This is a genomic window from Zoogloea oryzae, from assembly GCF_030161255.1.
GTDB lineage: Bacteria > Pseudomonadota > Gammaproteobacteria > Burkholderiales > Rhodocyclaceae > Zoogloea > Zoogloea oryzae.
Genome location: NZ_BSPX01000009.1, coordinates 1 through 57192, shown reverse-complemented (window position 1 = coordinate 57192; position 57192 = coordinate 1). Strand labels below are relative to the sequence as shown.

The 57192-nt window shown below is 63.6% G+C and carries 48 protein-coding genes, 2 tRNA genes and 1 pseudogene (1 of these 51 only partly in view); 31 read left to right on the top strand and 20 right to left on the bottom strand.

What is annotated here, in order from left to right; genetic code table 11:
• From plsX to QQK25_RS05000, 3 genes are all read right to left on the bottom strand, one after another.
• On the bottom strand, positions 1-893 hold the 5' portion of the coding sequence (plsX, locus tag QQK25_RS05010; RefSeq protein WP_153161508.1) for a phosphate acyltransferase PlsX. 121 nt of this gene lie to the left of the window's left edge; only the first 893 of its 1014 coding nucleotides appear in the window; the start codon lies at positions 891-893; its stop codon lies beyond the left edge, outside the window.
• A gap of 88 nt (positions 894-981) precedes the next feature.
• Positions 982-1161: a 50S ribosomal protein L32 gene (rpmF, locus tag QQK25_RS05005; RefSeq protein WP_079435603.1), complete on the bottom strand. Its 180-nt coding sequence runs from the start codon at positions 1159-1161 to the stop codon at positions 982-984.
• A gap of 21 nt (positions 1162-1182) precedes the next feature.
• The gene (locus tag QQK25_RS05000; protein WP_284186955.1) at positions 1183-1677 is read right to left on the bottom strand and encodes a YceD family protein; all 495 of its coding nucleotides are present in this window, start codon (positions 1675-1677) and stop codon (positions 1183-1185) included.
• An 88-nt stretch (positions 1678-1765) separates the two neighbouring features.
• Here QQK25_RS05000 and QQK25_RS04995 point away from each other — a divergent pair, with 88 nt between their 5' ends.
• Both QQK25_RS04995 and QQK25_RS04990 read left to right on the top strand, forming a co-directional pair.
• A complete protein-coding gene (locus tag QQK25_RS04995) occupies positions 1766-2341 on the top strand; it encodes a Maf family protein (RefSeq protein ID WP_284186954.1) in 576 nt (191 codons plus the stop codon).
• Entirely contained in the window at positions 2338-3057 is a 720-nt protein-coding gene (locus tag QQK25_RS04990) for an SAM-dependent methyltransferase (RefSeq protein WP_284186953.1), read from the top strand. The genes QQK25_RS04995 and QQK25_RS04990 overlap by 4 nt, the downstream gene beginning before the upstream one ends.
• 23 nt (positions 3058-3080) lie before the next feature.
• On the opposite strand, the gene QQK25_RS04985 is transcribed toward QQK25_RS04990, so the two are convergent.
• Genes QQK25_RS04985 through QQK25_RS04975 form a run of 3 tightly spaced genes read right to left on the bottom strand, consistent with a single transcriptional unit; the run spans position 3081 to position 5015 of the window.
• Complete coding sequence (locus QQK25_RS04985) at positions 3081-3398, bottom strand: Rieske (2Fe-2S) protein (RefSeq protein WP_284186980.1); 318 nt, start codon at positions 3396-3398, stop codon at positions 3081-3083.
• Positions 3399-3403: 5 nt separating this feature from the next.
• Positions 3404-4066: an HAD-IA family hydrolase gene (locus QQK25_RS04980; protein WP_284186952.1), complete on the bottom strand. Its 663-nt coding sequence runs from the start codon at positions 4064-4066 to the stop codon at positions 3404-3406.
• Positions 4059-5015 carry an RluA family pseudouridine synthase gene (locus QQK25_RS04975; RefSeq protein WP_284186951.1) on the bottom strand — a complete coding sequence of 319 codons (957 nt, stop codon included), beginning with the start codon at positions 5013-5015 and terminating at the stop codon, positions 4059-4061. The genes QQK25_RS04980 and QQK25_RS04975 overlap by 8 nt, the downstream gene beginning before the upstream one ends.
• A gap of 685 nt (positions 5016-5700) precedes the next feature.
• Between QQK25_RS04975 and QQK25_RS04970 the strand changes: the two genes are divergently transcribed.
• Positions 5701-8691 (top strand): Rne/Rng family ribonuclease, encoded by a 2991-nt coding sequence (locus QQK25_RS04970; protein ID WP_284186950.1) that lies wholly within the window; start codon positions 5701-5703, stop codon positions 8689-8691.
• Between the two features lie 91 nt (positions 8692-8782).
• Here the strand turns inward: QQK25_RS04970 and QQK25_RS04965 are convergent, their stop codons facing one another.
• Together QQK25_RS04965 and uvrB are read right to left on the bottom strand one after the other, a co-directional pair.
• Entirely contained in the window at positions 8783-9274 is a 492-nt protein-coding gene (locus tag QQK25_RS04965) for a low molecular weight protein-tyrosine-phosphatase (RefSeq protein ID WP_306664079.1), read from the bottom strand.
• Between the two features lie 78 nt (positions 9275-9352).
• On the bottom strand, positions 9353-11437 hold the full coding sequence (uvrB, locus tag QQK25_RS04960; RefSeq protein ID WP_284186949.1) for an excinuclease ABC subunit UvrB: 2085 nt from the start codon (positions 11435-11437) through the stop codon (positions 9353-9355).
• Between the two features lie 118 nt (positions 11438-11555).
• Between uvrB and QQK25_RS04955 the strand changes: the two genes are divergently transcribed.
• The 17 genes and pseudogenes from QQK25_RS04955 (at position 11556) to QQK25_RS04875 (ending at position 25680) form a co-directional block, all read left to right on the top strand.
• Positions 11556-12764, top strand: a complete 1209-nt coding sequence (locus QQK25_RS04955) for an amino acid aminotransferase (protein WP_284186948.1) — start codon at positions 11556-11558, stop codon at positions 12762-12764.
• Between the two features lie 98 nt (positions 12765-12862).
• Positions 12863-12938: transfer RNA gene (locus tag QQK25_RS04950), tRNA-Asn, on the top strand.
• Between the two features lie 55 nt (positions 12939-12993).
• A tRNA-Asn gene (locus tag QQK25_RS04945) sits at positions 12994-13069 on the top strand.
• 866 nt (positions 13070-13935) lie between these two features.
• On the top strand, positions 13936-15009 hold the full coding sequence (locus tag QQK25_RS04940; RefSeq protein WP_284186947.1) for an ABC-three component system protein: 1074 nt from the start codon (positions 13936-13938) through the stop codon (positions 15007-15009).
• 2 nt (positions 15010-15011) lie between these two features.
• Complete coding sequence (locus QQK25_RS04935) at positions 15012-15506, top strand: three component ABC system middle component (protein WP_284186979.1); 495 nt, start codon at positions 15012-15014, stop codon at positions 15504-15506.
• Entirely contained in the window at positions 15506-17494 is a 1989-nt protein-coding gene (locus QQK25_RS04930) for a DUF3732 domain-containing protein (protein ID WP_284186946.1), read from the top strand. The genes QQK25_RS04935 and QQK25_RS04930 overlap by 1 nt, the downstream gene beginning before the upstream one ends.
• Positions 17495-17513: 19 nt before the next feature.
• Positions 17514-18611, top strand: a complete 1098-nt coding sequence (locus QQK25_RS04925) for a hypothetical protein (protein WP_284186945.1) — start codon at positions 17514-17516, stop codon at positions 18609-18611.
• A gap of 30 nt (positions 18612-18641) precedes the next feature.
• Positions 18642-19583, top strand: a complete 942-nt coding sequence (locus QQK25_RS04920) for a bacteriophage abortive infection AbiH family protein (RefSeq protein WP_284186944.1) — start codon at positions 18642-18644, stop codon at positions 19581-19583.
• Between the two features lie 271 nt (positions 19584-19854).
• Positions 19855-20193 (top strand): helix-turn-helix domain-containing protein, encoded by a 339-nt coding sequence (locus QQK25_RS04915; protein WP_284186943.1) that lies wholly within the window; start codon positions 19855-19857, stop codon positions 20191-20193.
• Positions 20194-20701: 508 nt separating this feature from the next.
• Positions 20702-21136: pseudogene (locus tag QQK25_RS04910) on the top strand (JAB domain-containing protein); the annotation flags it as partial.
• Positions 21137-21211: 75 nt separating this feature from the next.
• Complete coding sequence (locus tag QQK25_RS04905; protein ID WP_284186942.1) at positions 21212-21343, top strand: hypothetical protein; 132 nt, start codon at positions 21212-21214, stop codon at positions 21341-21343.
• 72 nt (positions 21344-21415) lie between these two features.
• Positions 21416-21991, top strand: a complete 576-nt coding sequence (locus QQK25_RS04900; protein WP_284186941.1) for a hypothetical protein — start codon at positions 21416-21418, stop codon at positions 21989-21991.
• Positions 21975-22379: a hypothetical protein gene (locus tag QQK25_RS04895; RefSeq protein WP_284186940.1), complete on the top strand. Its 405-nt coding sequence runs from the start codon at positions 21975-21977 to the stop codon at positions 22377-22379. Before QQK25_RS04900 ends, QQK25_RS04895 begins: the two co-directional genes overlap by 17 nt.
• A 105-nt stretch (positions 22380-22484) precedes the next feature.
• The gene (locus tag QQK25_RS04890; protein WP_284186939.1) at positions 22485-22772 is read left to right on the top strand and encodes a hypothetical protein; all 288 of its coding nucleotides are present in this window, start codon (positions 22485-22487) and stop codon (positions 22770-22772) included.
• Positions 22773-22776: 4 nt separating this feature from the next.
• A complete protein-coding gene (locus tag QQK25_RS04885) occupies positions 22777-23151 on the top strand; it encodes a hypothetical protein (protein WP_284186938.1) in 375 nt (124 codons plus the stop codon).
• Positions 23152-23379: 228 nt separating this feature from the next.
• Positions 23380-24618: a tyrosine-type recombinase/integrase gene (locus QQK25_RS04880; RefSeq protein WP_284186937.1), complete on the top strand. Its 1239-nt coding sequence runs from the start codon at positions 23380-23382 to the stop codon at positions 24616-24618.
• 186 nt (positions 24619-24804) lie between these two features.
• Positions 24805-25680 carry a hypothetical protein gene (locus QQK25_RS04875; RefSeq protein ID WP_284186936.1) on the top strand — a complete coding sequence of 292 codons (876 nt, stop codon included), beginning with the start codon at positions 24805-24807 and terminating at the stop codon, positions 25678-25680.
• 207 nt (positions 25681-25887) lie between these two features.
• On the opposite strand, the gene QQK25_RS04870 is transcribed toward QQK25_RS04875, so the two are convergent.
• Positions 25888-27363, bottom strand: a complete 1476-nt coding sequence (locus QQK25_RS04870; protein ID WP_284186935.1) for a hypothetical protein — start codon at positions 27361-27363, stop codon at positions 25888-25890.
• 481 nt (positions 27364-27844) lie between these two features.
• Here QQK25_RS04870 and QQK25_RS04865 point away from each other — a divergent pair, with 481 nt between their 5' ends.
• From QQK25_RS04865 to QQK25_RS04850, 4 genes are all read left to right on the top strand, one after another.
• Complete coding sequence (locus QQK25_RS04865; protein WP_284186934.1) at positions 27845-29218, top strand: tyrosine-type recombinase/integrase; 1374 nt, start codon at positions 27845-27847, stop codon at positions 29216-29218.
• Between the two features lie 89 nt (positions 29219-29307).
• The gene (locus tag QQK25_RS04860) at positions 29308-29586 is read left to right on the top strand and encodes a hypothetical protein (RefSeq protein ID WP_284186933.1); all 279 of its coding nucleotides are present in this window, start codon (positions 29308-29310) and stop codon (positions 29584-29586) included.
• Positions 29587-29693: 107 nt separating this feature from the next.
• A complete protein-coding gene (locus tag QQK25_RS04855) occupies positions 29694-29960 on the top strand; it encodes a hypothetical protein (protein ID WP_284186932.1) in 267 nt (88 codons plus the stop codon).
• A 163-nt stretch (positions 29961-30123) separates the two neighbouring features.
• Positions 30124-33303: a hypothetical protein gene (locus QQK25_RS04850; RefSeq protein WP_284186931.1), complete on the top strand. Its 3180-nt coding sequence runs from the start codon at positions 30124-30126 to the stop codon at positions 33301-33303.
• Between the two features lie 494 nt (positions 33304-33797).
• On the opposite strand, the gene QQK25_RS04845 is transcribed toward QQK25_RS04850, so the two are convergent.
• Positions 33798-34817: a trypsin-like serine peptidase gene (locus tag QQK25_RS04845; protein ID WP_284186930.1), complete on the bottom strand. Its 1020-nt coding sequence runs from the start codon at positions 34815-34817 to the stop codon at positions 33798-33800.
• On the bottom strand, positions 34814-36196 hold the full coding sequence (locus QQK25_RS04840) for a hypothetical protein (RefSeq protein WP_284186929.1): 1383 nt from the start codon (positions 36194-36196) through the stop codon (positions 34814-34816). The genes QQK25_RS04845 and QQK25_RS04840 overlap by 4 nt, the downstream gene beginning before the upstream one ends.
• Positions 36197-36714: 518 nt before the next feature.
• Between QQK25_RS04840 and QQK25_RS04835 the strand changes: the two genes are divergently transcribed.
• Genes QQK25_RS04835 through QQK25_RS04825 form a run of 3 tightly spaced genes read left to right on the top strand, consistent with a single transcriptional unit; the run spans position 36715 to position 41500 of the window.
• Positions 36715-37725 (top strand): NAD(P)/FAD-dependent oxidoreductase, encoded by a 1011-nt coding sequence (locus QQK25_RS04835; protein WP_284186928.1) that lies wholly within the window; start codon positions 36715-36717, stop codon positions 37723-37725.
• A gap of 27 nt (positions 37726-37752) precedes the next feature.
• Positions 37753-38949, top strand: a complete 1197-nt coding sequence (locus QQK25_RS04830; protein WP_284186927.1) for a cupredoxin domain-containing protein — start codon at positions 37753-37755, stop codon at positions 38947-38949.
• 10 nt (positions 38950-38959) lie between these two features.
• Positions 38960-41500, top strand: a complete 2541-nt coding sequence (locus tag QQK25_RS04825; protein WP_284186926.1) for a hypothetical protein — start codon at positions 38960-38962, stop codon at positions 41498-41500.
• Between the two features lie 368 nt (positions 41501-41868).
• On the opposite strand, the gene QQK25_RS04820 is transcribed toward QQK25_RS04825, so the two are convergent.
• Positions 41869-43350 carry a hypothetical protein gene (locus QQK25_RS04820; RefSeq protein ID WP_284186925.1) on the bottom strand — a complete coding sequence of 494 codons (1482 nt, stop codon included), beginning with the start codon at positions 43348-43350 and terminating at the stop codon, positions 41869-41871.
• A 507-nt stretch (positions 43351-43857) separates the two neighbouring features.
• Positions 43858-44982 (bottom strand): Fic family protein, encoded by a 1125-nt coding sequence (locus QQK25_RS04815; RefSeq protein ID WP_284186924.1) that lies wholly within the window; start codon positions 44980-44982, stop codon positions 43858-43860.
• 137 nt (positions 44983-45119) lie between these two features.
• Here QQK25_RS04815 and QQK25_RS04810 point away from each other — a divergent pair, with 137 nt between their 5' ends.
• A complete protein-coding gene (locus tag QQK25_RS04810) occupies positions 45120-45437 on the top strand; it encodes a type II toxin-antitoxin system RelE/ParE family toxin (protein ID WP_284186923.1) in 318 nt (105 codons plus the stop codon).
• Positions 45434-45745: an addiction module antidote protein gene (locus tag QQK25_RS04805; RefSeq protein ID WP_284186922.1), complete on the top strand. Its 312-nt coding sequence runs from the start codon at positions 45434-45436 to the stop codon at positions 45743-45745. Before QQK25_RS04810 ends, QQK25_RS04805 begins: the two co-directional genes overlap by 4 nt.
• Before the next feature lie 366 nt (positions 45746-46111).
• Here QQK25_RS04805 and QQK25_RS04800 read toward each other — a convergent pair whose 3' ends face one another.
• The 6 genes from QQK25_RS04800 to QQK25_RS04775 all read right to left on the bottom strand — a co-directional run bounded on the left by QQK25_RS04800 (position 46112) and on the right by QQK25_RS04775 (position 51946).
• Positions 46112-47167, bottom strand: a complete 1056-nt coding sequence (locus QQK25_RS04800) for an alpha/beta hydrolase (protein WP_284186921.1) — start codon at positions 47165-47167, stop codon at positions 46112-46114.
• Positions 47168-47260: 93 nt separating this feature from the next.
• Positions 47261-48334, bottom strand: coding sequence for an alpha/beta hydrolase (locus QQK25_RS04795; protein ID WP_284186920.1), 1074 nt, complete (start codon positions 48332-48334; stop codon positions 47261-47263).
• A gap of 10 nt (positions 48335-48344) precedes the next feature.
• The gene (locus tag QQK25_RS04790; protein WP_284186919.1) at positions 48345-49196 is read right to left on the bottom strand and encodes an aldo/keto reductase; all 852 of its coding nucleotides are present in this window, start codon (positions 49194-49196) and stop codon (positions 48345-48347) included.
• A 49-nt stretch (positions 49197-49245) separates the two neighbouring features.
• Positions 49246-50052, bottom strand: a complete 807-nt coding sequence (locus QQK25_RS04785) for a (R)-mandelonitrile lyase (protein WP_284186918.1) — start codon at positions 50050-50052, stop codon at positions 49246-49248.
• Between the two features lie 41 nt (positions 50053-50093).
• Entirely contained in the window at positions 50094-51074 is a 981-nt protein-coding gene (locus QQK25_RS04780; protein ID WP_284186917.1) for an aldo/keto reductase, read from the bottom strand.
• Positions 51075-51106: 32 nt separating this feature from the next.
• A complete protein-coding gene (locus tag QQK25_RS04775) occupies positions 51107-51946 on the bottom strand; it encodes an SDR family oxidoreductase (RefSeq protein ID WP_284186916.1) in 840 nt (279 codons plus the stop codon).
• Between the two features lie 242 nt (positions 51947-52188).
• Here QQK25_RS04775 and QQK25_RS04770 point away from each other — a divergent pair, with 242 nt between their 5' ends.
• Both QQK25_RS04770 and katG read left to right on the top strand, forming a co-directional pair.
• Positions 52189-53178, top strand: a complete 990-nt coding sequence (locus tag QQK25_RS04770; protein WP_284186915.1) for a LysR family transcriptional regulator — start codon at positions 52189-52191, stop codon at positions 53176-53178.
• Positions 53179-53319: 141 nt separating this feature from the next.
• Positions 53320-55509, top strand: a complete 2190-nt coding sequence (katG, locus tag QQK25_RS04765; protein ID WP_284186914.1) for a catalase/peroxidase HPI — start codon at positions 53320-53322, stop codon at positions 55507-55509.
• Positions 55510-55593: 84 nt separating this feature from the next.
• Here katG and QQK25_RS04760 read toward each other — a convergent pair whose 3' ends face one another.
• Entirely contained in the window at positions 55594-56913 is a 1320-nt protein-coding gene (locus tag QQK25_RS04760; RefSeq protein WP_284186913.1) for a ferredoxin reductase family protein, read from the bottom strand.
• Between the last annotated feature and the right edge of the window lie 279 nt (positions 56914-57192).

Here is a 57192-nt window from a genome sequence, read left to right as displayed (position 1 = left end):
CTCTTCACCACCACACCGCGCAGCCCCAGCAGGGCCGCGCCGTTGTAGCGGCGGGAATCCACCTTGTGCTTGAACCCCTTGAGGGCCGACATCGCAAAGAATGCCGCCAGCTTGGTGATCCAGTTGCGGGAGAACTGTTCGCGCAGGAAGGTCGCCATCATGTGGGCGAGGCCTTCCGAGGTCTTGAGCGCCACGTTGCCGACAAAGCCGTCGCAGACGACCACGTCGACCGTGCCCTTGTAGATGTCGTTGCCTTCGACGTTGCCGTAGAAGTTGAGCCCGCTGTTGCGCAGGAGCTCACCGGCCTGTTTGACGATCTCGTTGCCCTTGATGTCTTCTTCGCCGATGTTGAGCAGGCCGACGCTGGGCCGCTCGTTGTGCTCGACGGCCGCCACCAGCATCGCGCCCATGATGCCGAACTGGAGCAGATGCTCGGCGGAGCAATCGACGTTGGCACCCAGATCGAGCATGTGGGTGAGGCCGCGCATGCTCGGCAGCGTGCTGCAGATCGCCGGGCGGTCGATGCCAGGGAGGGTCTTGAGGACGAACCGGGAGATCGCCATCAGCGCACCGGTATTGCCGGCGGACACGGCCGCCTGGGCATCGCCCGACTTGACCAGATCCACCGACACGCGCATCGATGAATCCTTCTTGTTGCGCATGGCGAGCGCCGGCGGCTCGTCCATGCCGACGACTTCCGACGCCGGATGCACGCGCAGGCGCTCACCGAATTCCTGGAGCGCGCCACCCAGATGAGGCTCAATGGCCTCCGGGCGACCGACCAGGAGAATTCGGGCATCGCGATCAGCGCGCAAAAAATGCAGCGCGGCCGGAACCGTTACCGAAGGGCCGTGATCGCCCCCCATGCAGTCAATGGCCAGGGTGACAGTCATTCGGCGCTAAACGGAGAGAAATGGGTGGACAAGTTGTGAAAACGGCGCGACCGCCCGAAGGCGTCGCGCCGTCTGGCAACCAGGAGAATTACTCGCCCTTGGCCTTGGCAACCTTCTTGCCACGATAGACGCCGGACGGCGAAACGTGGTGGCGCAGGTGGACTTCGCCGGTGGTCGGCTCGACGGCCAGCGGGGGCGCAACCAGGAAATCGTGGGAACGATGCATACCGCGCTTGGACGGGGACTTCTTGTTCTGTTGAACGGCCATGAAAAACTCCTTGAGGAATACTTAAACCTTGCCGCGCAACTGACGCAGAACGGCGAAGGGCGAAATCTCTTCATCAACACCGGCCTTGACCGGCGGATCGCAATCATCGTGACGTGGCACCAGAGGCAAGGCCAGCAACACCTCGTCCTCGACCAGCGCCAGGAGGTCCGTGAGCGGTTCAACCTCGAGGGCGTCTTCCGCATCGTTTTCGAGCTCATCTTCCGGCGGCGCTTCGCCGGGACGGAGGAGCAGAAGACGATTTTCCACTTCACAGGGCCACTGCAGGGCCTCAAGACAGCGCTGACACTGAAGAACCAGACTTCCCCGGATCCACAGATCGACGTGGAGCTTGCCCTCGCCGTCACGCTCGCCCTGAAACCCGAAAGCCACCGTTCCGGCGGGTTCCAGCACAGACTCGGCAACACGGCCGAGCCGGGATACCGGCACCTCGCCCTCAAGGCGGCGCCCATCTCTGGCCAACGCCCGAAGGTCGATCACGAAGCTTTCTTGCGACATAAGAGCGGCATGATATTATTTTCGGCTCCCTGTGTCAAAACTCTGCAAAGCGGCCGACGGCACTTTTCACGCCGCAGCACCCCGATCGATGAAACTCGTTCTTGCTTCCACGTCGGCGTATCGCCGCGAACTCCTCCAGCGCTTCAACCTGCCCTTCGAAGTTGCCCGCCCCGACATCGACGAGAGCCCGCTGCCCGGCGAACCCCCCCGCAGCACCGCCGAGCGCCTCGCCATCGAAAAGGCCCGCGCCGTGGCCGGCAACTTTGCCGACGCGCTGATCATCGGCAGCGACCAGGTGGCCGCGATGGGCGACATCCGCTTCGGCAAGCCCGGCACCGTCGAACGCGCCGTGGCGCAGCTCAAGCAGATGAGCGGCCAGACCGTGATCTTCCACACCGCGCTGGCGCTCCTCAACACGACAACGGGCGAAGCGCAGATCGACGTCGTGCCGACCGAGGTGCGCTTTCGCACCCTCAGCGATGACGAGATCGTCCGCTATGTAGAAAAGGAGCGCCCCCTCGACTGCGCTGGCAGCGCCAAGTCGGAAGGCCTGGGCATCACCCTCCTCGACGCCCTTTCCGGCGACGACCCCAACGCCCTCGTCGGCCTGCCGCTGATCGCCCTGGCCCGCATGCTGCGCCACGAAGGCGTCGCCCTGCCGTGACGACCGCCGCCGGCAAGCTCTACCTGATTCCGGTCAGCCTGGGCGAGGCGCCCCTCGCCCTCACCACGCCGACCGAAGTCGGCATGCGGGCCCGCAGCCTCGATTACTTCGTCGTCGAGAACGCCAAGACCGCCCGCGCCGAACTCAAGCGCTTCGAGCACCCCAGGCCGCTACGCGACCTCGACATCCGCGAGCTGCCCGAAAACCCGGGCCCGGCCGATCTTGATGGCCTGCTGGCGCCGATCAGGAACGGGCTCGACTGCGGATTGATGTCCGAGGCCGGCTGCCCGGCGGTGGCTGACCCCGGCGCCCTGCTGGTCAGCCGCGCCCACGAGGCCGGCATCCAGGTGGTGCCGATGGTCGGCCCGTCGTCGCTGTTGCTGGGCCTGATGGCCTCCGGCCTCAACGGGCAGAGCTTCGCCTTCCACGGCTACCTGCCCATCGACGAGGAGGCGCGCAAGCGTCGCCTGCGCGAACTGGAAGCCGAATCCGCCAGATTCTCGCGCACCCAGCTGTTCATCGAGACACCCTACCGCAACGACCGGATGTTCGAGGCGCTCAAGCAGGCCTGCGGACCCGAGACCCGCCTGTGCGTCGCCCGGGATCTCACCACCGCGGACGAATGGATTGTCACCAAGCGGATCGCCGACTGGAAGAAGGCGCCCGCGCCGGATCTGGCCAAGCGCCCGACGGTCTTCCTACTACTCGCCAGCTAGCCGCAGCGCTCGGTCGGCGAAACTCAGTCGGCGAGAAACACCCCGCCATCCCGCTCCACCACCGGCAGCATCTCCAGCCGACCACCCCGGCACGGGCCTTCGACGCACGCACCGCTCTCGGGCCGGTACAGGGCGCCGTGGGTGGCGCAGATCAGATACAACCCGTCGCTGTCGAAGAAGCGTCCGGGCTGCCAGTCGAGCTCGACCGCCACGTGGGCGCAGCGGTTGAAGTAGGCGTAGACCTTGCCCCGGAAACGCACCGCAAAGGCCGCCACATCCCGGCCGCCCCGCTGCACCACGAAGCGCACGCCGTCGCCGCCATCGACGAGATCGGCCGACACGCAGATCAACCGTTGGCCTCCAGCCACGCCCGAAGCCCGGCCGGCGTGTCGATGCACGCCACCGGCGACTCGGCCACCAGCTGATCGACCGGATGGGCGCCAAAACTCACGGCCAGCCCATCCACACCGGCGTTCTTCGCCATCAGCAGGTCGTGGGTCGTGTCGCCGATCATCAGACAGGTTTCGGCCATCACGCCCAGCTCGGCCATCAGCTCGAACAGCATCGCCGGATGGGGCTTCGAGAAGCACTCGTCGGCGCAGCGCGTGGCGTGGAAATACTTGCCCAGCCCGGTAAAACCGAGCGCCCGGTCGAGCCCCTTGCGGCTCTTGCCGGTCGCCACCGCCAGCAGATGACCGCGGGCGTGGAGATCGGCGATCAGCGCCTGGGTGCCGTCAAACAGCGTCAGCTCGTGATCGCTGGACAGATAGTGATGGCGGTAGCGCTCGACCATCTTCGGATAGTCGGATTCGGGCAATTCCGGCACCGCATGGTGCAGCGCGTCCTGGAGACCGAGGCCGATCACGTGACGCGCCCGGGCGTCGGAAGGCGGCGGCAGGCCCAGATCGGCGCTGGCAGCCTGGATCGCCTGGACGATGGCAGCGGCCGAATCCATCAGCGTGCCATCCCAGTCGAAGACGATCAGTTCGTAGCGTTGCGGTCTAGCCATATTCCCGCTCCCGGGTTTGTTCGACGACGGCGAGGAAGCCATCCAGTTCGGCCGGCAGCGGCGCCGCAAGTTCGATCTGCTGATCGGTGAGCGGATGGCGGAAGGCGAGCTTTGCCGCGTGCAGGAACATCCGCCCCAGCCCTTCCTTCTCGAGCTGCTTGTTGAGGGCGAAGTCGCCGTACTTGTCGTCGCCGCACAAGGGAAAGCCCGCATGGGTGAGATGTACCCGGATCTGGTGGGTGCGGCCGGTCTTCAGCTCGACCTCCAGCAGACTGTAGCCCGCCCAGCGCCGCACCAGGCGCACGATGCTGTGGGCCGGCTTGCCTTCGCGATTCACGCTCACCCGCCGCTCGCCGTTTTCCAGCAGATATTTGAGGAGCGGCTGCTTGATGTGCTGCTGGGCGTTCAGCCAGCGCCCGGAGACGAGCGTGAGATAACGCTTCTGCACCTTGCCGTCACGCATCATGTCGTGGAGCACCGTGAGCGCGCTGCGCTTCTTGGCGACGATCAACAGGCCCGAAGTCTCCCGGTCGAGGCGATGCACCAGTTCGAGGAACTTCGCCTCCGGCCGCTGGCGCCGCAGCTGTTCGATCAGGCCAAAGCTCACCCCGCTGCCGCCATGCACCGCCAGCCCGGCGGGCTTGTCGAGCACCAGCAGCGCGTCGTCCTCGTAGGCGATGTCGAAGGGCTTGCCCATGGGCACCGGCGCGGCGTTTTCCTTCTCGGCGATGCGGATCGGCGGGATGCGCACTTCGTCCCCGATCTGCACGCGATAGGTCTGATCCACCCGACGGCTATTGACCCGCACCTCGCCGCTTCTCAGGATGCGGTAGATGTGACTCTTCGGCACGCCCTTGCAGACGCGCACCAGAAAATTGTCGATGCGCTGACCGGCGCTCGCGTCGTCGACGCGCTCGTGGCGCACTGCGGGAGCTTTACTCAAGGCCATCGTTTTGAAATATACTGTTGAGCGGTTTTTTCGGTCCTGATGCGTCGCGCCCGCCAGAAGCGTGTTGTCATGTGAATCAACACCGGCCCGCGCCGCCCCAGAGCGACTCTGTGCAGAGGACTCCAAGCCGAGTTATCCGGCACCCTCACCGCTCCCGAAAAACCAAAGGAAGGTCCGTCGCCGGACAAAAAGAGGGCGATGGTACTTTATTCGACAATAAACTTGTACCAATTGCGCGCAGGCGCACACGCAGATTGACGGCCCTGAACCGGGGCCGCGGAGCATTCCCTGCAAGCCGGCCCGAGGTCGCAACGCCATACGCCGTCGTACCCGATCGTACGCACGCCGTTCCAGCCTTGCGAGACCAGGCGAAGCTGCAGGCACTTCGCAGCCTCCGGGGCGCATGAACGCACCGTGCCGGACAGACCGGCGCCCGTACTGAGGATCGGCAACGCACTGAGAGTGCGCTGCGCTCCGGAAGCCCGGGCCCGACGAATTCCGCCACGTTGTTCCGGCGCCCCAAGCATCAGATGCGGTTCAGGGTGCGATAGACGAATCCCGCCCACCCACTTTAGTTTGATTTTCCCTTGATGAAGGATCGGTTCGATCACGCCAAACTAAATCACCGCAACTGAGCGGTGGTGCGGTTCGTCCTGCCCGTGTGCCACGCGGGAGAAGAAGACGAATGAAGCGAATGCTCTTCAATGCAACGCAGGCCGAGGAACTCCGCGTTGCCATTGTCGATGGTCAGAAACTCATTGACCTCGACATTGAATCGGCCGCCAAGGAACAACGCAAAAGCAACATCTACAAAGCCGTCATCACGCGCATCGAGCCCAGCCTCGAAGCCGCGTTTGTCGACTATGGTGCCGAGCGCCACGGCTTTCTGCCGTTCAAGGAAATCTCCCGCGCCTACTTCCAGCCTGGTGTCGAAGCCAGCCGTGCGTCCATCAAGGAAGCCCTGAAGGAAGGCCAGGAACTGATCGTCCAGGTCGAGAAGGACGAACGTGGCAACAAGGGCGCCGCCCTCACCACCTTCGTCTCGCTGGCCGGCCGCTACCTCGTGCTGATGCCCAACAACCCCCGCGGCGGTGGCGTTTCGCGCCGTGTCGAGGGTGACGAGCGCGCCGAGCTGCGCGACGTGATGGACCAGCTCGAAGTGCCCGGCGGCATGAGCCTGATCGCCCGCACCGCCGCCATCGGCCGCAACGCCGAAGAGCTGCAATGGGACTTGAACTACCTCCTGCAACTGTGGCGCGCCATCGACGGCGCCGCCCAGTCCCAGGAAGGCGCGTTCCTGATCTACCAGGAAGGCAGCCTCGTGATCCGCGCGATCCGCGACTACTTCCAGCCCGACATCGGCGAGATCCTGATCGACACCGACGACGTCTATGAGCAGGCGCGCCAGTTCATGGCCCACGTCATGCCGCAGAACGTCGGCCGCGTGAAGCGCTACCACGACGACGTGCCGCTTTTCTCGCGCTTCCAGATCGAACACCAGATCGAATCCGCCTACTCGCGTCAGGTGAGCCTGCCCTCCGGCGGCGCCATCGTGATCGACCACACCGAAGCCCTGGTGTCCGTCGACGTGAACTCCGGCCGCGCCACCCGCGGTGCCGACATCGAGGAAACCGCGTTCAAGACCAACTGCGAAGCCGCCGACGAAGTGGCCCGTCAGCTGCGCCTGCGCGACCTTGGCGGCCTGATCGTCATCGACTTCATCGACATGGAGTCCCAGAAGAACCAGCGCGAGGTCGAGAACCGCCTGCGCGACGCCCTGCGCTACGACCGCGCCCGCGTCCAGACCGGCAAGATCAGCCGCTTCGGCCTGCTCGAGCTGTCCCGCCAGCGTCTGCGCCCGGCCCTCGCCGAGACCAGCTACATCCCGTGCCCGCGCTGTAACGGCACCGGCCACATCCGCAGCACCGAGTCGTCCGCGCTGCACATCCTGCGCATCCTCGAAGAAGAGGCCATGAAGGACAACACCGGCGCCCTGCACTGCCAGGTTCCGGTGGATGTCGCCACCTTCCTCCTCAACGAGAAGCGCGACGACATCGCAAAGATCGAGATCCGCCACAAGGTCAGCCTGGTGCTGATCCCCAACCGCCATCTCGAAACCCCGCAGCACGAGATCGTCCGCCTGCGCCACGACCAGCTCAACCTGGAAGAGAGCGCCGTCCCGAGCTATCGCATGGCCACCAAGCCGGCCGACGAAACCTACACCCCGCCGTCGGCCAACACCGACCGCCCGGCCCGCCAGGAAGCCGCCGTCAAGGGCATCACTCCCGACCAGCCGGCCCCGGTTGTCGAACCCAAGGTTGCCGCCCCGGCACCGGCCCCGGTGCCGGAAAGCCAGCCGGGCCTGCTGTCCCGCATCTTCGCCTTCTTCCGCGGCGAGAAGCCCGCCGCTGCGCCGGCCCCGGTGGTTGCCCAACCGGAACCCCAGCGTCGCGAATCCCGCGGCCGCAACGAACGCAACGGTCGCCGTGACGGTGGCCGTGGCCGCCGCGACGGTCAGCGCGAAGAGCGTGGCGAACGTGGCGAGCGCGCCGAACGTGGCGAACGCGAAGGTCGCGACACCAACCGCAGCGCCGCCGCCCCCGAAGCCCAGGCCGAGGCCCGCGAAAAGCCCCAGCGCCAGCGTGGCGAACGCCAGGAACGCGGTGAGCGTCAGGAGCGCGCCGAGCGCCCCGAACGCGAAGGCCGTAACGGCGAGCGTGCAGAGCGCGCCGAACGTGGCGAACGCGGCCGCAACCGTAACGGCCAGGCCGCCAAGCCTGCCGCCGAAGCCGAAGGCATCGTCGCCAGCGCCGAGCAGCTGACCGCCGTCGCCGCCGTGGCTGCCGTCTCCACCCCCGAAGGTGCAGCTCCGGCTGCCGCCGATGGCGAAGCCGGCGCCGAACGCAGCCGCCGCGGTCGTCGTGGCCGTCGCGGTGGTCGTCGCAACGAGGAAGGCACCAGCACCGAAGCCGCCGCCCAGGGCGAACTGGAAATCGGCGATCAGGCCCAGCCCGCCGCCGAAGCCGTCCAGGCCGAAGCCGCACCTGCCGTGACCGAAGCCGCTCCGGCCGAAGCCACCCCGGCGCCGGTCGTCGCCGAAGCCCCGGCAGTGGTCGAGACCGCTCCGGTCGTCGAAGCCGCCCCGGCTGCCGAAGTGACCGAAGCCGCCGTCGAGGCTGCGCCTGCCGAAGTGGCCGTGGCCGAAACCCCGGTTGTCGAGGCTGTCGTCGAAGCCGCCCGGCCGGTGATCGCCGAAGTGCAGGCCGAAGCCGCGCCGGCACCGGTGGCTGAAGCTGGCAGTCTGATCGAACAGGTTGCTGCCGCCGCCCGTGAAGCCGAGACCACCCCGGTGGTCGAAGCGCCGGTCGAAGTGGTCGCCCAACCGGTGGCTGTCGAGGCCGCGCCGGTGGTTGTCGAAACCATCGCAGCGCCGGTCGAGGCCGTGGTGGAACCCGTCGCTGCAGCCGAGCCCGTCGCCGCCCCGGCGCCGAGCGCACCGGCTGATCTCTCCGTCGCCCTTGAAGAAAGCGGCCTGGTGCTGATCGAAACCCGTTCGGATGCGACGAAGTCCTTCCAGCCGGAGCAAGCCCCTGCGCAGCCCCTCGGCCGCCGCCGCCGCGCCCCGGCCGTCGTGGCTGAAGAGCCGCTGGTCCAGGTGGAAACCGGGCCGAAGTAACCCCGGCACCACCCAGCAAAAAGGCCAACCCCTCGGGGTTGGCCTTTTCGTTTGTAGCTGCAGCACCGGACAAACCGGCGCAGCCGGGCGGTCAGACAGCCGACTGGCGGCGGCGCTCCACCTCGGGGCGGATCTCCTCGATCAGCCCCTGCACGGCGTCCTCGCACATGTCGAGCACCGCGTCGAAGCCGGTGAGGCCGCCGTAGTACGGGTCCGGTACATCATCGCGGCGATGACGCTGGGCAAAACTCATGAACATGCGCACCTTGTGCTTGCAGCCTTCGGGCGCGCGATCGCGCAGGTAGTGAAAGTGATCCCGGTCCATCGCCAGCAGCAGGTCGAACTCGGCGTAGTCCTTGGGCTGGACCTTGCGGGCGCGCAGACGGGAAAGATCGTAGCCTCGCCTCAGGGCCGCAGTCTGGGTGCGGGGATCGGGCGCCTCGCCCGCGTGATAGCCCTGGATGCCCGCCGAATCGACGCCGACCGCGCTATCCATCCCGGCCATCGCCAACCAGCGACGTGCAACGCCCTCTGCTGTCGGCGACCGGCAGATATTGCCGGTGCAGACGAATAGTATTTTCATTATGGGTGTCCCTCCTGCCGGCAATTTAAACAGCCGGCGGGCGGAACGTACAAGAGCAAGCACCAATTTTCGAATCTCTCAGCCTGTGGCGTTCGGTCGGGACCCGCCGGGCAGATCGTGGGCGTCGGCCCCGAATGCCTGCTGGCGCAGCCGGAAGAGCTTGTCGCGGGCAGCCGCGGCTTTCTCGAATTCCAGGTTGCGGGCGTGTTCCTGCATTTCCTTCTCGAGCTGGCGGATGGTCTTCGCCAGTGCTTTCTCATCAAGGGCCGCGTAGTCGCTCCGGGCCTCCCCGGCGGACGTCGCATCTGCCTCCGATCCTGCATCATAGACACCGTCGATGATGTCTTTGATGCGTTTTGTCACGGACTTGGGCGTAATCCCGTTCGCCTCGTTGAAGGCGATCTGCCGGGCACGGCGACGCTCGGTTTCGCCGATGGCGGCTTTCATCGAATCGGTGATCCGGTCGGCGTAGAGGATGGCGGTGCCATGCAGGTGGCGGGCGGCACGGCCGATGGTCTGGATCAGCGAACGCTCGGAACGCAGGAAACCTTCCTTGTCCGCGTCGAGGATCGCCACCAGCGACACCTCGGGGATGTCCAGGCCTTCCCGCAGCAGGTTGATGCCCACCAGCACGTCGAACTCGCCCAGGCGCAGGTCGCGGATGATCTCGACCCGCTCGACGGTGTCGATGTCCGAGTGCAGGTAGCGCACCCGGATGCCGTTCTCGGCCAGGTATTCGGTCAGATCCTCGGCCATGCGCTTGGTCAGCACGGTGACGAGGATGCGCTCCTTTACATCGAGGCGCTTCTTGATCTCGCCCAGCAGATCATCCACCTGCGTGGTCGCGGGCCGCACGATGATGATCGGGTCCACCAGGCCGGTCGGGCGCACCACCTGCTCCACCACCTGGCCCTGATGTTCCTTCTCGTAGGCCGCCGGCGTGGCCGAGACGAACACCGTCTGGGGCAGCAGGCGCTCGAACTCCTCGAATTTGAGCGGCCGGTTGTCCAGCGCCGAGGGCAGGCGGAAGCCGTATTCGACGAGGTTCTCCTTGCGCGAGCGGTCGCCCTTGTACATCGCACCCACCTGCCCGATCGACACGTGGGATTCGTCGATGAACATCAGGCCGTCAGCCGGCAGGTAGTCGATCAGCGTCGGCGGCGCGGCGCCGGGCTCGCGGCCTGACAGATGGCGCGAGTAGTTCTCGATGCCCTTGCAGAAGCCCAGCTCGTTGAGCATCTCCAGATCAAAGCGGGTGCGCTGCTCGATGCGCTGGGCCTCGACCAGCTTGCCCTGCTTCTGGAACACCTCGATGCGCTCGCGCAGCTCATCCTTGATGCCCTCGATGGCCTTCAGCACCGTGGCCCGCGGCGTCACGTAGTGGCTCGACGGATACACCGTGAAGCGCACGATCTTCTGCTTGAGGTGGCCGGTAAGCGGATCGAACAGCGTGAGGTGCTCGATCTCGTCGTCGAACATCTCGACGCGCAGCGCGTACTCGGCGTTTTCCGCCGGGAAGATGTCGATCACGTCGCCCCGCACCCGGAAGGTGCCGCGCTTGAAATCCACGTCGGCCCGGTCGTACTGCATCGCCACCAGACGCTGCACCAGATCCCGGTGAGCCATCTGCTCGCCTTCGCGCAGGTGCAGCACCATCGCGTGGTAATCGCCCGGATCGCCGATACCGTAGATGCACGACACCGACGCCACGATCACCACGTCGCGCCGTTCCATCAGGCTCTTGGTGGCCGACAGGCGCATCTGCTCGATGTGCTCGTTGATCGACGAGTCCTTCTCGATGAAGAGGTCCCGCGACGGCACGTAGGCCTCGGGCTGGTAGTAGTCGTAGTAGCTCACGAAGTACTCCACCGCGTTCTCGGGAAAGAACTCGCGGAACTCCGAATACAGCTGCGCCGCCAGCGTCTTGTTGTGAGCCAGCACCAGCGCCGGCCGGCCGCAGCGGGCGATGACGTTGGCCATCGTGTAGGTCTTGCCGGAGCCGGTCACGCCCAGCAGCGTCTGGAACATCAGGCCGTCGCCGATGCCCTCGACGAGCTTCCGGATTGCCTCCGGCTGGTCGCCGCCCGGCGCAAAGGGCTGGTGAAGCCGGAACGGGCTACCCTCGAAAACCACCACGCTCCCGCTACCTGATTGATCGGCCATGATAAAATTTCTGTCTTGAGTCAAACGGTGGCACCCGCAAACCAGGCGGGCAGCCTCGTATTATCACCCAGCGAGCGCCACAAAGCGCCCCGCTCCCTTCGCCCCTTCTGGAGAACCCATGAGCTCTTCGATCTTTGCTGCAGTGGAACTGGCCCCCCGCGATCCGATCCTCGGCCTCAATGAAGCCTTCAACGCGGACACCCGCAGCACCAAGGTCAACCTCGGCGTTGGCGTCTACTTCGACGACAACGGCAAGATCCCCCTGCTCGGCGCCGTCAAGACCGCCGAGAAAGCCCGCCTCGAAGCCGCCCCGCCCCGTGGCTACCAGCCCATCGAAGGCCCGGCCGCCTACAACAACGCCGTGCAGAACCTGCTGTTCGGTGCCGACAGCGCCATCATCCGTGACGGCCGCGTCGTCACCGCCCAGGCCCTCGGCGGCACCGGCGCCCTGCGCATCGGCGCGGATCTCATCAAGCGCGTCGTGCCCGACGCCACCGTCTACATCTCCGATCCGTCCTGGGAAAACCACCGCGCGCTGTTCGAAGCCGCCGGCTTCCCGGTCGACACCTACCCCTACTACAACCCGGAAACCCGCGGCGCCAACGCCGAGGCGATGATCGCCAAGCTGAACAGCCTGCCGGCCGGCTCCGTGATCGTGCTGCACGCCTGCTGCCACAACCCCACCGGCGCCGACCTCACCGAAGCCCAGTGGGCCGAAGTGGTCAAGGCCTGTGCGGCCCGCGGCCTCATCCCCTTCCTCGACATGGCCTACCAGGGCTTCGCCGACGGCATCGAGCCGGACGCCGTCGCGGTCAACCTGTTCTCGGCCTCCGGCCTGTCGTTCTTCGTGTCCAGCTCGTTCTCCAAGAGCTTCTCGCTGTACGGCGAGCGCGTCGGCGCCCTGTCCATCGTCACCCAGAGCAAGGACGAATCCACCCGCGTGCTCTCCCAGCTCAAGCGCGTGATCCGCACCAACTACTCCAACCCGCCGATCCACGGCGGCGCCGTTGTCGCCGCGGTGCTGTCCACCCCCGCCCTGCGCGCCGAGTGGGAAGCCGAGCTGGCCGGCATGCGTGACCGCATCCGCGCCATGCGCACCGGCCTCGTCGAGCAGCTGGCCGCCCGCAAGGTCGACCAGGACTTCTCCTTCGTCATCAAGCAGCGCGGCATGTTCTCCTACACCGGCCTCACCGCCGCCCAGGTCGAGCGCATGAAGGACGAGTTCGGCATCTACGCCGTCGGCACTGGCCGCATCTGCCTGGCCGCCCTCAACAGCAAGAACCTCGACTACGTCGCCGACGCCATCGCCGCCGTGATCAAGGCTTAAGCCATCCTGTTTCACCCGCCCCCGGCTCGCCGGGGGCAAAAAAACGCGCAAAAGGCCTTGACGTAATCAAGGCCGGCTTCTAAAATGCGCGCCTCTGTTCCTCGATAGCTCAGTCGGTAGAGCGCCGGACTGTTAATCCGTAGGTCCCTGGTTCGAGCCCAGGTCGAGGAGCCAGAACAATTTGCGGTGATGTGTTTTGTTGTTTGAAACACGTGACCAACCCGTCAGATCCTCGATAGCTCAGTCGGTAGAGCGCCGGACTGTTAATCCGTAGGTCCCTGGTTCGAGCCCAGGTCGAGGAGCCAAGACAAGCAAGCAGAAAAGCCAATCCGCGAGGGTTGGCTTTTTTGTTGTCTGGTCGATTGCTGGTCCGGGGGCGGCGATGCCGGAGACTGGATCACCCATCGGATGACTTCCGCTCGGCCGTCACCGCCCGATGGCAGCCCCCGCCACTCTTCACTCCATAGGCCCGGCTCTGCTGCGCGCCCGCCCCCCAATGCGACTGCACCCGCGCCCACCCGCTGCCGTGCTCTCGCAGTGGCACTGCGCCTAGAAACACAGCCTCTTCAACGCACTCCCTCGCCCCAAGACCGGCACAGACCGGCGCTCGGGTGGACTTCAAGCGGCTGATCGTTCTTGGTGTCAATCTCGACAAGGGGGTCTATGCAGTACGCCGATTGACACCATCTCAAACAACCAATGCATGGCTAAATCGCTTTAGCGGGCTCCTGTGGGCCCGGTGCGGGGCGGCCCGACTGTTGCTTGACCCGCAGGGACGCTTAAGCTTTTACGGCTGCAGGCGGAGCTTGCGGGATCAGCGCCAGAGCAGTTGCTAGCAGCGAAAGGTGCCAGTCGGTTAAGTTCATTCTGAGTTGCTGCTCATGCTGAGCCTGCTGCACAGAACTCAAGCAAGTATTTTAGGTGTGCGCAGTCTCGGTCGAGCACGCTCATGCGAGACCTAGCCTTTTGCTTGTATCTAGAATAGATTCTCATTGTAAGATGGCATACAAATCAGTCGAGGGCGAGCTGAATGGCGACGTCGAAGCGACGCGGATCCCCCCATTCCAAAAAGCGAAGAACCGAGGTGCCGGGCCAAGCATTAGGCTATGCCCTCCAGTATACGCGTATGACGCAACTCCTCTTGGAGGCGCCCTCCGGGAGCTTTTGCAGCATGGAGTACCTCGACGATGTTGCCCAGCAGCATCCAGACAAAGGCGCGCGCTTGATCCAAAGCAAGAGCGCACTGACGGCCAATCCAGTTGCCGACCGCGCCAAGTCGCTGTGGAAGACGCTATCCAATTGGACGACGTTAGCAACTGGTTCTGATTACGACTTAGAAAAGACGGTCTTCGAGATCTATGTCTCCCGTCCGGTCGGTGGCGGGCTCGTTGAGGCATTCGCCAATGCCCGTACGCTAGAGCAAGCGCGTGAGGCCATTGCGCAAGCGCGCGACACCTTGTGGGGAAAATCGCCAGACTTCGCGTTGAAAAACACTGTGGCAGACGAGATCGCTCCCTATCTGGAGAGCGTGTTTACTGCAGACCCAGCCTGCCTCGAACGGATCATCTGCAACTTCCAGCTGACCCATGGTAGTGGTAGCCCCCAAGCCGACATCGAAGCCGTGATTCGTACTCATCCGGTTTCCCCTTCCAAGGTCGTGGACATCGCCGACCACATGTGCGGAGTAGTGAAGAGGCGGGTGGATGAGTTGTTGGAGGCCGGGCTGCCGGCCGTCATTGCCCGCGACGTGTTCTATGGCTGGTACACCTCCTACCTGCGAAAGATCGATCGAGACACTGTGCTGCTGAGCCGTGCCAAGCCGCCAAGCGAAGAAGAATCCTGCGGTCTATTGCCGAAGATTTTCGTTCAGCAACTGGATCTCATCGGGCTTCCCTTCGAGGATAAGCTAGAGGCCGTGAGCGACTATCTGATGGCCGCCGCCGACCGCACCAACTGGGCCCTCAGCGGGGAAGTCGATGCGTCCTCGTTCGATGATCTGGATGCGGCGCTGAAGCGGAGTTGGAAGAACAAGCGACGCGCCTGTGGCATTGAGCATGGCAGCAAGCCAGGTGATCTGCAGGGACAGATGCTGTACTCCGACTGCATTGGCCTCACCTTGCCCCTACAAGCCATGCAGCCGCCGGATCACTTCATTCCGGGGTGCTTTCACTGGCTCGCCGATGACATGTCGATCGGATGGCATCCAGATTTCGAGCAGCAACTCAAGATCAAAAAGGCCGCGTGACAATGCTGGCTCGGGAAGCGCAGAACATCCAGAATCCGGCGCTCGGTGCTGCCATCCTTTGGCGCTTTTGCTGTGGACATGTCGAAGCGCATCCCGAGGGCGACTTGCCGCGCTTGCCGCTGTTGTTCCTTGTGCTGCCCATTGTTTTGCACGAGGCGACTGCTGAGCTTCTACGGCGCACCCGGCCCAGCTCGGGACTTCGGGCCTTCGCTGCAAAATTCGGGGACTCGCAGATCTCGAAGCAGGATCTGCTCCTCCAGGTCCACGAACGTGCGGTCCGCTGGCGCGCGCTCAGCCTCCAATCGATCGAGCTGGCCTCGGCAGGGCATCTAATCCAGCTCTCTGATGGAGGCGAAGTGATTCCCTTGTCCCATGCCAAGGCACGCGGTCTTCCGGATGAAGTGAAGCAACTCCTGGCCAATGGAGAAAAGCTCGGCGCATGGTGTAGCCAATTGACGCTGCACGAGGTAACGACAACGCTGAAGGTAAAGCTCTGATGTATCTGCAGATCCGCGAAATAGTGCTATGGCCGCGCAACCCGAGCTTCGAGCCGCGCCGGCTCCAGTTCGAACTGGGGAAGGTGAACGTCATCAGCGGCGCGTCGAGAACCGGCAAATCGGCGGTCATTCCTATCATCGATTACTGCTTGGGCGCGGGGACATGCTCAATTCCAGTCAAGACCATCCGTAAGTATTGCGAGTGGTTTGGTATCGTGGTCGCGACCGCGCAGGGCGACAAGCTGTTGGCCCGGCGGGAGCCCGGTGCGCAGCGTAGTACCGATGACATGTATCTGCTGGAAGCGGAGCGGATCAAGGATATCCCGCACCGCATTGCCAAAAACATCAATGCGGACGCTGTGAAGCGACTGCTCGACGAACTCGCTGGTCTGTCCAAACTCGACTTCTCAGGCGGCAGCGAGTCGACGGGGTTCGATAGTCGCCCCAGCTTCCGCGATCTGGCTGCTTTCACATTTCAGCCGCAAAACGTCGTCGCCAATCCGGATGTGTTGTTCTTCAAGGCCAATACCTACGAGCACCGGGAGAAGCTCCGGAAAATTTTCCCGTATGTGCTCGGAGTTGTGACACCAGCGCTGATGGCTAAGCAGTTCGAGCTCGGGCGCGCGCGCCAGGAACTGCGCCGGAAGGAGCGGGAGCTCAGGGACGCCCAGGAAGTGTCCGCGCGCTGGCTGGCTAACTTGAAGGCGAAATTCAGCGAAGCCCAAGAGCTGGGTCTGATCCCCAAGCCAGAGCAGGAGCTGTCGCGTGGCCAGATGATCGAGCGGCTGGAAGAAGTCGTCGCGCGAACGGATCTCACGCTCTCGGTGAGCTCCTCGACCATCTCGAACGCGTTGCGCGAACTCAGCGACCTTGAAGTCGAGGAGCGCGACGTGTCGCGTGACCTGACGACCTTGCGCCATCGACTCGGAGAGATGAACCGTATGCGCGGCGGCGTCGACCAATACCAGGCGGCTCTCGTGCTCCAGCGAGGACGTCTGCAGTTGTCGAGCTGGCTGGTATCGCACACCGACGACAAGGCAGATTGCCCGATGTGCGGCAGTCACACCGACTCGGCTACGCGCAAGCTGGCGGTACTGTCAGAGCGCTTGCAGGAAGTCGAGGCTGAGGCCAGCGTTGACAAGGAGTTGCCGGCGGCCTTTGACCGCGAGCTGCAGCGTGTGACCGCGGAGGTCGAACAGGTGACAGAGCGACTGCGCTCGGTCCAGATTCGTAAGCGGGCCTTGTCCGGGCGTTCGGCTGAAGCGCGCCAGCGGCAGTTTGCAGCGCAACGGGCCGAGCGGTTCGTCGGCAACCTCGAATCCGCCCTGGACCTGCATCGGCGGCTTGGCAGCGACCGTGAACTCGTCGAGGAGGTCGTGCGCCTGAGGGAACGGGCACAGCGACTGGACGCCGAACTGCGCGAGCAGGATATAGAAGCGCGCAAGCGCCGAGCCCTGCGGGCCATCAGCAACAACGCGGGCCGACTCCTACCGCACCTTGACGTCGAAAGCCCAAACGATCCGATCTCCCTAGAAATAAACGATCTGACGATCAAGGTACATGGACAGGAACGTGACGACTACTTGTCTGAGATTGGCAGTGGCTCCAACTGGCTCTCCTACCACTTGGCTGTACTTCTGGCACTCCACCAGTTCTTTCTGTCGCAGCGTAGGGGGCCGATTCCTGCATTCCTAGTACTTGACCAGCCGAGCCAAGTGTACTTTCCGAAACGCATCGCAGCGCTACCGAAGGACGAGGACGGCGAAGATGTCGAGGAGCCCCAACTGCGGGACGAGGATGTGAATGCCGTTCGAAAGGCATTTGAAGTAATGGGGCGTGTGACACGCGAGGCCGCGGGCGGCTTGCAGCTGATTGTCCTTGACCATGCATCGCACGACGTCTGGGGTGACATAGATGGGGTGGTTGGGCTCACCGAGTGGCGCAACGGCGACAAACTCGTCCCCATGACATGGCTGACTGATGTCTGACCTCCGAAATCCGCGCTGATTGAGCGAGGATGCAACGAGATCGCGCAAGGCCTTAACCTATCATTCTTCGCTGGAAGAGCTATTCACAATGCCAGAACTGGACGCAGAAAAACTAAAGGAAAATGCATTGACCTCTATTCGCCTCGGCATAGAGGATTTCCAGCGTAGCAAGCTGGAAAAGGATCAAGGAGGCGATCCGGCTCGCGCCCTCTCAGCGGTGCGCAATCTATTCGCAGGCATTCTGCTCCTGTTCAAGTACAAGATCGCCGTTTCGGTCGATGCCACCGGTGATGCCTCGGTGCTGATCTTCAATCCCCCCGAGGTTCTCCCTCAAGCTGACGGAAAGGGCGGCATCGAATGGAAGCCGGTCGGCAAGTTTAAGCGGACCACAATCGATGTCGCTACCATCAAGAAGCGATTTGAAGGATTTGGCATTGACGTGGACTGGCCGACCATCGACAAGTTACAGGAGTGTCGCAACCACCTGGAGCATTTGCACCCTGCTAACACGCTGGGCGAAGTAGCAGATTTTGTTGCGGAACTTTTTCCCGTATTGCGCGAATTCATCTTGACGCAGTTGAACGAGCAGCCGGCCGATCTACTCGACACAGCTTGGCCAGTCATGCTTGCACACCACGAATTCTTCAGGGATACCATCGCTGAGTGTCAGGCCTCGTGGGCGGCTGCTGGTGTCCCGGAGATGATGCAACCTTGGCTTGAGAGCTGCCAATGCGAGGAGTGCGGCTCATCCCTGCTACGACCGAGCCAGCAGGATATTGAGGAAGGTGCTAGCGTTGATAATCAGGACAATACTTTCAAATACGTTTGCGTTGCCTGTGGCCATTCCGATCTAATCGCCCCTCTGATGATCAAAGAACTCAATGACGCCTACTACGATGACCCCCGCGATGGCGGCGAAGCCGATGTCGAGGAGTGCAATGAGTGTAAGCGCTCAACTTTTCTAATTAGCGAGCAACATTGCTTGTGGTGCGGAGCGGAACTTGATTATCCCACATGCACGTTTTGTGAAGAGCCATTGCGCCAAGAGGATCAGTTCAACGGGGGGCTTTGCGGGTATCACTTGCACGCCTACGAGAAAGCGATGCGCGATGACTAAGCGCGTCCAATTATCTCTTGCAGTCATGCGATGAATCCGTCCGCATCGCTATACATCATTGGCAACGGCTTCGATCTTTACCACGACATTCCTTCCGACTATCGTGATTTTGGTCGCTATCTTGCGGCGGTCGACCGAGGCACCTATCGCGAAGTTGAGGCCTACTTCAACGTTGACAATGAATTCTGGTGGCAGTTTGAACAACAACTAGCCAACTTCAATACTTGTGCAGCCATAGACTATGCGTCTCAATTCTTGATGCCCTACGGCGCCGATATCTGGAGCGACTCGGGCCACCACGACTATCAGTACGAATTAGACCGCATCATTGAGGCGATTTCCAAGACACTTCAGGAGCGTTTCGCTCAGTGGGTTAGGCAACTTTCTATCCCTTCGCTCTCAAGCTGTAATACAGCACCTTTGCCACTCGATCCAAATGCGCTTTATCTCAGTTTCAACTACACAAACACCTTGCAGCGGACATATGGCATTCCCGACAGCCAGATCCTTCATATCCATGGGAAAGCTAGCGCTCCGAGCGATAGACTTATCCTCGGTCATGGCTGGGAAAGATCCGCATCCGACTCGCTTAACCACGGCGTCGACATGTCTGAAGCCGATATCCGGGTCATAGAAGGTAACGAGATCGTTGATCGCTATTTCTCAGCGACTTTCAAACCGACGGGCCAAATCATTGCAGACAACCAGACCTTCTTCTCCAATCTGAAGGGGATTCGGCAGGTATATGTGATGGGGCACTCACTGTCTGAGGTAGATGCTCCCTATTACAATGAAATCATTAAGAACATTGACTCCTCCTCAGTGAGATGGATGATTAGCTACCGCTGTAATCCGACAGATACCCAGGAAAAGTTCTCCAATTTTGGAGTCGACATATCTCTGGCGGGCTTTGCTGCACTAGACGACGCCCATCGGTGGGTTCCGCAATTCTTGCTACAGAACTGCCGATAAAGACTACGTCGACGTCCGCAACCTGCCCAGCCCTGGTGACTAAATTGAGCTGACACCAACGGCGGCAATTGCCGATGAGCCGCTGCGTTGCTTTGAAGTGGGTGATAGCTCAAAAAAAATGCTTCCCCCCGCTGCCTTAGCAGATCACAGACCGACCGGACTCCACTGCGGAGAGAACGACGGGCATCAGACCAAAGGCAGTTTAGCCTGTTCCGGCTGCTGGCCTGATCTCGCAAAACATCCCATCGTTGCTTCCTTCCCCGAGGTCACGATGCCCACCACGCTCCTCCCGCCCCCTCCCCGCCCCGTCTTCAAGCGCAAGCCCGCCGAGCCCCTGCCCGTCGGCTTCCTTGCCAAGGCCGCCAGCCTGCCCGGTGGCCGTACCCTCGCCGTTGCCCTGGCGCTGTGCATCCACGCCACCTCCACCGGTTGCCGCACCCTCACCTTCGGCGCCTGGCTGCGCACCCGCTACGCGATCTCCGATGACGCGGCCCTCGACGCCCTCAACCGCTTGTCTGCCGCCGGCCTGATCTCCGCCAAGCGGGGTCGCGGGCGCTTTGCGGTCGTCACGCTTCACCTCGACGACGAGGCGCCGCTCGCTGCGGCCTGACCGATAAGAAGAAGCCGGTGCAGGGTTCTCCTGCACCGGCTTCTTCTCTCGATCCGCTAGCGCGTCAAACCGCTCCCGCCTGCCTTCGCCCAGCTTGATCCTGGCTCACGCACACCACTGACCTCGTCAGGCCCGCTAAGAGCCTGTTAGCGGCGGTTCCGGCTGTTTGCCGCAACCGGCAGGCGTCAGAGCTCCCGCCTTCGCTTCCATATCATTCCTGTGATCCAGTCGGATCCTTTTGGCCCCGGTCGCCTTGTGGTGACCGGGGCCTTTCCCTGTCCACGCCGCCGATGCCCCGCTGCGTGGGCATCGGCCTTCTACGGAGGTCTTCATGTCCGATCCCCTGATTTCGATCCGCAGCTTACCTACCGCGAGCCTGCTCGGGCTGCTGGTGGGCGACGTCGCCGCCGAGGCTCTGGCCGGACGACCGCTGGCCGAGCTCTTCCACCTCCACGCCCGCCAGACCGGCGTCTGCGAGACCCCGGCGGACTATCGCGCGGTGCGCATCCTCGGCGCAGCCCGCGAACTGCTGACCCGTGCACTGGCGGAAGCGGTCGAATTGGGCGACTGCCTCGATAGCCCGCAGAAGGTCCGTGATCTGCTGCGCCTGCGTTTTGGCGACCTCCCCCACGAGGTCTTCGGGGTCGTGCTGCTCGACAGCCAGCACCGCGTGCGCGATGTGGTCGAGCTCTTCCGCGGGACCCTGGCCCAGACGTCCGTCTATCCCCGCGAGGTGGTCAAGCTGTGCCTGGAGGCGAATGCCGCCGCGGTGATCCTCGTCCATAACCACCCGTCCGGTAGCCTCGAACCGAGTTCGGCAGACCTGGCGCTCACCGAGACGCTGAAGCAGGCCCTGGCGCTGGTGGACGTGCGCGTGCTCGATCACTTCATCGTGGCGGGCACGGCATCGCCCTTGTCGTTCGCCGAGCGCGGGCTGATCTGAATCCTGTTTCCCGTCGCGCCATCAGGTTCGCCTGATGGCGTTGTGTTCGTGGTGTTGTTTCTGAGGAGTGCCTGTGTGTTTCCGTTCCTGCCTGCTGTGCTGGCGGCCCTGCCGACCGGTCCCGGTGCTGCCGTGGCCTTGCTGGCTGCTGCAGCCGCTTACGCGCTGACCCAGCGCCAGATCGACGCCCGCGTCGAGATCCGCTGATCCGTCGCTGTTCCTGTTCATGTCGCCCTCCCGGCCCTGTGGCCCAGAGGGCGTCTTACTTTAGGAGGCCCCATGGCCAAGAAACCCGAGGTCGTATCGACGACCTATCACCGGCTGCTCGATTCCCGAGCGGCAACCCTTTCCGGTAGTTCTGCGATCCAGTATGCGCTGCTGGCCGATCCCGACCATGCCCAGGTCTTCCTGCTGATCACCGCGGCGGAGGGCGGCGGCAACTTCAACCGCGAGGTGGTGGGCTTCGACGACTTGGAGGCGGCGGTGGATGCCGCACCGGCCGGCAAGCCCTTCGGCTCGAAGCAGCTCAAAGGGGCGTACCAGGGACGCAGCAACAACAACGCGCCCTACGCCTGCGCGGCGCTGATCGCCCAGGGCCTGCTCGCCAAGGCGCCGGACGTGAAGTTCGGCCTCGTGAAGGCGGGTGACTGGGATGCGTGGCGGCTGCAGATGATGGCGCTGCCGGGCGAGCTCTTCGTGTTCCCGCCGGCCCCCGTCGAGGCGCCCACACCGGCGACGGCAACCTCTGTCGAGCCGAAAGGCAAGAAGAAAGACAAGCGCGGCGGCAACCGCTTCATCCCGTTAGCGGAAACGGCTGATACCAGTGAGGAAGTGTCCGATGCGAATCCTGCGTGATGTGGCCGATGTGGCGGCGCTGGACGACGCTGCACTGCGTAACCTGATCGAGCGGCGCCTCAACGAGCGGGAGGTGGGCGAGGACTTTGATGCCGAGCTGCACGGGACCTTCGTGGTGATGGTCCCGGGCGATAGCCTCGCCGAGGTGGAGGCTGCCGTCAGCATCCCGCTGCTCGTCAATCCGGTGACGCGCGTCCCCTACGGCGATCCGGCCTTCAGCCCAATCTTCGAGTACGCCGGACGGCACGCCCGCTTCTACGAGCTGGTCTTCGTGCCCGGCGGCGGCGATGAGGGCGTAACGCTGTTCATCCCCCGTCACCCGGATGTGGAGCCGCGCCTGCTGGCGCTGTGCGCCGAGTATGCCGTCACCGAGCCGGTGGCGGTCTAGCCGCGGGGTGTTTCCGCCCCTAAGGACCACCCCCATCTTGCCGCCTTTGACCCCCGACGCCCGATGCGAAGACCGCATCGGGCGCTTTGCTTTCTGGAGAACCCTATGAACCAACCCACACGACTGCGTTTCAGCCCCGGCGAGATCGTTGCGACCCGCGGCGCCGACGCCCTGCTGCGCGAGCAGAACCTTCACCCGGTCCAGTTGCTGGCCCGCCACCTCGCCGGCGACTGGGGCGAGGTGGGTGCCGAGGATGCCCAGGCCAACGAGGCAGCGCTCCAGACCGGTGCGCGGCTGCTGTCGGTCTATACGGTCGCCGGGGTCAAGTGCTTCGTGATCACCGAGGCCGAGCCCCGGGCGGTGACGACAATCCTCCTGGCGGACGAGTACTGACGCGATGATCCCAACGAACCATCCCATCCCGCTCGATGCGGGCGTGGCACGGCTCGTGGCGCTGCTGGACGAGGACCGCTACGAGTTCTTCGCCGAAAGGGCCGGCGTGCTGGAGTTTGACGCCCGCATGGCCCGCATCGATGCCGAACGGCAGGCTCTGATCCAGACCTTGGCGCGCTATGGCTTTCCCGGGCAAACCAAGGTGGGCCTGCTGCAGATCAAGGTCGATGGCGGGACCCGATGGGTGCTGGCCGCGGATGAACTCAATGCCCGCCAACGGCTCGCGGGGCTCGGCGTCACCGAGGTGCTCGCCGCCGATCTGGTCGACGTACTGCATCGCCAGTTTGGCGATCTGGCGTGGCTCGCCACGTCGCCGTAAGACCGTCCCGCCACCCCGCCCGAAACACCGGCAAGGGACCGGCGAGCGCCGGCCCACGCTGCCCCCACCCTCGCGCCTGTCCCATCGCTTCAGCCTCGCCAAGCCCCTATCGCGCCGCCACCTGATCCTGGCGGCGGCGTGCTTCGGACTTGAGAGACTGAGTGCGTCCGCGGCGGGCAGGCGTGGGGCACTTCTTCCATTGCTTCTTTCGATCGAGGAGATTCGACGATGAACCGCGTCACGCGATTCCGATTTACTGTCCGCGCCATCGAGCAGTTACCCCCCTGCCCCCTTGATGCGCCCGGCAAAGGCTATGAGGTGAGCGATACCGAGATTCCCGGTCTGCGCCTGTCGGTGTCGAAAGGGGCCGGGCGCAAGACTTTCTGGCTGCGCTATAGCTTCAGGGGCACCAAGCGGGCGATGCGCCTGGGCGGGTTTCCCGCGACGTCCCTCGCCGATGCCCGCCGCCTCGCTCTTGAAGCCCGGGGGCAGCTGGATCGGGGTGTCGATCCGCAGGAAGGGCGCGATCTGGAGCGCAGTTCGCCGACCCTTGCAAACTTCGCGAAGGATTATCTGGAGGACTACGCGAAGGTGCATAAGCGCAGCTGGCGTGACGACCAGAGCAAGCTGGACCTCCACGTGATCCCATTCTTCGGTGCCGAGCGCCGCCTGTGCGACATCCAGCGCCGGGACATCGAGCGCTTCATCGGCGCGGTGCGCAAGACGCATTCGCCAGCGACGGCGAACCGCTTCCTGTCCTTGCTCTCGGCGATGATGCGGCGCGGGGTGACCCTTGGCGTGCTGCCGGACAATCCCTGCCGCGGGATTCCTCGCTTCCGGGAGGCCTCGGGCAAGAGTCGGTATCTGAGCCTGGAGGAGGTCGGGCGGCTAGTGGTGGCGATGGACAAGGACCCGGCGCCATCGGTAATGGCCGCGCTGCGGTTCATGCTTCTGACCGGCTGTCGGCGCAGCAATGCGCTGAAGGCGCGCTGGGAGCACGTGGACCTGGAGCGGCGGATCTGGTTTATGCCAATGACAAAGTCAGGCAAGCCGCAGTACTCACCCCTTTCGGACGAGTGCGTCGCGCTGCTGGGCCGGCTCAAGAGCCGGCAGGCGAGCCCGTGGGTGTTTCCATCGCCGACGGATTCGACCAAGCCCTTGCGCGACCCGAGGAAAGCCTTTGCAAGGGTTCTTGCGGCGGCGTGCATCAAAGGACATGTGCGCCTACACGACATTCGTCATACACATGCGGCATTGGCCGTGAGCCATGCGGGACAGACACTCTTCACGGTGCAAAAATTACTTCATCATGCCAGCCCCCAGACGACCATGATCTATAGCCACATGGCTAATTCGACCCTGGCCCGAGCGTCCCAGGCGGTCTCGGACGTAATCACGCGGGCAACGCAGGCGGCGAAGGGGGACGATGTGGCACCGGCGTCTGAAGAGGCGTCACTGGCCCGTTGAAGGATCGCCCGCTTGCTCGCCCTCGAAGGGTGGCAGGCGGGTGATCTTTTTTTTGGTGTCAATCTGGGCAGGGGGTCAATGTAGTAGCGGAATTGACACCAGACGAGGGTGTGGTCGTGCATCTGCGGCACTGCGGGTAGTCAAGTAGAATACTGAGCGATATCACTCCGGATGATCTGATCAGCCATGACGAGTCTCAAGTACGCCAAACCCGAGCGCATCTTTCTGAAAGGCCACGCTGAATACGGTGAGAAGTGGGTACAGGAACGGATCGCCGAAGATCCGTCGATCCTGGGTCTCGGTGACCTTATCCTCAAGGACAAGGAGCGTATCCACCCGAACGCGGGCCGCCTGGACATCCTCTGCCAGGACGCGGAGTCAAACCGCCGATACGAAATCGAGATTCAGCTCGGAAAGTCGGACGAATCGCACATCGTCAGAACCATCGAGTACTGGGACATCGAGCGCAAGCGCTACCCCCAATACGATCATGTCGCAGTGATCGTGGCCGAGGACATCACAAGCCGCTTCCTCAACGTAATCAGCCTGTTCAATGGGTTCATCCCCATCGTGGCCATCCAGATGCAGGCGTTCCGTTTCGGGGACAACATCTCCCTCGTGTTCACGACAGTCCTGAACGAAATGCGCCTCGGGCTCGTGGACGACGACGAAGCGGTCGCCGACGTGACCGACCGGTCGTACTGGGAGAAACGCGCGAGCAAGCAGACGCTCGCGATCACCGACAGCCTGTTCGGGATCGTTGCCAGCTTCGCCCCCGGGCTTTCGCTAAAGTACAACAAGTTCTACATCGGACTGGCGAAGGACGGACAGCCCAACAATTTCGCGCTGTTCAGGCCCAAGAAGGACTGGGTCTGGTTCGAGCCCAAACTCGAGAAGGACGACGCCACGCAGGCGAAGCTCGATGAGGCCGGGCTCGATGTCGTGGAATACGACTCCCGGGGTGGCCGCTACCGCATCCGGATTGGAAAGAGCGATCTGCCGAAACACGAGGGTATCGTCACCGAACTGCTCAAGCTCGCGTATGCGGGCGCCGGTGAGTAGGTCAAACAGTTTGAAAGTGCTGCCTCACCCGCGGCCCGTGAGCGGGTAATCTGGAGTCCATTTTGGTGTCAATCTCCTGAAGGGGGTGTATGTAGTACCTGAATTGACACCAACTAAGATCGTAAGCCCGGGCAGGACCAAGGCCCCTGCCCGGGCGCCAATGACTTGCAATCCGGACAGGCGACGGCCTGTCCGGATCACCTCACCTCACGAATCCCCCTCGCCAACAAACCGGGATCGAATGCGCTGCGGCTCGACCGCAACGTAGTGCCCCCGCGACGACAACCCCGGATAGCCCGCCTCGAATGCGCTCAGCAGCGCAAAACGGCGCACGTCCGCACGAGGTGGATGCAGCAGGCCCAGTGTCGTGACGTGGTCTTTCGTCACGTCATACAAGCCGTGCTCTTCCAGCCAGGCCAGTGTCGATGGGGTCACCCTCCCCTTTTCCTTGAGTTCCTCGATGCAGGCCCGAGCACGGCGCAGGATGGGCTGCGCAAACTCGCGGTTGTGCGCATTGGCGACATCCGACATCTGGCCGCATAGAGCCTTGAGAGACATCGGCACGACCAGTGGCCCGCGCGGCCAATGCGGGACGGGTGACAGGACAAACGCATCGCCGGGCGTGAGTTGCTTCAGTGCGTCGAGGACGCGGTCTACGCCCGCCATGCTGCGGCTAAGCCACACCGGGCTGTAAGGGATACCGGTCTTCGCCACCGTATCGATCACGAAATCCCGATAGCCATCCGGGGACAACTGAACCCCTGTAGCCCCGCCTTCCTCTTCGACCGTGGCCAGCCACTCCGTGTGGCACTTCCAGCGAGGGCGTCCACGAGGCCTCTCCGCCGAGGCCAGGCCCGACGGACCCTCGAAGTCCAGCACTCGCACGTTGATGAGCTGAGACACCGGGTCGAAGGCGAGCAGCAAGACCGCCCATTCACCCTTCTCGGTATTGATCAGCACCTGATGCAGATGCAGATGCAGGACATGCAGCGCTCCGCATCCCCGTAGGTCCTCAATGAAGGCGTCTTCTGGCGACACAGGCAGTGCCCGGGTGGCTGCCATTGGGTCCCAGGTCGGGCGCGGCGCGTCGAGATCGGCCAGTCCCTGGAGAAACGACGCGCGGCTACCGATGAGCGGCTTGATCGCCGGGAACGTCGCGAGATGGTGATACAGGGCGCGTGCCGACCACCCCGTAAGCGCCTGCAGTTCCCACCACACTCGGCTCCAGCGCTTGAAGCGGGGCTTCGGCCCGGGTTTGGTGCCCGGTCGGGTGACGGCAGGGGCTACCGCCTGCACGGGCTCACGCTTCCGCGTGCGCTGCGGGGGCGTTCTCGATGGCTTGCTCTGTTTTTGAGACGACAAGACGTGAATCAGGGTCGGCAAGGAACTGGCCGGTGGGGGCTTCTTCTTCGTCGACCGAGGCTTCGGCGACGTCCCCGATTTCGGGCGGCCGGGTCTTGGCAAGGTGACGCTGGGTGGGGGCTTGGACATACCAGTCATCCCGGCCTCTTTAAAGCGCCGAGTGACCTCCTCCGCCTCCCTGTTGGCCGCTTTGACCGCCTCGCGGATATAGCTCAACACCGTGCGCTCCCTCAGATTTGTCTTGAAACGGCGGTTGAACGCCTTCGTGAGTTCCTTCGTAGGGAGTCCGGCAAAGCGGCCTGCCTCATTGTCGCCCTCCACCTTTGGACCCAGCCACCTGAGCAACAAGGGGTCGCACTCTTGCCGCGACGCGCCACGCGCGCGCGGCTTCGGAATGGGTTTTGCAGGCATCGGAGGCAAGAGATCGGGCGTTGAGCAGTTTTTTGGACAAGTCTTTACTGCTTATTTACGGCAACTCGATTCAGATTTTTAACGCGCGGTAGCTCGAATTAATTCTGGACACTCTAGCGGACCTGCCCGGTATTGAATCCGCGCCCAGGAGCCCACGCCCGGCGTGCGATCCTCTTTAGGCATCTAAGTCCCGCTCGAGGGGGCTGACCATCCTTTAAAAATCAATATTTATCAATGCACTAAGCACGAAAACCCCGGCCTTTTCACGGCTTTCTGACTCAACTAAAGTGCAGTCCGAGCCGAGTTCCAGCTCACCACTTTGAGGAAGAAAACGACGCCATGACACCTTTCAAATCCAACCAATTTACCCCGGTTCTCCAGGCGGGATGACATGAAGGTCTTTCTGCTTCCGCGCCCCATCCCGATTGAGCCTGCTAACGACAGTTCAGCGGCTCTGGAGGGCGCCAAGACTACTCGACGCAAGGCGAGACAGCCTCCCTGTCAGGATGTCACCCCGATCGCGCAGGCCTTCGGATACGACTCGCCCAGTCTGACACCTGCCCGCCCTCGGCGGCCCAAAGAGCGGGCCACGCCCGGCGTCCCCGGCCTCAAGCAGGTCGAATCGCTGACCAATCCGCGGGATTGGAACTGGGTCTTCCGCTACACCAACCCGGAGACGGGCAAGCGGGCATCGATCTCCTATGGAACCTCTGTCGAGGTCTCCTTCATGGAAGCAGTGGCCCGTGCCCAGCGGGACCGGGAATCGGTCCGCCGTGGCCGCAATCCGGCCGCAGCGAAGATGACGCTCAATGTGTTCGTCGAAACCGTTGTCACACCGTGGGCCCAGGAGAACCTGCGCTCGTGGAAGGACCTGGTCTCGCGTTACGTGCTGTACTTCGCCGAGCCGCTTGGCGCCCTGCAAGTCGGCGAGATCTCGGCCTTCGAGGTGGAGCAGGTTCTGGCCGAGCTGCGTAAGCCTGGCAAGTCCCTGCGGCGCAAGCTCCTCAAGACGGCCACGATCAACCGCGGGGCGATGTCCATGCGGACGGTCTTCCGGCTGGCGAAGCAGCATGGTCTGATCGACCACAACCCGCTCGACGGCTGGCAACAGCTGCGGGAGAACCCGCCGCCGCCGATGGCGCTGACCGTGGAGGAGGTTCATCGCCTTCGCATCCGCCTGCAGTCGGAATCGGAGCGCTTCCGTCTCCTCATCGAATTGCTGCTGGAAACCGCGCTGCGGATCGGTGAAGCCCTCAACGCCCGCTTCTCGGACGTGGATGCAAAACACCGTCTGCTGCACCTGCGGGAAACCAAGGGCGGCGGCGACGAGATTGTCCCGCTGACATCCCGCGCCCTTCAGATCACCGAACGGTTGCGGGAGCTGAGCCACAACGACCTGCTGTTTCCGGCGACGCGCGGTGATGGGCCTATGAGCGCGCCCCGCAAGGTGCTGAAACGGGTCTTCGCCGATGTGGGCATCGATCCGTCCGCGTGCTTCCACACGCTTAGAAAATCGACGGCTTCAATCGCTGCGAGCAGCGGAGTTGATGTTGTCAGCATAAGTAGGCTTTTGCGGCACCGCAGCATCCGGACGACCGAGCGGCATTACCTCGCGACCCACCACAGCAGCCTGCATCGGGCTGTCAATGTGGTCAGCGATCTGATCCGTTCGCCCGAGCCGAAGCGCCCCGACCAGGGTGCCCGGCTTTCCCCCTCGGTGCCTTGCATCGAGATCACTCACGAGCGGCGCCTTGTCGCGGCGTGAATTGCAGTTCCGACCGATTCATCAACCCGCCCGGCGCTCATCCCTGCACCGGGCATAAAAGGAGCACCACAGTGACGACGGAAATTTATATGGACGAGCGCGACTGGGAACCCGGCGGCATCTACTACGACGGCCCCTGCTACACGCCCGAAGAAGACGATGAGGATTACGACGATTCAGACGTCGAAGTCCACGACACGTACGAGGCCGAGCATGACTACGGCGGCTACGACGATGACGATCGGGACACGTACGAAGCGCCGGCTCCGCGCCGCCAGACGTATCAGGCTCCGGTCCGGCAGAAGCTGACGACCCTCAAGATGCCGCGCCCCGTCCGGGCCCGGCGTGACATCGACAACGAGTTTTGACGGGCGGGACGCCTGTCAGAAGGTGTGGGGCAGCACCGTCTTTGCTTGCCGGCGATTGCCGGTGCCGCCGCCACGAACAACAACGGCCATTTTATAAGGAGATTCCTATGGCCCAACGCAACTTCCGCTTCCCCAATGGGAAGACCGTCATCCAGTACCACCAGATCGGCCGCTTCCAGGCCTACCCGAGCGGCGTGGGCGTGTTCAACCTGCGTGACCGGATGGTGGATTTCCTCCACACGTCCAGCGAGACCGTCGCGATTCTCGTCGTCGAGATGCTCGACAAGGTGTGGGCGAGTAACGGTCGTATCCCGCCGAACTGGTCGATGCTCGAACTGGAGGCGCAGCCGGATACCGCCACCACGCCGCTCTAATCCGCGCCGGCATCGCCCGTCGCGGCGATGCCTGACCGAGCCGTCTGCCTTTTCGGGCGGGCGGCTCTTTTTTTGTCCATCGGTCGGGGTCGGTGATGGCCTTGGCCGGTGTCAATCTCGATGTGGGGGTCCATGAAGTATGGCAATTGACACCAAACCGACGATGCTCGAACGCGTCGTCGAGGCCCGGAAGGACCGGGCACGCTTCAGACGCAAGAATGGAATGGATTCGGCGATGGAGCTGATCATCGATGAACCCGCCGCCGCGACGCGGCCTAATCTCGACGCACTCCTGGCCCACCTGGACGAGGTGTTTCGTCCCTTGATGGAAAGGGCTCGCGCCAGGCGCGAGACTTCCTCCCCTGCCCCCGCTGGCGCCGCTGCCCCGAGTGGCGCACAGTTGCCTCCGCCCGTCGAGTCGGATATCTCGCCCGAAGACCAGGCCAAGCTGGACGGCTTTCTGGCGACGTGCGTGCAGCCGCCGCCACTGGCGGTCACAGCGTCACCCCTCATGGGTGGCATCGGCGCCGATGGCAAGCGCCTGCCCCCGCGCCGGGGCTTCGGCCCGCCGGTCTTCGTCGGCTTTGACTGCGAGTGGGAATATCAGGCCAAGGGCCGCAACGTGCTGTTGTCGGTCCAGTTCTATGTCATCGGGCCGACCGGGCTGCGCTACAGCAAGGTCATCAACCTCGTCGGCAAGGATGCGGTGCAGGATCGCCCGTCGCTGGCCGAGGCGCTGTATGACCTGCTCGACGAGGCCGAGATCGAGTGCATCTTCGACGAGTGGCCCGAGGAGGTCGTGCTGTGCGGCCACTTCACCCGGGCGGACATTTCCGTCTTCCGGGACTTCAAGCAGTTCCGCCACCAGCTTCAGGCGGTGAATGGCACCCTCGCGACCACGGCCCGGCCGGCCGAGGTGAAGCTGCCCCTCAAGGAGGAGCAGGCCGAGCGGCTCAAGCACCGGTACCGCTACGTGGTGGGCGACGACTTCGACCCGCGCGTGCTGTCGGTGCGGATCGTCGATTCGGCGCGGCTGGCGCCGCCGGGCACGCCGCTCGCCAAGCTCGGGGAGTGGCTAAACGTACCCAAGGTGATGCTGCCCAAGGGCTACCGCAAGTCCGAGATGCGCCGGCTGCAGCGGAAGCTGCCGTGGGTGTTCAAGGCCTATGGCCTGCGGGACGCCGAGATCGCTGTGTTGTATGCCTTGTGGGTTCTGTGGTTCTGCGACCGCTACCTGGGTATCAAAGGCTTGTCCGCGACGGCAAGCGGTCTGTCGGTGCGCCTGGTGCAGTTGTGCATGCGGCGCGACGGGGTCCATCCAGACGTGGCCCTGAACTTCGAGAAGGTCCGGCGCTGGCGCTGGAACGAGGCCACCGGACGCCCGACCTCACAGACCCAGCGGGAGCCGACACGGGTGCGGCGTTGGTTCGAGGCTTTCTTCGCTGACGTCTATATGGGCGGGCGCAACGAGTGCTACTGGTTCGGGCCGACCCCGATGCCGCAGCCGGGTTACCGGCTGTTCGACCATGATCTGGCGGCCTGCTACGTGGTGAGCCTCGCGGGGATCATGAGTCTCGACTACGAGCGGATCGAGATCACCCGGGACCCGGAACGCTTCCGGGGGCATGTGGCCGGCTACGCCGAGGTGGAGTTCCGCTTTCCGGAGGGGACGCTGTACCCGTGCCTCGCGGTGATGATGGAGAAGTATGGACTGTGGTATCCCCTCTCGGGGGTCGCACTGGCCACCGCGCCGGAGATCGAGCTGGCGCTGGAGATGGGCGCGGAGATCACGGTCCGCTTCGGAGTCGTGATTCCATGGAAGGCCCGCGAGGCGGTCTTCGCGGAAAGCGCGAAGCGCCTGCGGCGGGAGAAGGCCAAGAAGGACGCCGACAAGGGGCAGTGGCTGGAAGCGGATGGTGATGTCTTCGTGCCGGCGCCGGAGATGCAGTTTCCGCCGGAGTCCCACGGGGACGTGGGGTACCGGCCCTTCGAATCAGGGTCGATATACACCCGGGCAATGCGCCTGAAGTTCGACAAGAAGTCCCTCCCGCACCAGTTCATGAAGCTGGTGGGCAATGGGGTGTATGGAAAAACAGGTCAAGGCTTCAAAGGCAAGCGGGCGCTGGACATGGCGGACCTGAAGTATCGCGCCATCGATCCGTCCGGAATCTCGGAGCCGGCGGTGGCGGCACTGGTGTCGGGCTACCCCCGGGCCGTGCTCGGCGAGATCCTGTGGAAACTGCCGCCGGGCGCGCTGGCGGTGTCGGCGACGACCGATGGCCTGCTGGTCGATGTCGAGGCGCTCGATCTCTCCGGCACGATGTGCCAGCGCTTTCAGGCACTGGTGGACCGGATCGCGCCGGGCACGGGGATGACGGAGCTCAAGCACCTGATCGGGCAGGCCGTCGCGGGCAAGACCCGCCTGCAGCTGACCGGCCTTGCGGTCGAGGGCCACGAGCCGGTGGTCGCCAAGGGCGGCATCAAGGTGCCGCTCGATAGCGCAGACGGTGACGAGGAAAAGGAGCGCGCGCTGATGCGCCCGGAAAACCAGAACCGCTTCATGCTGGACCTCTTCGCGAACCGCCAGCCCGGCCAGATCATTAAGCGCGCCTCCCTGATGTCGCTGGGCGAGATGGTGCTCAACGACTGGGACCTGCAAACGCTCGATACGCCGGTGCGACTCAACATGGAGTACGACTTCAAGCGTCGTCCGGTCGATGCCCGCATGGTCCGGATCGAGTCTCTCGGGGTCGAGCATCTGGCGTTTGCCACCGTGCCGTGGGACAGCGCGGCCGAGGGCGAACTGGCCCGGATGCTGTTCGACCGCTGGCGCGAGGGGGAGCAGGACAAGGACGGGAACTGGGTGCGGCCGGCGCATTGCCTCAAGACCATGGCGGACTGGGGCGACTGGCAGGCGTTCTACGCGCTCTATGTGGGCAATCACCAGCGGCGGGCACGCTTCCAGGCCCTGCAGGCGGCGTCCGACGCGACCGGGATGGCCGACGGGCCGGACGAGGTGCAACAGAAGCGCCTGCGCGGCCCCACGGGGCAGGTGTACGCGACGGCCCGGACCGGGATGCTTGGCACCGCGATCCGGACCTTCCTGGCGGCTTATGTGCAGCGGGCGTGGGGGCTGGAGGGTGCGGACCTGTCACAGGCGAAGCTCGCCGCCTGGCTCACCGAGGTGGGCTACGCGGTGAAGGTGCATGACGTGAAGAACGCCGGGCGCTCGCAGCTGCATGAGCATGTGTCGCCGGCGACGCCGGAGGTGATGGCGTTCCTGGAGGTCGTGAAGGCGCGGTTTCCGGGGCTGGAGACGGGGCGGTTTTTGGTGCGGGGGTAGGCTGATGGTCTGGTGAGTGAGGAAGGGGCCGCGGTTGCGGCCCCTTCTGCGTTCTGGGTAGAGCGGAGGTCCCGCCCTCAAGCTTCAGGCCCCGGCGAGCTTTGCTCGCTGGGTTATAGGCACCAAGCCGGCATCATGGCACTGGCTTTATCAACGACGACCTCCACTCTTCTGCAGGGGGGGTGCTTGTCGGCCTAAACGGTCGTTGAGAGCAAGGAATGCAACGGACCGTCCGACCCTTTGCTGTCATTTGCAATTGCTCTGATTCAATGGCGGCTTCCTGAGTGGAGCAGTCACACCGTGTGATAATTGACCTTCAGCACGTCGGGCTTTGATGTCGTTGGACGACGCACTTTCGAATGACTGCCGTCGGGCGATCTATTGCCGTTGATGAACTGATGGTTCTGAACTGCCGCTTTCTAACACAAATACTAAAGGCGTAATATTGAATAGGATACACATCTCTATTTGGCAACACCGAATTACAGCCTAGACTATGTAAAGGACATCTGGTTCTTGAAGTCCGCAAAAGCCGGAATCTCAGGTAGTTTCCACGTCGGCACGCAGTAGTTGCGCACACCGGACTCTCCGCCAAAGTGCACACCGAATACCTTCAGCGTCGCGACATCAATCACGATGCTGCCCGAGCAGCCTCCCAGCGTTGTGCAGTCGTGTGCAAGTGCCTTGACGCTTTGGCCATATGACTGAACCGCGAAGATGTCAGTGAACTTGCCTGGCAAAAGTCGCTTCTTGTTGAAAATGCCGCGGAAGATCAACATCTGCTCAATTAGATTCTCCGCCTCGTCAAAGCCCGGGTAGCCGACGGTGGCCGCCGTCCTGTCGCTGAAGCTGTGGGGTGCAGTAGACGAGAGAGGAATCGGCTCAATTCCTGCCGGCAGCCCCTCTACTCTTAGAAGTGCCACATCCCATTCGGTCGACACCACGCCCTCGCCAGTGCATTTCAACAGACGCGTATCAGCGGAGTCGACTTCTTCTTTGGTGTCCACGTCGGCTGACATTCCAAGCTTGAAGCAAAGATCTGAGGAACCAGTCGCGGCAGACATAAACTCTTCTGCAACGTGACGATTGGTCAGCAAGAGGTCGCGGCCGCACACGAAGGCTGTGCCGGCAAAGGAAATTTTCGGATGGCCGGCAACGTTCAGTCTGCCAACAGACCGAATAAGGGGCATCATGTTCGAACGCACCCCGTTAATGTCATCCCAGAGCGCCGGCAACGGATCGAACGTGTCCTTCTCGATGTCTATGGCTGGCCGCAAGCCGTTACCTATCACGATGCCCTCGACAAGAGCCTTATGCTCGGCGGTTAGGGGCCGGCTGTTTATCACCCGGTCCGCCGCTTCCAGAGCGATGATCTTAGTCTGCTCCGTGACGCGGCTGCCTTTGCGGTTCATCGCGGCGGTCAAAGAGGCGTCAACGTCGACCAGACTGAGCCCGCCAGCCTCGATTATCGATGTCAGCTGGAGGCTCGCTCTTTCAAAGGTCTCGGCAGTCACGGCGTCTTTCCCTCCTCGTGCTTTGGCATACCGCCATTCACGACTGCGGGAATGTCGCTGACGGAGTGATAGCCCCCGTGCACGGGTAACATTTGCGCACCCAGAACCTTTCCCGTCTTGCCGTCCAATGCGACATAGCTCGCCACTGCAACGCCCATTACGAAAAACGGGTTTGCGCCCAACGACGACCAAAGGTTCTTCTTTGTGTAGCCCGTGCCCGCGACCTTATGCAGCTCGACGATCACTAGGACACCACCGTCATCGAGCTTCCGTTTGATGGCAGATTGGCGGGCGATTGTTGCCAACGGAGAGTTGCCTTTGTCATCCGCCGTTGTCAGCTGCTTTGACCAGGCGTCGACTGATTCGGACACCGCCTTCCAGGTTGACAAAGCCGATTTGGCCTTCTGAAGCCCATCCTTCAGCGACTGATCTGCTGGCGCAGCGGCAAGCTGCTTCTCAAATTCGGCCTGAGCCGCCTCATGAAACTTAATGCGACTCTTCGCTTCGACAGTCCACTTGTTGATTTCGCCAGCGCGCGAAAGGACTTGATTGCCTGCCGAAATGGCATCGGCCACATAGAACGCAGGTATCTCCACGGTCTTGTTCTTGAGCAAGCCCACCACCGCGCGAAGAAGCATCGCATCAGTGCTAGAGACATCAAGGTTCGCAAACTTGTAGTCGGTCTTGGCAAACGAGAGAATCTTGCTGACCGCCTCAAGGCCCATCCCGATTGTGGCAAAGGATTCCATCTTAAGGCCGGCATTGTCGGCGGACTTGTCGCTCGTGCTTTGTCGAGCAGCAGTGACGGCCGCGCTGATCGCGAGAAACTGTGTTTCGAATGCCGTCAGGGCCTGAAAGTCCGGAACCGTCGTCGCGGTTGTGAAGACGAAAGAGCCCTTCGCGGTCAGCATTTCTAGCGTAGCTGCGAACTGCGCTGCAATACGATTGACCGCCACGCTCCCCAGAAGTGTTGCTTCCGCAGTACCAGCGCTTCCCATTAATTCGGCCGTTCCGCTGATTCCGGTGGCCTGAAAGTCTCCGTAGCGCTTCTTAAGCGCCGCAAGCTCTGCTTCGGACTGCGCCTTCTCCGCATTCGCCGTTGCTGTCTGAGCGTCGGCCATGTCCTTGGCCACCTTAATCGCAGCCGCTTGCGCGGTTTCAGCCTGCTTGGATGGGTCAAGAGCCGCTTCGTAAGCACGCTTGGCGAGTTCGGCTTCGAGTTGCGCCTTATAGGCGTCTCGTTGGGCTTCCGCGTCCTCCTTTTGCTTCTTGAGGTCAGCAGCGTTTACTGGAGGTGTCTGTCCGCTCACAGGTGCTCCTAAAGAGGTTAGTGCCGCGTAAATGATCAGTGCAAGTGCTTTTCTGCGTATTCTGCTCATATGTCTGCACGCTCCGGTGTTAGCGGCTAGGAGGGTACAACACCTTAAGAGTCGGATGCTCGGAAGCTGCTTCACCAACGACTGCTGAATTGCCGAAAGCACTTCATAGCATCGCGCCCGATTGATATTGCCTCCATCTGAATGGAGGAGTCAGACTCAGATCCACACATCAAGGATGTCTTTCGTTTAGGACCTAAACATAGTCGAAGCCTAGAACAAATGCAAACTCGACGGCCAGAAGTCATTTCTCAAGCCGAACGGCATCTGGGCCATCTGGGTCGATTTTCCAGGGCGGGAAGGCGTTGTCACATTACCGCCTCAAATGGCCGGCTAGTGGGAAAGCACAGCTGCACACTCAAGTTCTATCCCGTCCCAAAATCCCCGGGCTGGTCACCCCAACGACCCATTGCTAGGCAATCCAGAACGCAACCAAACGGAGGGTCGAGGAAAGGTTTGAAATTCCTACGTCCTAGTCCTATGCTTAAACTTCGCAGCTTTTTACAAGGTACGGCATGCACATGAAATACGACATGGCGGTCGTCGGCGCGGGCCCTGCGGGTACTTCAGCAGCAATCAGCGCCGCGTCGCGCGGGCTGCGGGTCTTGCTGCTGGACAGGGTTCGTTTTCCGAGATTTCGCCCTGGCGAGTGCCTCCACCCGGGGATCGAACCAATCTTTCGCGAACTGCGCGTCTGGCACGCGGTGTCCGAGGCTTCTGCCGTACGACCCGCGCAGCGCAGGGTTTGTTGGGGCGGGACGAGCAGGCTCGAATCCTTTGGCCGGGATGTGGAAGGGGAGTGGCGGGCCGTCCACATCGCACGTACCGTCCTGGACGCGATCCTGTTGCAGCGCGCCCGTGACATGGGAGTGGAGTACAGGCAGGCGCACGAGCCATTGCAACTGCTGCAGAAATCCGGCGGCGACGTTGACGGTGTCGTCATCGGCGGCGCACCTGTGCAGTGCCGGTACCTCATCGACGCGAGCGGCAGCAGGTCCTGGTTGAATCGCCAACTGGGTGTGGCGCCGCAAGTGTGCTCACCGAAGCTCACAGCCTTCTGCGGGTATCGTGAAGGCCGCCTCGAAGACGCGCAGCAGTTCCACGCCGGAGTCGATGGCTGGTGCTGGTTTGCGCAGGTCGATGCTCACACGATCAACTGGACACTAGTCAAGCACGGTGTGCACACCAAGCCTTGCGTGCCGGCCGAGCTTTCCGGCATGCCTGCGGCGGGCCCCAACGTGTGCGGCTTCGATGTGACTTGGCGGCGCGCAGGTACTCTGGCCGGGCACGGCTACTTCGTCACGGGCGATGCCGCCTTCGTCCTTGACCCTTCCGCTGGAAACGGAGTGCTGTACGCCGTCTTGAGCGGAATATTCGCAGGCGAGTGCGTAGTGGCCGTGACTGAAGGGCGCGAAGACCACGCCAGCGTGCAAGCGCATTACGACGAATGGAGCAATCAGTGGTTCGACGGTGCCAGGAAAGCGCTGGCCGGTATCCATGGGCAACAGTGGAATCGCACCGGCGCGGCGTAAGCCGCGCATTGAAACTGGAGGTAAGCCATGTCGAGAACAATCATTGTAGACATCCGCAACAGCACATTTCCAGGGGTGATAGTGCGTCCGGGCTCTTATGTCGTGTGGCGGAACCTGGACCCGTTCCCGCACTCCGCGGAAACCGAGCGAAAGAGTGATCCGTACTTCAACGCGGGGCCGATGCTGCCCGGCGAAATGTCGGCACCGGTCCTCTTTGCCGCCGCCGGCAAGTTTGACTACCGCTGCCGCTACCACACCGGCATGTCGGGGCAAATCACGGTCGACCCGCAAGCGCCCGCGGCGGGAATGATCATCCAGCCTGGACAACAGGACGATGGCGGCGGCGATCACGGTGGCCATGGTGGCGGACACGTCCATACGTACAACCATCTGCATGGTTTCGTCACGGGCGGTCGCTCAGGTAAGCGCTTCTACATGGCGCACACACCGGTTCTGGCCGACCCGAGGCATTGCTACCAAGTGATCCTACAAGGGAGCCTGCGCGAAGACGTGCACGCGCAGATCTACACGAACCTTCGCGCAAGCGAGTACGGACATCGGCGGGTGCAGATTTTCCATTCACACACGTCGCTGCCGGGCATCGCGGCGGGGGAAATCAAGGCACTGCCGCACTCTTCATTCGCCTACTACCCCGACGACAGGCATCCGGACGACCAAGAAGACATCGCCGGACTTACGGACGTTCCGGTTACCATCGACAAGGTCATCCACTTTCACAAGTTTGAAGTGGATTCGGAAGACTGCGATGGGCCGCTGGAATACCTAATCTACGGAGACGAACAGGACATCTTCATCGACCACCTCATGAACCGGGCGCCAAGCTTCCATTCAGTCGCAAAGCTTGCATCCGCGCCACCGTTCTGGCCCGCGCTGATGGCGCAGCAGCCCGTTCGCGTGCAAGTGCCGGCAAAGCGGATCCTGTACATGCAACCGAAGGTCGTGCAGCGCATCGCTTACGTCGACAACAGCTTCCACGTGTTCTGGCTGCCGCCTACCGGTGTTTACGGACCAACGGTCATCGACCCGCTGTTCCCACGGAAGGACTACCAAGCGCTGACACCTTCGGTTTTCAGCGGCGGCCCATACCGGCATGACGTTGTTCTTTCGGACGGAAGTGCAAGCTTCATCGAGCTTGCGCCGCACTCCCTGCACATGGACCTGCGCCTGTTGAACTACGGCGTGTTCCTCCCGGACAACGCTTGAGGGGCCTATCATGCTTCTCGACAAAGTCAAGACCAACATCCTGGACCCACTTGGCGCCGCCGGTTGGTCTGCCCTTCTGGCACGTCATGGGCTGGACATCACAGTGCCTATCGGCAAGCTCGAAGAGGAGCTTTCCCGGACGCTGCGTGTGGACCGTACGGTGCCGGGCTTCGAAGACTTCACCACCGGAGGCTGTCGCGCGGTGGAAGCGGGCGACCCGGCTGCGAGCTTGCTTTACCACGCACTGGCCAGCCCGGGCTGCCGCCCGGATCCGGTTGCCGGCAAGGACTCTGTCTTCCCGACTCTCGAACAACTCGACCTGCTGGAAAACTTCATCTATAGCCGCGCGCGCAGGACGCTCGCGGACTTTCGCGATCCCGTACTGGCAGTGTTCGCCTTCCAATACCGCCCAGCCGGGCGCACCACCCATCGCCAGCATGCCGACATGGTCTACTCGCGCACCGGGGTAGCAAGGGTCGGTACCCATGCTGCCCGGTACGACGGAGCGACGCGCGCGTTTGCGCCTAACCCGGGCGCGGGAGCGAAAGGCTTCTGCGTGATGCCCGCACGCTATGCTCTCTACATAGCCGAACGAAGGACGCGCGGAGCTGACGGCGCCGTGCTGCGGCCGTCGGGGCTGGACCCGGAGTTGACATTCCTGTTTCCCGTGCACAAGGTGTTTGCGGGAGACGAATGCCTGTTCACTAGGGGGGCCGATGACAAGCTGCAACCCCTGCAGATCGCGCAGGTGAAATTTGCCGAGATCCACGTCAACGAGAAGCTCGCACGCGTGCATGACCATCAGCACGGTGAAAACGACGGCTACGTGCCATTGCCGGCATCGCCCGCGTTCGACATTGCAAAGCACCCGTTCGTGCGCCACTCCGATACCGACAAGAACATGGTGTCGCTTGTCGACGTGGGTGCGTCCTGCCAGGTAGTCCCCGTTGCCGGCCCCTTGGCATCGCTCGTGCACCAGCAGGTGAACGGCAAAGGCGAGCTGGTGCGCTTCAAGGTGCCGCCCCCGAAGGAAATCCGCGGCCGTTCGAATCGCTATTGGTCGACGCTGGAGCTCACTGCCAAGGGCAACAGCCGCGCAGCGCCCGAGTACCTGAACATCCGCCAGGAAGTGATTGCAACCGACCCGCCCGAGTTGGCGGACCTCAACCGGTTGCCCACGGACGAGTTCGACAAGAAGGTGCTGCAGCACGGCGGTTACGAAGCGGCGCACTTTGCGGACAACACTTGCGACGGTGCCATTGCGGCCTACAGTGTCACGGGTATCGACCTGCCTTCCTATTGCGCGTTTTCGCTTGTGTCTGCCGTCGACTACTTTCCACTGGTCGACCAGGTGGAGGTGGAAGAGTGGGTCGAGAAGAAGCAACTGATGCCCACAGGGCTTGCCAACACCTCATTGATGTTTCCGCAAGGTGGTCCGCAGCCGATGAGCGACGGCCGCTTCCAGCTAGACGACGAGAAGTCCGTGCAAGGCACGACGCTGACATACCAGATTCCGAACTGCCAGCTTCCGCACCCGATCACGCACATGCGCAAGGCAATCAGCATCGAGGAAAGCAGCATCTACACTGCCACGGCCATCGTCGGCACCCCGAGCCGCGGGGCAGCGCTCGGCATGGGGGCCAGCGCATCGTCCGTCAGCGCAAAGGCACTGAGTTGGCTGCCCGACGCTGCAGCGGATGTGTACGCACCCGGCTGGGACGTGTCGCAGCACCAGACCAACGGCCGCAACATGATGGTGTCGTACGGACTGGGCAGTCCGTTCCCCGAAGATGCAAAGCTGTGCGCGGCACTAAACTCGTTCTGGCCCGCGGTCGCACCCGACTCGGGGCGAACGTACGGATTTCGGCCGCCGAAGCCCGACCAGCCCGTGCGGAACCTGTTTACGTCGCTGCCGCTGACTGATGCAGAGCTCGGCTACCACGCGAAGCACCCGATGGTGGTGGCGAAGGAAGCGGCCGAGCAGACAGGTTGGGACGGAGACTATGGCCCTTACATTGATGGCGATACAAGCGGCCGGTTCGTTTACGCGGCCAATGCGCTGCGCGCTGACCTGACACGCGCAGCGTACGACATGAAGCTGCACTACGCCGGGCTCGACCTCGTGTCTACACGTGAATTCATCCTTCGCTTGAACGCACTGATGTGGCTGCGTGACCTGTGCGACGAGTGGTGCAGGTTCACCACGGGTCGCGTGCTGAACCACAGGCAAAGCGGATGGTGGCTAATCACATTCCAGAAGGCCCAAACCTGGGCGGGTTGGACCAGCGAGGTCTTTCCAGCCTTGTCAGCAGCACAGAAGGGATCGGGCTACGTCCTGGTGTTTGCGACCGTAGGGCCAGGCGAAGAATTCGAAGCGCCGCCGCTGCGCCTGCGGTACCCGCTTCGCGACACGATCGAGTTCCATATTTCCAACGCCGAAGTGCTAGCACCGGAAGGCGACGGCGACGGAGCCACGGTCTTTGCGCGGCATAACGGCGGGAAGGTGTTCGAAATCACCAAGGCCCTGAAATGGAACGAGTTGTCGAGTTAGCTGGTTTCACGGGTACGCGGGTGCGCACAGGGAGCTGGTATTCACCATACAAGCCATTTCCACCTTGAAAAAACGTCTTGGCAGATTCGTTAAGCGGGTCACATCCTTCAGTTTGCGATCCCCCATGTTGGCAGTCCCCTTCTGCGCAACCTGCACCACCACGTAGTTGGTATCCGCTACGGGCAGGGCTGACGTCGCAGCGTGGAGCGCCGCGAACGTGGAACTGACGTTTGGACTGATGGCGGCATGGCTTGCGGGGGAGGAGCAAGAGGGTCTCCGGTGATGCTATTAATCGTGATGTCCGTCATGACGCCTCCTGACTACACAATGCCTTATCCCGCTCATTTACTAAGATGAATGGATCCTAGCTAGTCTTCCACACGTTTGAACCAAGTAGCGGTTGCGCGTGAGGAAGCCATTGCCGGACCTGCCGCCGTTATTTCCGGTTCAGTTCGTGGCTCTGGGCCATAGATGACGCTCAAAGCCTTCTGCATTGTCGGAACGTCAAGCAATAGATCCCCGTGCCCACCCCCATGCTCTGCATGACCATGATGCAGGTCCCTGGGTCCTTCCCAAGGCTCGTCAACGAGGACCCATCTCTTGTCAGCTTCGAACCAGTCTATGCCATCTATTTGCATGCGCTTGATGACTCCGGGGCGGGCGCCTTCTTGAGCCCTAAACCAGTCTTCGATACGGTCATCTACCCAGCCATGCAACCGCCAGAAAATGGGATTCACGTGGGATGAGAAGGTTTCGCCAAGATAATCATACTCGGGCGAGAGCCACTTGGAGTCGAAGTCCAACGGCGGACGGCCAACTGGCACAGGTAGGCCGTGTTCAGCTGGGTCAGGGTTAGGATCCCGTGGCATCGAAGCCCAGCGCATGTGCATCCAGTTGTGGATGGTGAACTCGATGCGCGAGCCAAGTTCGGCCAGTGAGACTGTCGCTAGATACCGGGGATCGGTATAAAGAGTCTCCCATGCCGTGAAGCGGCTGTAGAGCGTCGATGTCTTCCGAAGCTCCACAAGCCACGCCGTCGTATTCGGATCGCCGGGAACAACCCAAGCATTCGGGAGCGCATTGCCGTCCACGTTGCCCGCACTCGTCGCCTTTGTACCTGCATCGAACGATACGGGGAATGTCGGTTGCGGGACCCGTGACCATGACCGCGCAGAGGGATCGAGCGCCCGTACCGTGCCGACCATCCGGCGATGCATGAAGAGGAAGTCCTCACCTGAACCGTTGGTCAATCGGTCAGGGCCGAGGCTCGCGCGCTCGGTGTCCTTAGGGCCAGGCTGCCAACCTAGGGACTGAAGCGCAGCACGCTTCTTCGCGCTCAACCCTGCCCATTCATCACGAGAACCATGCCAGAGCGCATGGTGGTGGCGATGCTCGGCAGAGGCCATCATGTCAATTACAGCCTTAGCAAGGGGAATGCAGATGCGCGGTTCGAGAAAGTCCTTCTTTACAGCGTAGAACGAGAACACCGAGCCCGCAGGCGCCTTGCCATGCGCGACAGTGCGGGTGACAGTGCCGGCGATGACTGCGCGCGGCCGAGTCGCGTCGGCCCACGCGGGTACGAGGTAGCCGACATAGTCGTAAATCCAGCCGTCGTACTCGGAGCCAGGCTTACCCTTGGCCCGCCAACTTACGCGGATTGGGTCGCCATCTTCCACCCTCCCGTCGACGGTGAGATAAGGCTCATCACCCTTTGCTTCCTCGGGCCGTTCGCCGAGGAATCCGTAGATGCGATTGTCTTCTGTCAGCTCTAAGGAGAGTTCGGCCTCCCAGACTTCTAACCTGTTGAAGTCGCCGATTGTCTCGGGCTCATTAAAGAGGCTGCGATACACCCATACACCGCGCACTATTGCACTTCCGCTCATTGCTCCTCCCATGTCCACTTGATGCGACCGACCGCATCACCCGTCTCCGGTGCCATCACTTCGGACACTCGACGTCCACGTCCGGTCACTAGAAGGCAACTAGAAGGTGTCTGGTCGCATTGCCAGTTTGATCAAGCCTCACTCTGAGGTAAATACCCTCGATTACTGGGTAGCACTATGGGTTATAGTCCATGAAGGGTATGACTTCAAAATATTCTGCTGGTTGCTAGACCATCCCACTTTGGCAACTTGCAACTCCTCTGAAGTCCCGACGCTTGCGAGTGACAACCCGTGTGGCGGGTTTGAGCTTCATTGATCCTGCCACGATACTAAAAGCGCTCTCTGTGGTCATCGTGTCTGCACAGCCGCAGACTGGCATCCCTCCTCGTTACTCCAATACGGTCACTTTCTGCAAACGCCCATTTCCTGAACCGCACGGCCTGACGCTGTCACCCAAAGGCATAATCGGCCGGGCTACGCCTCGCGGTCGTTCAGCTCATACCCAGTACTCCGCCCACCCCCTGCCATCTTCCGAAGCACGCCGCGGGCGAGCAGTTCATTGATGTCCCGTAGGGCCGTATCCGCCGAGCACTTGCTGATTGCGGCCCACTTGCTGCTGGTCAGTTTTCCGTCAAAACCATCCAGCAGTCGATTGAGCACCTTAGCCTGTCGCTCGTTGAGCGGCGTGGCGGCCCAGCGCTGCCAGAATCGGGCCTTGGTCAGCACCGCATCAAGGGTCTGATGGGCTTGGTTGAGCGAGCGGTGCAGACTTTCGAGGAACCAGATAAGCCAATCGGTGACATCCATGTCGCCTTTCTGGGTTCTCTCGAGGAACTCGTAGTAAGCCTTCCGGTCGCGCTGGATCTGGGCGGAGAGGCTATAGAAGCGCTGCGGGGTGCCATCCGCTCGGGCAAGCAGCAGATCACCTACGGCCCGGGCGATGCGGCCATTGCCGTCATCGAACGGGTGCAGGGTAACGAACCAGAGGTGGCCCAAGCCTGCCTTGAGCAGGGGCGGAACCTCGGAATCTGCATTGAGCCAGTCGAGAAAGCGCGCCATCTCAGAAGGCAGGCGATCCGCAGGCGGCGCCTCAAAGTGAACCTTCTGCCGCCCCACCGGCCCGGAGATTACTTGCATCGGCCCCGTCGCGTCGTCCCGCCAGGCGGCAACCTTGATCCGCGCCATCCCCGAATAGCCGGTCGGAAACAGCGCGGCATGCCACCCGAACAGGCGTTCATCGGTCACGGGCTGTCCGCAGTTAGCGGTTGCATCCAGCACCATCTCGACCACGCCCTCGACATGGCGATCGACCGGCGCAAGCGCGCCAATATCCACGCCCAGACGACGCGCAATGCTCGAGCGGACGGAAGCGACGTTGAGATGTTCGCCTTCGATCTCGCTGGTCTTCACCACGTCCTCAGTAAGCGCCAGCAGACTTGCCTGATCCCGCGTCGCTGCACCAACATCGGTCAGCCGCCCGAGGAGTAGCCCCTGGGCCCGACTGACTTCGGTGAGCGGGCGAGCCAGTACCGCGAGGTCGTAACGCCACTGCGGCCAATCGGGGGCCTCCCAGATGCAAAGATAATCACCGTAATTCATGCGGTGATTATGATGATCTTTCTCCGCAGGCGCAAGAATATCGCCGCACAAAATGCGGTGATTAACATCTTACTGGTTGCAGGTTCTGCTTTTCACGCCCGACGCAGCTGCATCAGATCGTTGCCCAAGTGTAATCCATGGACTACACTCAGCTTATGCTTGAAATCATTCAAAGCACAACCTTCTCACGCTGGCTCACCAAGCTGAAGGATCGGGCCGCCATCATGCGCATCAATGCCCGAATCCGCCGTGTGGCAGAAACCGGTAACTTTGGTGATGCCAAGCCGGTCAGAGATGGTGTCAATGAAATCCGTATCGACTACGGCCCCGGCTACCGGCTCTACTACCTGCAGCATGGCCCGATCATCGTGGTGCTACTTGCCGGTGGGGACAAGAGCACCCAGGACGCCGATATCAACCGAGCGATCGAGATTGCGAAGGAGTGGAAACCATGAGCGAACAGTTCTCCCGTTGGGATCCTGTTGATCAGCTTCAATCCGAAGAAGACATGGCGATGTATCTGGATGCCTGCCTTGAAGAAGATCCGGGTGATGGCAGCGTTGTGCGTGCCGCGCTCAATGACATCGCCCGGGCTCAGGGCATGACCCAACTGGCCAAAGCAACCGGAATCACACGTGAAGGCCTCTACAAGGCGCTCTCACCCACTGGCAACCCGGAGTTCTCGACGATTCTGAAGGTCATCAAGGCACTAAAGATCAAGCTCCACGCATCGGCCGGCGGCGAGCCCTTGGCGACTGCGTGAGCAGGGGCGCATGCAGGATCAAGAGGAGACATTTCGGTCCCTCTTCAGTGATCGGCGCCACATCTGGTTCATCTCTGGTCGGCCGTGGCGAGCCAACCCGGGCGCGCATGGTGTGATCTGCCCAGCCTAGGCTGGGCACACTGTCGTTGCAGCAGCGGCGCTTTCACGAACTGTTAATCCGTAGGTCCCTGGTTCGAGCCCAGGTCGAGGAGCCAAGACAAGCAAGAAGCCAACCCGCGAGGGTTGGCTTCTTGCTTTTTTGTGTTGGTTTTGAGCCTGTGGTCTGATGCTTGTGCGGTTCCCGTCGGGGTGCGCCACCAGCGTCAGCGCCCGGCGGACGCACGACGGCCGCAGGCCCCAATTCGCTTACAGGGTCCGGGCGTAGAACGCCTTCAGCCTGGCCACAGCAGCATCCACATGTCCGGGAACCCAGTAGGTGTCGATGTGCGTCGCGCCTTCGATCCTGAATAGCGCCTTGTCTTTTGTACCGGTGGCTTTCGCGAACGCGTCCTCGGTCATGTACAGGCTGTCCGCCTTGTCCCCGGCCATCATCAGCAACGGCTGGTCAATCAGGGCGTTCTGGTCGGTGGCGTCGAAGCGCATGAGTTCGAGCAGGCTGCTGGTGGTGTATCTGAACGTCGAGTTGGGATGCGCGTGGGTCTTCCAGTAGTACTGGTAGCCCTGGCGGTACAAATCGAAGGGCAGCGCGGCGATCTGCTCGTCGGTCAGGCTGGCATCTCCGGAATAGAGGATTTCTCCGCCGGCCGCTTCCTGGGCGCGGGCCGCCGAAGCCTGCCGGAGGCGTTGCTGGATGGTGTCCAGCTGGGAATCGGCATAGCCATTGCGGCGGACCCGGCCGGAGTTGAACATGCTCAGGGTGGCGACGGCCTTGAAGCGCTTGTCGGTTTGCACCGCAGCCAGGGCGTATCCGCCGCCGCCGCAGATGCCGAACACGCCGAGGCGCTGCCCATCCACGCCGGCGTACCGGGTGATGAAGTCGGCCATGCCGTGGATGTCCTCGATCCGGTAGGCTGGCTTGTCCACGTTGCGGGGCTGCCCTTCACTGGCGCCCTGATACGCGGCGTCGGCGGCGATCGTGATGTAGCCTTCATCGGCGAGACGCTGGGCATACAGGCCGGCCACCTGCTCCTTCACCCCGCCGTTGGGGTGGGCCACCACCACAGCAGGATATTTGTTCGCCGGATCGTAATTTGCCGGGGTGTATACGTTCGCCGCGATCTCCAGGCCGTTGAGCCGATACCGGACCGGATGGATGTTGACCTTGCCCGGTTCGTTGCGGGTGATCGCACCGTCGTAGACCAGCGTGAACGGATTCTGTCTGTAATCTGCCGCGCAGGCCGCGTCGGCCGATACGCCGATCACCGCTGCCGCGAGGGTGGCTTTCAAGAGGGGCGTTGCCATCTGAATGCTCCATGGGTAAGTTGAAAGGGAAGGTCGCCCGGCCCGCCTTTTGTGAGGCCGCGCGGGCCACGGCGATCCCGAGGCGGCATCCGCTCAGTCCAGCCGCTTCTCGGCGAGGAAGGCCGAGACCAGGTTGGCGACCTCGACGTTGTTCAGGTCGGCAAAGGGGAAGTGGGTGTTGCCCCGGAGCCCAAGCTCGGGCAAGGCCACGAGTCGCGCGTCGCCGCCGTGCCGGTTCACCGCATCGACCCACAGCCGCGCCATCGCCAGCCGCACCCGCCAGTTGTCGAGCCCCGGGTTGTCCGGCTGTGGCGATGTCGGAATGTTGTCGCCGTAGTAGAGGACGATCGGGATGCGCGTCAGGGCCTGGAAGCGGTCGAGGGGTACGGCTGTCGCGCTCAGGGGCCCGGTCGCGCTGGGCATGGCGGCCGGCAACTCCCCTTCGGGGAATACGAAGCCGCTGCCCGGCTCGTAGGCGACCACCGCGCGCACGTTCGGATTGCGCATCACGGTCTCCCAGCCCATTCCGCCGCTGTGCGAGTGGGTCACCAGCACCGCAGGCCCGATCCGATCAAACAGCGCCGAGACCGCGCTCACCGCCACGTCGGTGTCCAGCGGGCCGGTGTCGGGCACCATCTGGCGGAAGAATTGATTGAGCGCCTCCGGGTCGTCTGAAAACTGCACGCCGGGGTACAGCCTGGGCCACACCCCGAGCCGGAACACGTTGAACCAGCGCTGCTCGTCGGGTTCGGCCGAGATCCGGGTGGCAAGGGTGCTACGGTCGGCACCGCCACGGCGCGGCTGATCGACCAGATACACCGGGAAGCGACGACGCAGGAAGATCGTCTGAAAGCCTTCGCGCCCGTCTGGCGTGGTCTCCCAGGTTTTCATGAACTCACCGTAGCCGTGCCACATGACCAGCGGCAGCGCGCGCGGGTTGGCGGGTATCTGAAAGACCACCCGCGCGTGATCGCCATGCAGGGTCTGGCCCGCCGCCCCGGGCTTGCCGGGCTCATCGGTGCCGGGGCCTTGCACCACGCTGCCACCGACCGCGAAACTGCCCTGCGCCTGCAGTGCGATGGGCGCCGGTGCGGGCGCGGCACCGAAGCAGGCAGACGCAACGCCCGCCAGCAATGCCGGGAGCAGCCGTTGAAGAAGTCGTGTCATGGGCGACGCCTCAGTCATCGAGCCGACGCTCGCTCATCCACTTGACGATCGCCGGATCGCGATGGGAGAAGAAGCTGCTGACACCGGTCTCGAGCCCGGCGATCTGCCGCAGATCCTCATCCGGCAACACGAAGTCAAAGACCGCGAGGTTCTCCTCCATGCGCGCTCGCCGTACCGACTTCGCCAACGTGACGACACCCCGCTGCACCAGCCATCTCAGCACCACCTGGCCGACCGTCTTGCCGTGACGCTCCGCAATCGCCACGAGTTGCGGGTGCTGGAAGAGGTTGTTACGCCCTTCGGCAAAAGGCGCCCAGGCCTCGGGCTGCACCCCCAGGGAGCGCATGAAGTCCACGCTTTCGCCGTGCTGGTGAAAGGGATTGATCTCGATCTGGTTGACCGCCGGCGTGATCGCGTTGAACGCCTGGATGTCCATCAGCCGGTCTGGCTCGAAGTTGCTGAGGCCGATGGCACGCAACTTGCCGGCGCGGTACGCCTCCTCCATCGCCCGCCAGGCGCCGTGGACGTCGGAATACGGCTGGTGGATGAGGTACAGATCCAGATAGTCCAGCCCCAGGCGTCGCAGCGAGGTGTCGATGGCCGCCTGGGTGCGCGCGTAGCCGACGTCCTCGACCCACAGCTTGGTGGTGACGAAGAGCTGGTCCCGCGGCACCCCGCACCGCCGGAGGCCCCTGCCCACGGCCTCCTCGTTGCGGTACGACGCGGCTGTGTCGATCAGGCGGTAGCCGGCCTGCACGGCATCGACGACACAGCGCTCGCATTCGGCTTCGTCGGCGATCTGGAACACGCCGTAGCCGAGGATCGGCATCTGGACGCCGTTGTTGAGGGTCACTGACTGCATGTGCATCTCCTTGGGTTGTGTTTGCGGAGGGGTGGCGGGCGGAAGGGTGTCAGCGCCGGGCGTCACGGAATGCGTCCCGCGCGACCGCCGTGGCCGAGACTGCACTCGGCCATCCGGCGTAGAACGCAAGGTGCGTCAGCGCCTCGACGAGTTCGCCCTCGGTGAGCCCGTTCTCCAGGCCAAGGCGCAAGTGCGAGCGCAGCTGCTCGGGACGATTCAGCGCGATCAGCGCGCTCACGGTGACGAGGCTGCGGTCGCGTCTGGACAGGCCGGGCCGGTTCCAGACATCGCCGAACAGCACGTCGTCGGTGAGCTGCACGAGCTTCGGCGCCACATCGCCCATCAGCTGCTGCGCGCGGGAGGGCGCCGCGCCACCGCCCGCCTGCGCACCTGCTTTCGGGTAGGCGTCCTCGCCCACCGGCTCGAGCCACACCACGCTCTGACCGGCCTGTGCTTCCTGGATCGCGATGTGCGTCATCGAAGTGCCCGGGCCCGCGCCATGCCAGTGCTTGACGCCGGGCGCGATGTGCACCACGTCGCCCGGACGGATCGCCTCGACCGGCCCGCCCCAGCGCTGCACGAGCCCGCCGCCCGTCGTCACGATCAAGGTCTGCCCGAGGGGATGGGTGTGCCACGCGGTGCGCGCACCGGGGGCAAAGCTGACCATCCCCGCCGAGCCGCGTTGCTCGCCCGAGGGCACCGACAGCATGTCGACGGTGACCTGGCCGGTGAAATGCTCCGCCGGCGCCTGCCGGACTTCCCGGCTTGCCCCGCGCGCGATGGCGAGAAGCGCATCGTCGGCGGCCTGTGCAGGGGCGGCGGCCGCCAGCGCGGCGATGGTGAATGACTTGATCATGATCGGGACTCCTTTCTTGGGCAGGGGCGTGCCCGGGAACGTCAGCGGCCGGCGCGCGCCGCCAGATGAGCCGGGTAGCGCTCGCCCTCGACAGCAATGCCGTCCAGCGCGCCCTCGATCTGGCGCAGGTCGTCCGCGTCGATGTCGAGGGCAGCCGCGCCGAGGTTCTCGTCCAGACGGTGCGGCTTGGTGGTGCCGGGAATCGGGACGATCCACGGCTTCTTTGCGAGCAGCCAGGCCAGCGCGATCTGGGCCGGCGTGGCGCCCCGGGCGGCGGCGATGGGCTTGAGCGCGTCGACCAGCGCCTGATTGACCTGCCGCGCCTGCGTCGAGAATCGCGGCACGATGTTGCGAAAATCGTTCGGCGCGAAGGCGGTGCCCGCATCGATGGCGCCCGTCAGAAAGCCCTTGCCCAGCGGGCTGAACGGCACAAGGCCGATCCCCAGCGCCTCGAGCAGCGGAAGGATCTCGCGCTCGGGCTCGCGCCACCACAGCGAGTACTCGCTCTGCAGGGCCGCCACCGGCTGCACCGCGTGGGCGCGGCGGATCGAATCCACACCGGCTTCGGAGAGCCCGAAATGCCGCACCTTGCCTTCGGCAATCAGCGCCTTCACGGTGCCCGCAACGTCTTCGATGGGCACGTCCGGATCGACGCGGTGCTGATAAAGCAGATCGATGTGATCGGTGCGCAGGCGCTGCAGCGACGTATCGACGACGGCGCGGATACGCGCGGGGCGGCTGTCCAGGCCCTGCGCGGTGTCACCCTCCCGGAAGCCGAACTTGGTGGCGATGACCACCTGATCGCGCACGGGCGCCAGCGCCTCGCCAACAATCTCCTCGTTCAACGCGCCATAGGCCTCGGCGGTGTCAAAGAAGGTGACACCCTGGTCAAACGCCCGGCGGATCATCTGGACGCCGGAGCGGCGGTCGAGGCCCGAGCCGTAGCCGAAGCTGAGGCCCATGCAGCCAAAGCCGAGGGCAGAGACCTTCAGCCCGCTTGCGCCCAATTCACGCGTTTTCATGGCAGTTCTCCTGCACAGAGACGAACGAGGGTTCACGCTTGCGGCGCATCGGGCGCCAGGGGGCCGAACTTGTAGGAGGCGGTCACGCCGCCGTCGATGAGAAAGTCGCTACCGGTGATGAAGCCGCCGTCGGGCCCCATCAGCAGCGCTGCGAGCTGCGCGATTTCGTCCGGCGTACCTGCCCGGCCGACCGGGCAGCCTTCGATCATTCGGCGGTAGCCGGCGCCGCGGGGGCCACTGAGCTCATCGTTGGCCAGCGGCGTGATGACGATGCCGGGGCTGATGGTGTTGAGGCGCGCGCCGCGCTGGCCCCACGTCACCGCTTCGGCCATCACGCGCAGCGCATTGCCACGCTTTGAAAGCTGGTACGCGTGCAGCGTGTCCCGCACGGCGCCGGGCAGCAGAAAGTCGAGCTGCAGCAACGCCTCCACCGGCGTCATCGCCAGCGCCCGGTCCTGCTCGGGCGTCAGGGCAGGCAAGCGGTGGCCCGACTGCGACGAGATGACGATCCCCGCGCCGCCGGGGGCGATCACTTCGCCGAACCGGGCCAGCACCAGCGCGGTTCCGTACAGGTCGACCCGAAGAATCGTCTCGATCGAGGCCTGCGACGGAGACACCCCCGCCGCCTGGATCAGCCCGGAAACCGGGCCAAGGGCGCAAGCCGCCTCGACGAGCGCCTGAACCGACGCCCGCGACGCGATATCGACCGCCGCCGCGCTGGCGTCGAAGCCGGCATCGTGAAACTGGCGCGCGGCCTCTTCCGCCTGCTGTTCATGCAGGCTGGCGAGGAGCACACGCTTGCCCGCCCCGACCCGCCGCGCAATGGCCTGGCCGATCTTGCCGGCCCCCACGACAACAATGACTTCCTTCATTCTGACCTCCCCCGATCAGCCGTCAGCCAGGCGCCCCTGGCGATGGCGCACGCCACGCCCATCCGCATCGGCACGGCGCCCCGATGGGTGCGGCGTGCCGAGTGGGTTGCGGTTGCGGTGTTCATGGCGTCTCACTCTACGGGGCGACATTGCAATCGAATAGCGCATTCAGGCTTGCACCAGTAGCAACTAAAAATTGATACTGGCGTTCATCCAGAACACCCCGCAGGCGGAGAAGACGTATGCCGATCAATGAGTTCCGCGCCATTGCCACCTTTTCCAAGGCCGTCGAGCTGGGCAGCATCCGGCGCGCGGCGATCGCTCAAGGCGTCACCCCACAGGCGGCCAGCCAGGCGATCGCCCAGCTCGAGCGGCACCTCGGGGTCCGGCTGCTGCACCGGACCACCCGGCGCCTGGCGCTGACCGAGGAGGGACAGCACTTCCTCGAAAACACCCAGCCCGCGCTGGCAGCACTGGATCGGGCCCTGCGGGTGGCGCGCGAGGCGAAGGACGAGATTGCCGGCCCGCTGCGCATCGTCGGTCCGCGCTCGTCGTTCGCCCCCATCCTGATGCCGCTGCTCGACGAGTTCTGCCGCAGCCATCCCGACATCCAGCCCGACGTGCAGCTCGACGACGGCATCGGCAACTGGGTTCTGGATCGCGCAGACGTGGGCTTTCGCATCGGGGCCTCGCCCGACGAGGGCGTGATCGGCCGCCAGCTGTTCCCGGTGCAGATGATCGTGTGCGGCGCGCCGGGCTATTTCGAGCGCCACGGCGTTCCTGCCACGGTGGACGATCTGGCGTCGCACCGCTGCAGCGTCTTTCGCCACCCCGCCACCGGCAAGGTTTCGCCGTGGTACCTCACGATCGATGGCAAGCTCGAGCACCGATCGATCCAGCCCGCGCTCTCGACCAACGACACCGAGCTGGAAATCCAGGCCGTGCTGGCCGGCCAGGTGATCGGGCAGCTGGCGGCCTTCTCGGTCGCCGGGCACCTGCGCGCCGGGCGGCTGGTGCCCGTGCTGCTACCGCAGGTCAGCGCGCACATCGGCGTGCACCTTTACTACGGCAGCCGCGCCGCGCAGCCCAAACGGGTCCGGGCCTTCATCGACCTCGCGCTGGCGCGCCTGCAGGACAACCAGACATACGTGCTGAGCGACACCGAACTGCGCAGCGCCGCACAAGCCTGGACAGGGCGCGCGACGCAAGGTGCTGCGGGCGGCGCGCCCTGAGTCGCACAGGACGCACGCCCTCTCCCTTGCCGCCCCTATGACCACCATCGCCAAATGCAATTGGTCCGTCCTGGCGCGAAACCCTAGACTGGGCTTGACGGTCAACCCGTGGCCCGCAAACAACACGCCGAGGAGAAGAATATGTCCGCCGAATCCAAATGCCCGTTCTCGGGCGACGTCCGCAAGCACACCACCGCCGGCGCCCCGTCGAATGCCGACTGGTGGCCCAACCAGCTCAAGCTGGGCATCCTCCACCAGCACTCCGCCAAGTCCGACCCGATGGGCGCGGACTTCAACTACGCCGAAGCCTTCAAGCAGCTCGACCTGGACGCCCTCATCAAGGATCTCCACGCCCTGATGACCGACTCGCAGGATTGGTGGCCCGCCGACTTCGGCCACTACGGCCCGCTCTTCGTGCGGATGGCCTGGCACAGCGCCGGCACCTACCGGGTGAGCGACGGCCGCGGCGGCGCGGGCACCGGCAACCAGCGCTTCGCGCCCCTCAACAGCTGGCCCGACAACGTCAACCTCGACAAGGCGCGCCGCCTGCTGTGGCCGATCAAGCAGAAGTACGGCCGCAATATCTCGTGGGCCGACCTGATGATCCTCACCGGCAACGTGGCCCTCGAATCCATGGGCTTCAAGACCTTCGGCTTTGCCGGCGGCCGCGAGGACATCTGGGAACCCGAAGAGGACGTATACTGGGGCGCCGAGCGCAAGTGGCTCGACGACCAGCGCTACACCGGCGACCGCGACCTGGAGAACCCCCTCGCCGCCGTGCAGATGGGCCTGATCTACGTGAACCCGGAAGGCCCCAACGGCAACCCCGACCCGCTCGCCGCCGCCCGCGACATCCGCGAAACCTTTGCCCGCATGGCGATGGACGACGAGGAAACCGTGGCCCTCATCGCTGGCGGCCACACCTTCGGCAAGACCCACGGCGCGGGTGACGCCAGCCTCGTCGGCCCCGAACCCGAAGCCGCAGGCATCGAGCAGCAGGGCTTCGGCTGGGCCAGCACCTATGGCAGCGGCAAGGGCGGCGACACCATCAGCAGCGGGCTCGAAGTCACCTGGACGACCACCCCCACCCGCTGGAGCAACAACTTCTTCTCGAACCTCTTCGGCTACGAATGGGAGCTCACCAAGAGCCCGGCCGGCGCCCACCAATGGAAGCCGAAGGAAGGCGCGGGCGCCGACACCGTGCCCGACGCCCACGACCCGGCCAAACGCCACGCCCCGGCGATGCTCACCACCGACCTCGCCCTGCGCTTCGACCCGGCCTACGAGAAGATCTCCCGACGCTTCCTGGAGAACCCGGACCAGTTCGCCGACGCCTTCGCCCGCGCCTGGTTCAAGCTCACCCACCGGGACATGGGCCCGATCGCCCGCTACCTCGGCCCGCTGGTGCCCAAGGAAACCCTGATCTGGCAAGACCCGGTGCCGGCCGTCGATCACCCGCTCGTCGATGAGCAGGACATCGCCGCCCTCAAGGCCAGACTGCTCGGATCCGGGCTGTCGATCTCCCAGCTCGTCACCACCGCCTGGGCGTCGGCCTCCACCTTCCGCGGCAGCGACAAGCGCGGCGGCGCGAACGGTGCGCGCATCCGCCTCGCCCCGCAGAAGGACTGGGCGGTCAATCAGCCGGCCGAACTGGCCCAGGTGCTCGCCACCCTCGAGGGCATCCAGGCCGAGTTCAACAGCGCCCAGGGCGGCAAGAAGATTTCCCTCGCCGACCTGATCGTGCTTGGTGGCAGCGCCGCCATCGAAGCCGCCGCCAAGAAGGCCGGCTTCGACGTGAGCGTGCCCTTCGCCCCGGGCCGGATGGACGCCTCGCAGGACCAGACCGACGTGGCCTCCTTCGCGGTGCTCGAGCCCGCTGCGGACGGCTTCCGCAACTACGTGCGCAAGGGCCTCGAAGGCGCCGCCGCCGAGCTGCTCATCGACAAGGCCCAGCTCCTCACCCTGACCGCCCCGGAGATGACGGTGCTGATCGGCGGGATGCGTGCCCTTGGCGCCAACTTCGACCACTCGGCCCACGGCGTCTTCACCAGCCGGCCCGAAACCCTCTCCAATGATTTCTTCGTGAATCTGCTCGACATGGGCACTCGGTGGCAGAAGTCCGCCACCGAAGGCGTGCTCGAAGGCCGCGACCGGGCCACCGGCGAGCTCAAATGGACCGGCACCGTCGTCGATCTGGTGTTCGGCTCCAACTCGCAGCTGCGGGCGCTGGCCGAGGTGTACGCCAGCGACGACGCGAAGGAAACTTTCGTGCGCGACTTCGTGGCCGCCTGGACCAAGGTGATGAACCTCGACCGCTTCGACCTCGCCTGATCCCGGCGGGCAAACGCAGAGGGGGCGCCCCGGCCGAGGTGCCCCCTCTTTTTTTTATCCGCGGGACAGTCGCGGCTGGACACCTCAGCGGAAGTCGAACAGCTCCCGATGAAAGCACGCCGGCTTGAGCAGGCCGGCCGTGGTGAGGTGCTCGGCGAGGCTTTCGCCCCACGCCGCCGGGCCGCAGAACCATACCGTCTGGCCGGGCTTGAGGCAGGCGGCCACCTCTTCGGCGGGCAGCGGGCCGGCTTCGCCAGTGTGGCGGCGGTGCAGGCGCACCCCGGCGTCGGCGCACAGGGCCGGCATGTCGGCCGCGTAGCCCGGCCGGGCATCCGCAGTGCTGTAGAAGAAATCCACCGGCGCGCGGGTGCCGCCCCGGGCGGCGAGTTCCTGCAGGCGGGCGATGAAGGGCGTGACGCCGATGCCGCCGGCCACCCACACCTGGCTGGTGTCGCCCTGCGTGGCATTGAAGGTGAAGCCGCCGTAGGGCCCTTCGAGGCGGATCGTCTGGCCCACCGCCACCCGCCCCGGCAGCGCCCGGGTGTAGTCGCCCAGGGGCTTGATGGCGAGGATGATGCGGCCGTCCGCCGGGTTCCAGGCGCTGGCCACGGTGAAGGGATGGGCGCCCTCGCCCGCCGGGCCGAAATCCGCCAGCACGCACTGGCCAGACTGGTGTCCGGGCCACGCGGCAGCGGGGCGGCAGACGACTTCCAGCACTCCGTCCGGGTGGCGGGTGACGGCCTCGACCGCAGCCTCGACCCGCCGGCGCACGCCGATCCGCCCGGTGAGCGCCATCACCGCCGGCACCACGCCCAGGGTGGCCATGAAGGCGGTGAGCCAGCCCAGGGGCTGCAGCCAGAAGTCGGCCGGCATCAGCATCAGGCCGTGAAAGGCCCCGGCGATGAAGACCAGCGGAAACAGCTTGTGCACCCAGCGGAAGTAGCGGTAGGGGATGCGCCGCAGCAGGGCGATCACCACCATCGCCAGCAGGATGTAGCCGGCCCATTCGCCCACGTCCTTGGCGATGTCGATCCAGAAATCCTCCGGCCCCTTGGGCCCGCGCGGGCCGCGGGCCGGGCGGGCGATCAGCCCGGCCTTGGCGAGGTTCTTGGGCAGCCATTCGAGCATCCAGTGGGTGAACACGATCACCCCGGCGCCGATACCCACGTGCTTGTGGAGGCGGTACAGGCGGTCCAGCCCGCCAAAGAACTGCTCGACCCGCGGCAGCCGCGCGGCCAGCACCATGCCGGCGCTCATCCACCACAGGGCGAGGATGCCCGAGGCGATGATGAGCGCGCGGCGCCAATCCCACGGCCCCTTGGCCGAGGCGATGACATCCGGCATCACGAAGATCCCCCACAGCAGCAGCGGCACGGTGGCGAGGAGAGCAAGAGGGCGTTTCATTTCAGAAGCTCCGGCAAAAGACAGTCTCGCCGGCAAGGGTAAAACCGGCGGAGACAGAAGGCTGTGTCGTGGTTCAAGGGGGCGCACCCTACACCGATGCGGGGCGCGCGGGGATGCGGGCGTGGTGTGCCGGGCCCCGGGTGGAGCGAGTTCATGTCGGAGATGAACGGGTTCACCTTTGGGAGCCTGTCCGAATTTTTGTGTTTGAGGCATAACGTAGTCCCGGAAAGGAATGGTTATGCCAAGGAAGAAACAGAAACAGCCGCTGCCTGCGGTTGC

Excerpts from the sequence above, each read along its gene's own strand:
- katG (WP_284186914.1), top strand. The coding sequence starts at position 53,320 with ATGTCCGCCGAATCCAAATGCCCGTTCTCGGGCGACGTCCGCAAGCAC.
- QQK25_RS04970 (WP_284186950.1), top strand. The coding sequence starts at position 5,701 with ATGAAGCGAATGCTCTTCAATGCAACGCAGGCCGAGGAACTCCGCGTT.
- QQK25_RS04825 (WP_284186926.1), top strand. The coding sequence starts at position 38,960 with ATGCTTCTCGACAAAGTCAAGACCAACATCCTGGACCCACTTGGCGCC.
- QQK25_RS04785 (WP_284186918.1), bottom strand. The coding sequence starts at position 50,052 with ATGATCAAGTCATTCACCATCGCCGCGCTGGCGGCCGCCGCCCCTGCA.
- QQK25_RS04760 (WP_284186913.1), bottom strand. The coding sequence starts at position 56,913 with ATGAAACGCCCTCTTGCTCTCCTCGCCACCGTGCCGCTGCTGCTGTGG.
- QQK25_RS04865 (WP_284186934.1), top strand. The coding sequence starts at position 27,845 with ATGAAGGTCTTTCTGCTTCCGCGCCCCATCCCGATTGAGCCTGCTAAC.
- QQK25_RS04875 (WP_284186936.1), top strand. The coding sequence starts at position 24,805 with ATGACGAGTCTCAAGTACGCCAAACCCGAGCGCATCTTTCTGAAAGGC.
- QQK25_RS04780 (WP_284186917.1), bottom strand. The coding sequence starts at position 51,074 with ATGAAAACGCGTGAATTGGGCGCAAGCGGGCTGAAGGTCTCTGCCCTC.
- QQK25_RS04790 (WP_284186919.1), bottom strand. The coding sequence starts at position 49,196 with ATGCAGTCAGTGACCCTCAACAACGGCGTCCAGATGCCGATCCTCGGC.
- QQK25_RS04895 (WP_284186940.1), top strand. The coding sequence starts at position 21,975 with ATGCGAATCCTGCGTGATGTGGCCGATGTGGCGGCGCTGGACGACGCT.
- QQK25_RS04935 (WP_284186979.1), top strand. The coding sequence starts at position 15,012 with ATGCTGGCTCGGGAAGCGCAGAACATCCAGAATCCGGCGCTCGGTGCT.
- QQK25_RS04795 (WP_284186920.1), bottom strand. The coding sequence starts at position 48,334 with ATGACACGACTTCTTCAACGGCTGCTCCCGGCATTGCTGGCGGGCGTT.
- QQK25_RS04885 (WP_284186938.1), top strand. The coding sequence starts at position 22,777 with ATGATCCCAACGAACCATCCCATCCCGCTCGATGCGGGCGTGGCACGG.
- QQK25_RS04955 (WP_284186948.1), top strand. The coding sequence starts at position 11,556 with ATGAGCTCTTCGATCTTTGCTGCAGTGGAACTGGCCCCCCGCGATCCG.
- QQK25_RS04770 (WP_284186915.1), top strand. The coding sequence starts at position 52,189 with ATGCCGATCAATGAGTTCCGCGCCATTGCCACCTTTTCCAAGGCCGTC.
- QQK25_RS04975 (WP_284186951.1), bottom strand. The coding sequence starts at position 5,015 with ATGGCCTTGAGTAAAGCTCCCGCAGTGCGCCACGAGCGCGTCGACGAC.
- QQK25_RS04920 (WP_284186944.1), top strand. The coding sequence starts at position 18,642 with ATGAATCCGTCCGCATCGCTATACATCATTGGCAACGGCTTCGATCTT.
- QQK25_RS04915 (WP_284186943.1), top strand. The coding sequence starts at position 19,855 with ATGCCCACCACGCTCCTCCCGCCCCCTCCCCGCCCCGTCTTCAAGCGC.
- QQK25_RS04775 (WP_284186916.1), bottom strand. The coding sequence starts at position 51,946 with ATGAAGGAAGTCATTGTTGTCGTGGGGGCCGGCAAGATCGGCCAGGCC.
- QQK25_RS05000 (WP_284186955.1), bottom strand. The coding sequence starts at position 1,677 with ATGTCGCAAGAAAGCTTCGTGATCGACCTTCGGGCGTTGGCCAGAGAT.
- QQK25_RS04965 (WP_306664079.1), bottom strand. The coding sequence starts at position 9,274 with ATGAAAATACTATTCGTCTGCACCGGCAATATCTGCCGGTCGCCGACA.
- QQK25_RS04810 (WP_284186923.1), top strand. The coding sequence starts at position 45,120 with ATGGACTACACTCAGCTTATGCTTGAAATCATTCAAAGCACAACCTTC.
- QQK25_RS04800 (WP_284186921.1), bottom strand. The coding sequence starts at position 47,167 with ATGGCAACGCCCCTCTTGAAAGCCACCCTCGCGGCAGCGGTGATCGGC.
- QQK25_RS04830 (WP_284186927.1), top strand. The coding sequence starts at position 37,753 with ATGTCGAGAACAATCATTGTAGACATCCGCAACAGCACATTTCCAGGG.
- QQK25_RS04880 (WP_284186937.1), top strand. The coding sequence starts at position 23,380 with ATGAACCGCGTCACGCGATTCCGATTTACTGTCCGCGCCATCGAGCAG.
- QQK25_RS04805 (WP_284186922.1), top strand. The coding sequence starts at position 45,434 with ATGAGCGAACAGTTCTCCCGTTGGGATCCTGTTGATCAGCTTCAATCC.
- rpmF (WP_079435603.1), bottom strand. The coding sequence starts at position 1,161 with ATGGCCGTTCAACAGAACAAGAAGTCCCCGTCCAAGCGCGGTATGCAT.
- QQK25_RS04940 (WP_284186947.1), top strand. The coding sequence starts at position 13,936 with ATGGAGTACCTCGACGATGTTGCCCAGCAGCATCCAGACAAAGGCGCG.
- QQK25_RS04930 (WP_284186946.1), top strand. The coding sequence starts at position 15,506 with ATGTATCTGCAGATCCGCGAAATAGTGCTATGGCCGCGCAACCCGAGC.
- QQK25_RS04840 (WP_284186929.1), bottom strand. The coding sequence starts at position 36,196 with ATGAGCAGAATACGCAGAAAAGCACTTGCACTGATCATTTACGCGGCA.
- QQK25_RS04900 (WP_284186941.1), top strand. The coding sequence starts at position 21,416 with ATGGCCAAGAAACCCGAGGTCGTATCGACGACCTATCACCGGCTGCTC.
- QQK25_RS04995 (WP_284186954.1), top strand. The coding sequence starts at position 1,766 with ATGAAACTCGTTCTTGCTTCCACGTCGGCGTATCGCCGCGAACTCCTC.
- QQK25_RS04850 (WP_284186931.1), top strand. The coding sequence starts at position 30,124 with ATGCTCGAACGCGTCGTCGAGGCCCGGAAGGACCGGGCACGCTTCAGA.
- uvrB (WP_284186949.1), bottom strand. The coding sequence starts at position 11,437 with ATGGCCGATCAATCAGGTAGCGGGAGCGTGGTGGTTTTCGAGGGTAGC.
- QQK25_RS04815 (WP_284186924.1), bottom strand. The coding sequence starts at position 44,982 with ATGAATTACGGTGATTATCTTTGCATCTGGGAGGCCCCCGATTGGCCG.
- QQK25_RS04890 (WP_284186939.1), top strand. The coding sequence starts at position 22,485 with ATGAACCAACCCACACGACTGCGTTTCAGCCCCGGCGAGATCGTTGCG.
- QQK25_RS04860 (WP_284186933.1), top strand. The coding sequence starts at position 29,308 with ATGGACGAGCGCGACTGGGAACCCGGCGGCATCTACTACGACGGCCCC.
- QQK25_RS04855 (WP_284186932.1), top strand. The coding sequence starts at position 29,694 with ATGGCCCAACGCAACTTCCGCTTCCCCAATGGGAAGACCGTCATCCAG.
- QQK25_RS04980 (WP_284186952.1), bottom strand. The coding sequence starts at position 4,066 with ATGGCTAGACCGCAACGCTACGAACTGATCGTCTTCGACTGGGATGGC.
- QQK25_RS04835 (WP_284186928.1), top strand. The coding sequence starts at position 36,715 with ATGAAATACGACATGGCGGTCGTCGGCGCGGGCCCTGCGGGTACTTCA.